The sequence below is a fragment of the Desulfovibrio sp. ZJ746 genome, from assembly GCF_011039155.1.
GTDB lineage: Bacteria > Desulfobacterota > Desulfovibrionia > Desulfovibrionales > Desulfovibrionaceae > Desulfovibrio.
The window spans coordinates 57672-115342 of the sequence record NZ_JAAKEK010000005.1 but is presented as its reverse complement, the minus strand read 5'-3'; the positions used below and the strand labels follow the sequence as shown (position 1 = coordinate 115342).

Genomic DNA, 57671 nt, shown 5'->3' with positions numbered 1-57671 from the left:
CCATCACGGCCACCAACGGCGCCCCCGGGGCCACCTCCTCGGGCGACCTCTTTTTCCAGCCGGCGGAGGGCGGCTTCCAGCTCGAGAAGACGCCGGATCTCGTCTATTCCATCACCACCAACAGCGGCGCCAAGGGCACCCTGACCCTCGCCTCCGGCACGTCCATGAAGGATGTGCTTTCGGCCCTCAAGGACCCCACCCATGCCGGCTGGGCCTGGACGGACGAAGCGGGCGACCCGGCTTCCGCCCCGGCGGACTTCGGCGTGAAGTTCACGGATGCCAGCGGCAACGAATATCTGGACGCCAGCGGCAACCCGCTCTCCCTCGACGCCATCGACGGCCCGGTCTACCTGAGCTTCGACAATGTGCAGGCCGCCTCGGGCCCGGGCGTCACCGGCCAGGTGGCGACGAGCTCCAACTGGAATATCCAGCGCGCGGCCAATGCCCGCTACCAGGTGGACAACTGGCCCATCGAGATGGAATCGGCGAGCAACAAGATCACCGATGTCATCGAGGGCGTGGTCTTCACCATCCAGGATACCGGCGAGGCGCGCCTTGCCGTGAGCACGGACATCACCTCGGTGGAGCAGTCCATCCAGAACTTCCTGGATGCCGTCAACTCCGTCCTGCTCACGGTCAATGACCTCATGAAGTATGACGAGACCAAGGAGGTCACGTCCAACGACCCCAACGACATCGGGACGGACAACTATAGCCCCTCCGGCCTCACCAACCAGAAGGGCGGCATCCTGATGGGCAACTACGGCGTGCAGCTTTTCAAGTCGCGCTTCTCGAGCGTGCTCTCCTCCTCGCCGCCAGGCTTCAAGAGCCGCCAGTCAGCCACGGACATGCTTTCGGGCGACGTGCTCGCGAGCCTCGCCAACCTCGGCATCAAGACCGATACGGACGAGAACAGCGACACCTACGGCCTCCTTGTCATCGCTCCCAATTCCACTCTTGCGGAGCTGCAGTCCATCGACAAGGAAAACTACAGCAACATGATCACCAACAACCTGGAAGCCGTGGTGGATTTCTTCTGCGCGAGCGGCACAGGTTCCTCCACGAGCACGGATTTCCGCTACGGCAGCCATGTCGAGGGCATCACCAAGGGCGGCAACTACGAAGTCTCGTACACGGTGGACGAGGACGGCAACATCACCAAGGTGATGGTGGGCGGCGTGGAGGCCAAGCGCGACGAGAGCCAGCCCGGCTATTATTACAGCGTGGCCTCGGGCGATGCGCGCGGCCTTTCGCTGCTCATCGACGACCTCACCCCGGGCGAGCATCCCCCGGCCGGCGCCGAGCCCATGTATGTGCGCATCAAGCAGGGCCTCGTGCAGACCACCCAGAGCTTTCTCAAGAGCGAGCTGGTCTTCAACGATGTGAACATCTCGGCCAATTCCACGCAGAAGCAGATCGAGGACGCCATGGCGCTCAAGGCCCAGAACGGCGCCCTCATGTCCCTGCGCGACAATTACATGAACGTCATGAAGAACATCGACGTCAAGATCGAGCGCGAACAGCGCCGCCTGGAGACCTGGGAGGCGCGCCAGAAGGCCATTTTCGCCAACCTGGAGACACTGCTCAAGCAGTATGACGAAAAGCAGACATCCCTGGAAGCGCAGCTCAAGCAACTGAGCGGCAACAGCTAGGGCAGTCGGATAGATGAGGGCCGCTCCGGCTGGCGGGCCGGCGCGGACACCACAACGGGAAACGAGAAGAGGAACGGCACATGAACAAAGCGGCAAATGCCTATTTTCAAACCAAGGTCAGCACCACAGATCAGGGGCAGCTGCTCCTCATGCTCTATGACGGCGCGCTGCGCTATCTCCAGCAGGCGCGGGACAAGATGCTCGCCAAGGATTTCGCGGGCAAGGGCATCCTCATCTCCAAGGTCATCGACATCGTCAACGAGCTATCCTCCTCGTTGAACATGGAGAAGGGCGGCAGCCTCGCCACCAACCTCAACAACCTGTACATCCTCTGCACGGCAAGGCTGCTCCAGGCCAACCTCAAGATGAACATCGAGTCGCTGGACAGCGTGGTGCAGATATTGTCGGGCCTGCGCGGCGCCTATGCCCAGATCATCGAGACGCCCGAGGCCCGCAAGGCCGCGGCCGAGATCGCCGGGCGCATGCAGCCCGTGGGCTCGGTGAGCAAGAAGGCCCAGCCCCTCATGCAGGGCACCACGGCCGCCGTGCCGCGCACGCACGCCCAGGCCGTCTATGGCCGCAACGCCATGCGCCCCCAGGCTCCCGCAGCGCCCGCAGCTCCGGCTGCGCCCGCCGGCGCACCGGCGGCTCCGGCCGCCCCCGCGGCTGCGGCAAATCCTGCCGCCGCGGCAGCCCCGGCGCAGCCCGCTGCCGCGCCGGTGCCCCCGCAAGCGGCTCCTCAGGCCGCTGCCCAGGCTGTGCAGGCCCCCCGCGCCCATGTGCAGCAGTTCGCGGCCCCGCAGCAGCCCGCCCCGGCTGCCGGCATGCACGGCCCGGCCGGCGCGCCCGGCATGCCCCGCGGCATGCGGCTCCCCGGCGCCTATGCGCGGGGCTGAGGCAGCTTCGGCGATACCTTTCCCCTCGAGCGCCGGAACCGGGACTTCCCGGCGCCGGCGCTTTACTCATGGGGCGAAACAAGGTAGAAAAAGGCACGAGAAGCGCCAGCAGGCGCTTCAGCCCTTAACCTGCATCCACAGGAGGTCATCCATGAAATACCTGCGTACCCTCGCCATCCTCGCCGCGCTGGCGGCGCCCCTTGCCTTTGCCCTGCCCGCCCAGTCCGCCACCATGGACAAGGCCGCGGGCGGCTTCTCCGGCCCGGTGAGCGGCGCCCAGGCCGACACCGTGGCCAAGGCCCTGACCCTCGGCGATGACGCCCCGGTGGTGCTCACCGGCAACATCGTCTCGCAGGTGGCGGGCAAGAAAGACAAGTTCATCTTCAAGGACGCCACGGGCGAAGTGCGCATGGAGATCGACCGCAAGGTCTTCGCCGGCCAGAGCGTGACCCCCGAGAACACCGTGCGCATCGTGGGCAAGGTGGACAAGGACCTCGGCAAGGACGTGAAGATCGAGGCCAAGTCGCTTGAAATCGTGAAGTAATCGCCCATCACGGCAAGGGCGGGGTTGCTTCGGCGCCCCGCCTTTTTCGTCTTTGCCCCGCTTTTTGGCCGCACGCCGACCTTGGCGGGCAGCTATTTTTGCATGCCCCCCTTTTTCCAGGAGCCGCCCGTGAGCCACCCTGCCGAGCGCCTGAAACCGCGCGGAAAGCGCCCGAGGCGCTTTTGGTGGGCCATGGGCGCGGCACTCGTGCTGGCGGCGGCGTTCCTGCTCTGGCGCTGCGGCGGTAGCGGGCCGGAGCGGCCAGGCATGGGCGCTGATGCGCCGCCGGTGCGCGTGGCCATCGCCGTGGCGCAGGATGTGCCGCACTTCTTGAACGGCCTCGGCACCGTGCTCCCCTCGAGCGATGTGCTCGTCAAGAGCCGGGTGGACGGCCAGCTCCTGAGGCTGCATTTTCAGGAGGGGCAGCGCGTTGCCGCGGGCGACCTTTTGGCCGAGATCGACCCGCGCCCCTTTCAGGCGGCGCTCACCGAGGCCGAAGGCCACCTCGCCCGTGACCGCGCGCAGCTTGAGAACGCCCGGCGCGACCTTGCGCGCTATGCGAAGCTGACCAAGGGCGACTATATCGCGGGCCAGCAGTACGAGACGCAGCGCGCCCTCGTGCGCCAGTACGAAGGCACCGTGGAGGCCGACCAGGCCGCGGTGGACTCGGCGCGGCTGCAACTGGAATACAGCCGCATCACGGCGCCTGTGGGCGGGCGCCTCGGGCTGCGCGCCGTGGACGAGGGCAACCAGGTCAAGAGCTCGGACGCCTCGGGCATCGTGCGCATCACCGAGGTGAGCCCCTGCGATGTGCTCTTCACCCTGCCGGAAAGCCAGGTGGGCCTCATCACCCAGGCCCTCAGGCGGCGCGAGGCCGACCCCGCGCTTCCGCCGCTTCTTGTGCAGGCTTGGGACAGGGAGCAGAAAAAGCTCCTCGGCGTGGGCGAGCTCATCTCGCTCGACAACCAGATCGACGCGGCCACCGGCACCGTGCGCCTCAAGGCGCGCTTCGCCAATGCGGATGCAAGCCTCTATCCCAACCAGTTCGTCAACGCGCGCCTGCTCGTGCAGACCTTGCACGATGCCGTCACCATCCCGGCGGCTGCCGTGCAGCTTGGTTCGCGCGGCTCCTATGTGTATCTCGTGAAAAAGGAGGAGCGCGACGGCGTCGGGACCGATGTGGCCATCCTGCGCGAGGTCAGGCCCGGCATCGAGGCCGGGAGGATAGCCGTCATCGACAGCGGCGTGGCGCCCGGCGACATGGTGGTGGTGGACGGCGTGGACCGCCTGCGCGACGGCATCCGCGTCCGCGTGGCCGCCACCGTGGAGACCCCGCGGGCCGAGGATCCCGCCGGGCCCGGAGCTGCCCCGGAGCCGGCCGAAGCGGGCGAGGCGACCGCCGGCGCGGACGCGCCATGAACATCTCGCGCCTCTTCATCCTCCGGCCCATCGCCACCTCACTCCTCATGGTGGCGCTTTTGCTTTCCGGGCTGCTCGCCTACCGTTCCCTGCCCGTGGCGGCGCTGCCGCAGATCGACTACCCGACCATCCAGGTGCAGACCCTCTATCCCGGCGCCTCGCCGGATGTCATGGCCTCGGTGGTCACGGCCCCGCTGGAGCGGCAGTTCGGCGTCATGCCCGGCCTCACGCAGATGAGCTCGCTCTCCTCGGCCGGAGCCTCGGTCATCACGCTCCAGTTCGACCTCTCCGTGCCGCTGGACGTGGCCGAGCAGGAGGTGCAGGCGGCCATCAACGCGGCGGACAACCTGCTGCCGCGTGACCTGCCCAATCCGCCCATATACAACAAGGTCAACCCGGCGGACCCGCCCATCATCACCCTTGCCGCCACCAGCGACGCCGTACCGCTCACGCGGCTGGAAGACCTCGTGGACACGCGCCTCGCCCAGAAGATCTCGCAATTGCCCGGCGTGGGCCTCGTGACGCTGTCCGGCGGCCAGCGGCCGGCCGTGCGCATCCAGGCCAATCCCAAGGCGCTCGCTTCCGCCGGGCTCACCCTCGCCGATGTGCGCTCGGCCATCTCCTCCGCCAATGTCAACGGCGCCAAGGGCAGCTTTGACGGGCCCGAGCGCGCGAGCACCATCGACGCCAACGACCAGCTCGCCTCGGCGGCCGAATACGCGCAGGCCATCATCGGCTACAAGGACGGGGCGCCGCTCAGGCTCCAGGACGTGGCCGAGGTGGTGGACGGCGCGGAGAACGCGCGCCTCGCCGCCTATGTGGCCGTGCGCGGTGCCGGGGGCGCGGACGAGTTCCGGCCGGCCATCGTGCTTTCCGTGCAGCGCCAGCCCGGCGCCAATGTCATCAGCGTGGCCGACAGCGTGACGCGGCTTCTGCCGCGCCTGCAGGAGACACTCCCGGGAAATGTGCAGGTGCGCGTGGTCACGGACCGCACCGTCACCATCCGCGCCACCGTGCATGACGTGCAGCTCGAGCTTTTGCTCTCCATTGCGCTCGTCATCGGCGTCATCTGGCTGTTTTTGCGCAATGCCGAGGCCACCTTCATCCCGGCGCTGGCCGTGCCGCTCTCCCTGGTGGGCGCGCTCGGCGTCATGTATCTCGCCGGTTACTCGCTGAACAACCTCACGCTCATGGCGCTCGTCATCGCCACCGGCTTTGTGGTGGACGATGCCATCGTGGTCATCGAGAACATCACCCGCTACCTCGAAAGCGGCGAACGGCCCCTCGAGGCCGCGCTCACCGGCGCGGGCCAGATCGGCTTCACCATCATCTCCCTGACCATCTCCCTCGTGGCGGTGCTCATCCCGCTGCTCTTCATGGGCGACGTGGCGGGCAGGCTCTTTCGGGAATTCGCGGTCACGCTGGCCGTGACCATCCTCATCTCGGCGGTCATCTCGCTCACGCTCACGCCCATGCTCTGCGCGGTGATGCTCCGGCCCGAGCGGCACGGGGCGCCCAGGCGCGAGGAGCCGGGGCGTTTTTTCGCCCGCCTGCTCGCGTGGTATGAGGAGAAGCTCGATGTGGTGCTCCGCCACCAACGCGTAACGCTCGCCGTGGCGCTTGCCACCATGGCGCTCACCGTGGCTCTCTATGTGCTCGTGCCCAAGGGCTTCTTCCCGGTGCAGGATACGGGCGTCATCCAGGGCATCGCCGAGGCGCCGCAGGACACTTCCTTCGAGGCCATGGCCGGGCGCCAGCGGGAGCTTGCGGACCTGCTTCTGCGCGACCCGGCTGTCGCCAGCGTGGTCTTTTTCGTGGGCGTGGACGGCATCAACCAGAGCCTCGCCACCTCGCGGCTCACCATCGCGCTCACGCCCCTGGCCGACCGCGACGCCCGCGCGCCGGCCATCGCGCGCCGGCTCATGGCCGAGGCGGAGCACGTGCCCGGGCTCTCGCTCTATCTCCAGCCCGTGCAGGACCTGACCATTGAGGACCGCATCTCGCGCACCCAATACCAGTTCAGCGTGGAAGCGCTTGACCGCGCCCAGCTTGACGAATGGATACCGCGCATGACCGCCGCGCTGGCGGAGCTCCCCGAGCTCTCGCACGTGACGAGCGACTTGCGGGCCCCGGGGCGCATGGCCTGGCTCGACATCAACCGCGACGCGGCCGCGCGCCTCGGCATCAGCATGACCGACATCGACAACGCGCTCTATGACGCGCTGGGCCAGCGGCTCGTCTCCACCATCTTCACCCAGACCAACCAGTACAAGGTGGTGCTGGAGGTGGCGCCGCGCTTCCGCATAGGGCCCGGCTCCCTCGGGGACATCCATGTGCGCGGCACTGGCGGCGAGGCCGTGCCGCTCACGAGCGTGGCCACGCTCTCCGAAAAGCCGGTGCCGCTCTCCATCGCGCGGCAGGGGCAGTTCCCGGTGGCGACCATCTCCTTCAATGTGGCGCCCGGCTCCTCCCTGGGCGCTGCCGTGGACGCGGTGCTGGGCGAGGAAAAGCGCCTCGGCCTGCCCGCGGCCCTGCGCACGGAATTCCAGGGCGCGGCCAGGGCCTTCCTCTCCTCGGCGGACAACCAGGTCTGGCTCATCCTCGCGGCCATCGTGACCATGTATATCGTGCTCGGCGTGCTTTACGAGAGCTATGTGCACCCGCTGACCATCCTCTCCACGCTCCCCTCGGCCGGCGTGGGTGCGCTGCTCGCGCTCATGTTCGCGGACATGGAGCTCGGCGTCGTGGGCATCATCGGCATCATCCTGCTCATCGGCATCGTGAAGAAGAACGCCATCATGATGATCGACTTCGCGCTGGAGGCCGAGCGCGGCGAGGGCCTGGCGCCGGAGGCCGCCATCCGCCAGGCCTGCCTCCTCCGGCTTCGGCCCATCCTCATGACCACCATGGCCGCGCTTTTGGGGGCGCTGCCGCTCATGATCGGCTGGGGCATGGGCGCGGAGCTCAGGCGCCCGCTGGGCGTGACCATGGTGGGCGGCCTCATCGTGAGCCAGGCGCTCACCCTGTTCACCACGCCGGTCATCTACCTCTGGTTCGACCGCCTGAGCCGGGGCTTTGCCGCGCGCCGCGGCCGGCCAGCGGGCCTGCGTGCGCGTGGGAAGGCGGAAGCATGAGCGGGGAGGGGAAGCGGCGCCGGCGCCTGGGGCCGGAATTCTTGCCGTGGAACATTTCCGCGCCCTTTATCCGGCGCCCGGTGGCGACCACACTCCTCACCATCGCCGTGGCGCTGGCGGGCATGGTGTCCTTCGGACTTTTGCCCGTTGCGCCGCTCCCCGAGGTGGACTTTCCCGTGGTGGTCGCCCGCGCGCGCATGCCCGGCGCGGGCCCCGAGACCATGGCCGCCACTGTGGCCACGCCGCTGGAGCGCGCCCTCGGCCGCATCGCCGGCGTGACGGAAATGACCTCCACGAGCAGCCTCGGGTCGAGCAACGTGGTCCTCCAATTCGACCTCGACAGGAACATCGACGGCGCCGCGCGCGACGTGCAGGCGGCCATCAACGCCGCGCGCTCCACCTTGCCCACCATGCCGTCCAATCCCTCCTACCGCAAGGTGAACCCGGCGGGCGCGCCCATCATGATCCTCTCCATCACCTCGGACGTGCTCACCCGCGCGCAGCTCTATGACGCGGCCTCCACGGTGCTCGCGCAGAAGATCTCGCAGATCCCGGGCGTGGGCGAGGTCACGGTGGGCGGCGGGGCGCTCCCGGCCGTGCGCGTGGAGGCCATCCCCGACGCGGTCTCGCGCCTCGGCCTCTCCATGGAGGACGTTCGCAAGACGCTCGCGGGCGCGAATGCCTTTTTGCCCAAGGGCATGCTCGAAAACGGCGAGCACTCCTGGCTCGTGGGCGCCAGCGACCAGCTCGGCACGGCCGAGGATTACCGCCCGCTCATCGTGGCGCAGAAGGACGGCGGCACCATCCGCCTCGGCGATGTGGCGAAAGTGGAGGATTCCTCGCAGGATGTGCGCAACATGGCCGTGGCCAACGGGCGGCCGGCCATCCTGCTCATCGTTTTCCGCTCGCCCGGCGCCAACATCATCGAGACCGTGGACCGGGTGAAGGCCATGCTGCCGCAGTTGCGCGCGTGGCTGCCCGAAAGCGCGGACCTCACCCTGCGCATGGACCGCTCCATCACCATCCGCGCCTCGCTGCGCGAGGTGGAAAAGAGCCTCATGCTCGCCATGGGGCTCGTGGTGCTCGTGACTTTTCTTTTCCTGCGCAACGTGCGCGCCACGGCCATCCCGGCGGTGGCCGCGCCGGTCTCGCTCATCGCCACTTTCGGGGTCATGTATCTCTGCGGCTACAGCCTCGACAATCTTTCGCTCATGGCGCTCACCGTCTCCACGGGCTTTGTGGTGGACGACGCCATCGTGGTGCTCGAGAACATCGTGCGCCGCCTTGAGCTGGGCGAGAGCCCCCTGCGGGCGGCCCTGCGCGGGGCGCGCGAGGTGGGCTTCACCGTCATTTCCATTTCGCTCTCGCTCGTGGCCGTGTTCGCGCCCATCGTCTTCATGGGCGGCGTGGTGGGGCGGCTCTTCCGCGAATTCGCCGTGGTGCTGACGGCCGCCGTGCTCGTGTCCATGCTTGTCTCGCTCACGACCACGCCCATGATGTGCGCGCAGATGCTCAGGCCCTTCGACGAGCAGGTGAGGCGCCGCAAGGCGCAGCTCAAGGCCCTGCGCGCCGGGGGCCTGGGGCCGCTGGCCCGCTGGATGACGCGGGCGGGCATGTGGTGGGGCGCCGGGCTCGCGCGGCTCCAGGGCGCCTATGCCGTGAGCCTTGATACGGTGCTGCGCCATCCGCGCCTCACGCTGCTCGGGCTTTTGCTCGTCATCGCCGGCAATGTGTGGCTCTATGTCATCATCCCCAAGGGCTTCTTCCCGCAGCAGGATACGGGCGTCATCATGGGCGGCATCAGGGCGGACCAGAGCGCGTCCTTCCAGTCCATCCAGGGCAAGCTCGAAAAGCTCGTCAATGTCATCCGGGCCGACCCGGCGGTGGAGCAGGTCTCGGCGCACATTTCCGGCGCGCGCGCGGGCGGCGGCGTCTTCATCGCCCTGAAGCCCCTCGAGGAGCGCAAGGTGGGCGCCGAGGCCGTCATCGGGCGCCTCAGGGCGCAGCTTTCCGCCGAGCCTGGCCTGCGCATCTTCCTTCGTCCCGCGCAGGACATCATGATGGGCGGCAGAAGCTCGCGCTCGCAATACCAGTACACCCTTCAGGCGGACGACCTCGAAGCCCTGCGCCTCTGGGGGCGCCGCCTTCAGGAAGCGCTCTCCCGCGACCCTCTTTTCAAGGACGTGGACAGCGACATTGAGGAGCGCGGCCTCCAGACCATGCTCGATGTCAACCGCGACGCCCTCGCGCGCGCGGGCCTGACCATGAACGACGTGGACACGGCCCTCAACAATGCCTTCGGCCAACGGCAGGTTTCCACCATTTACCGCGACAAGAACCAGTACCGCGTGGTGCTCGAATACGGGCCCGACTGGCTCGAGGGCGCGGAGGCGCTGGACAAGGTGCGCCTGCCCGGCAAGGACGGCCTCGTGCCCCTGCTCTCCGTGGCGAGCGTGGGGCCGGCCTTCGCGCCGCTTTCCGTGGCGCATCAGGGGCAGTTCGCTGCGGTGACGGTGTCGTTCAACCTTGCGGAGGGGGCCTCGCTCTCGCAGGCGCAGGCCGCCATCGCCGAAACGCGCGTGCGCATCGGCATGCCGGCGGACATCGTGGGCAGCTTTCAGGGCACGGCCAAGATGTACAGCGACACCATGCGCAATCAGGTGGTCATGATCCTGGCGGCGCTGGCCGCGCTCTATATCGTGCTCGGCGTGCTCTACGAGAGCCTGGTGCATCCGCTGACCATCCTTTCCACGCTGCCGTCGGCCGGGGGCGGGGCGCTCCTGGCGCTCATGGCCTGCGGCATGGAGTTCAGCGTCATCGCGCTCATCGGGGTGCTGTTGCTCGCGGGCATCGTCAAGAAAAACGCCATCATGATGATCGATTTCGCGCTGGAGGCGCAGCGCGCGCGCCGCCTCACGCCCGAAACCGCCATTCGCGAGGCCTGCGCCCTGCGCTTCAGGCCCATCATGATGACCACGGCCGCGGCCATCCTCGGCGCCGTGCCGCTGGCCCTCGGACACGGGGACGGCGCGGAGATCCGGCGCCCGCTCGGTGTCGCCATCGTGGGCGGCCTTCTGCTGAGCCAGTTGCTCACGCTCTACACCACGCCGGTGGTCTATCTCTGCCTCGACCATGCACGCATCCGCGCCCGCAGGCTCTGGCTCAGGCTGCGCTATGGGCGCGAGCGCGCCCACAGGCTCGAACTCCTGGGGCGGAAGGCATGACAGCGCGGAAGGGGGAACAGATGCCCAGGCCGGTGGAGGTCGTTTTCAACAGCCGGCGGGAGGAAAAGGCCGACCTCGGGGTGCTTGTGGCCGGGGCGCGCCTTGCACGCAACTTCCATGCGGGCTTGCCCGGATATGTGCCCACGCCGCTGGTGGAGCTCCGGGCGCTCGCGCGGCGGCTCGGGCTCGGGGCCGTGTTCGTCAAGGACGAATCGCGCCGCTTCGGGCTCGAGGCGTTCAAGGGGCTCGGCTCCGCCTGGGCGGTGGCGCGCCTGCTTGGGGAGCGGCTGGGCGTGGCGCCCCACGCGCTGGATTTTGCGCGCTTGCGCGCGGCGCGGGCGCAGGTGGGGGAGCTCACCTTCGTCACGGCCACGGACGGCAATCACGGCCGGGGTCTTGCATGGGCCGCCGGCCTCTTGGGCCACCGGGCGCGTGTCTTCATGCCCACCGGGGCCTCGGCGGCGCGCGTCGCGGCCATCCGCGCCTTGGGCGCGGAATGCACGGTCACGGAACTGGCCTATGACGACGCGGTGCGCCACGCGGCGGCGCAGGCCCGGGAGACAGGCGGCATCCTCGTGCAGGATACGGCCTGGGAAGGCTATGAGAAGGTCCCCTCGTGGATCATGGAGGGCTACGGCACGCTCGCGCTGGAAGCGTCGGAGCAGCTTGCGGGCATGGGGGGCCAAGGACCGACCCATGTTTTTGTGCAGGCGGGTGTCGGCTCCTTCGCTGCCGCCATGGTGTCGTGCCTCGGGGCGGTGCCGGGAACCCGGGGGCTGGCGCAGCCGCGCTTCGTGAGCGTGGAGCCGCATGCCGCGGACTGCGTGTTCCGCTCGCTGGCTGCCGGGGACGGACGCCCCCGCACCTGCCCGGGCAGTCTTGAAACGCTCATGGCCGGGCTTTCCTGTGGGGAGGTGAGCGCGCTGGCGTGGCCCCTGCTGTCAGCCACGCTGCATGCCGCCTGCGCTTGCCCGGATGACGTGGCGCGGCTCGGGATGCGCCTTTTGGCGCATCCGCTCGGGGAAGACCCGGCTCTCGTTTCAGGGGAGTCCGGCGCCGTGGGCGCGGGCCTGCTCCACTGGCTCATGCGGCCGGAAGAGAGCCCGGAAACCCACGGGGACGCGGCCAAGGCGCGGGAAGCATTGGGCCTCGGCCCAAGGGCGCGGGTGCTCATCATCAGCACCGAGGGCGCCACGGACCCGGCCGTTTGGGAAGCCGTCACCGGGCTTTTCGCGGCCGCGGCTCCCCTTCATCAATCCTGAGCGGGGCTTGCTTTCCGGCCTAGGCCTTGTCGGTGAGTTCCACGGTGATGTGGTCGGCCTCGCGGTTGCGCAGGGAGATGGTCACGCCGGAAAGGCGCAGGGCCACCGGGTCCTTGAGGGGCGCGCGGCCCACCACGGAAACCTTGGCGCCGGGGATGAGCCCCATGTCGCGGATGCGGCGATTGACCTCGCCGGCCGCCTCCACCCGGGCGATCTTGCCCTGCTGGCCCACCTTCATCTTGCGCAGACTGATGATCTCGCCCATGGCCGCTCCTCTGCTTGCGCGCCGGTTGCCCTCACGCGCGTCCGGCATGGCGCTCACTCACGCCATGTACCGCAAATTTGTCATGGGGCAAGAGTTGCGCAAAGCGGCGCGGGTGTCAAGAAAAAAGAAAATCATTTTCATTTTACCCGCTTATGAGAAGGCGCCGGACGGGCGACGAAAGCGGCAAAAAAACGCGGAGAGGAGGGACGTTACGCCGCAGGTCGGATGAGCCCGCGTCCAAGCAGCAGCGCCGCCAGTGGCGTGAGCGGCAGCCCGACAACGGTGCTCCACGCGCCGTCAAGCCGCTCGGCGAGGAAGGCGCCGCGGCCTTGCACGGCATAGGCGCCGGCCTTGTCGTCAGGCTCCCCCGTGCGCGCATAGGCCTCAAGCACAGCGCGCGGCCAGTCCGCAAAGGTCACGCGGGCCGTATCCGTGAGACCTTCTTCGTGGGGGCCTGGCCAGCTTTTGGGCAGGCGCAGGGCGACGGCGCTCGTCACCGAATGCGTGCGCCCGGCGAGCTGTTCCAGCATGGCAAGTGCCTCGGCGCTGTCGCGGGGCTTGCCCAGGATGCGCCCGTCCAGACAGACCACGGTATCCGCCGCAATGACAAGGCTTGCGGAAGCCTCCCCGGACGGCAGGAGGGAACGCACGCGGCCGGCCTTGCTCCTCGCGGCGCGCAGGGCATAGGCGGCGGCATCTTCGCCGGCTGCGGGGCGCGGCTCCTCCTCATCGGGCGCGGTGAGGACGGTAAAAGGCAGGCCCCACGAAGCGAGAAGCTCGCGCCGGCGTGGCGAGGCCGAGGCGAGCACCACCCGCACGCCCGGGGCGGCCACGAAGAGCGCGGGCGCGGCCGGTGCAGCGGGCGTCTGGCCGTCCATCCCGTTCAGCAGCCCGGGGCGGGGCACGAAGCTGCCGGTGCATGGCGCAGGATCTCGCCGCCGTCCATGGCGAGCACGCGGAAGACGCCGTCTTCATACAGGCCGTAGCTGCGCGGGAAGCCCTGCTTGGGCAGCGAGAGGGAGCCCGGGTTCCAGAAATGGAGGCCGTCCAGGGTCTCGCCGCGCGGCACATGGGTATGCCCGCGCAGGATGACCGTGCCCGCAGGAAGGCTAGGAACGGGCGGCGCCTCGGGCAGCCGGTGGCCGTGGCAGGCGAAGATGCGCAAGCCATCCACATCCAGCCACGCGCTTTCCGGCATGGGGAAGGGCATGAGGCACACGTCCACCTCGGCGTCGCAATTGCCGCGCACGGCGGTGACGGGCGGCCGCATGGCGGTGAGCCCGGGCATGTCGTGCAAGAGGCCCGGGGTGTCATAGCCCGGCGGCAGGGGATTGCGCGGGCCGTGATAGACGAGGTCGCCCAAGAGCACCACCATGTCCGGCGCGAGCTCCCGGATGCGGTCTTCCAGAAAGTGCAGGCTCTGGAGCGAGCCGTGCAGGTCGGAGGCGATGAGCAGGCGCATCAGGCTTTGCCCCCGGCGTGGTCGCGTTCCCACTTGTCGCGGGGAATGGCCTCTTCCACGAGCATGACGGGAATCTCGTCCCGCACCGGGTAGACCACGCCGCAGGCCTCGCAGGCGAAGCCGGTGGTGCCCCCCCCACACTCAAGTGCCGCGAGGTCGCCGAGGCATTCGGGGCAGGCCAGCAGGCGCAAGAGTTCTTCAGTATTCATGACGGCTCCTTGTGCGGCGTTCAGCGCCCCCACAGCGCCAGCAGCGGGCCAGCCGGGAGGAGCGCTTCCAGCGGCATTTCCACCTTTTGCACGCCCGCGGCCCACGGGGCCACCTGGTAGGGCTGAAAATTGATGCAGATGCCCTCGGGCGTGAGCGTCAGGCTGGAAAAGTTCTCCACCAGCGGCGCGGTGCCCGCTTCCAGCACGGTGAGGCGCGTCGTGGCGCCGAGGCGCGGGGCAAGCTCCTTGCGCGACCAGTCGGACATGAGCGTGAGCGCGGTCTCGGGCTTCTCGAACAGGTCCATGAAGGCGAGGCGTTGCCCGGTGAGCAGGCTGTAATTGAGCGTGAGGATGTCCAGGTTGCCCTGAAGCGCGCCCGTGTAGTTCCAGATCTCAAAGGTGATGCTGATGGCCGCGTCCGACGGGCGGCTGATGCTGTAGGAGCCCCAGAGCTCGAAGGCCGGGCGCTGCTCCGTGGCGCTGTCCGCTTCCATCACGTCGTGGACGGGAAGCATGTCGGCATCGGTGAGGCCGGGACGGCTCAGGTCCAGGTGGGCCTCAAAGGCGTTGGCGATGCCCGTGACCCAGGCGCGGATGTCCGCGTCAACCGAGGGCGAACCCACGGATGGATAGTCGATATGGATGACGGCCCCCTGCGGGTCCGCCGGGCCCCCGGGGAGCGGCCTTTGCAGCAGGTGATTGATGACGCCGGGCCACTGCGAGCCGGAGAGCTGCGCCGCGGCATCCTCGGGAGTGGCGGGGAGGCTGTCGGGGGGAGATGCCGCTGCGGAAGTTGGCGCGTTTGCCGTGGTGTCAGGCGTGGCCGGGCGCGCGGTATCAGTCCCCTGCGGCGATGCGGCGGCAGCGGCCAGCAAACGGGGCGTCGCCGCGAAGGCGCCGCCGGGCAGGCCCGCGACAAGCGCCGCCATAAGCAGGGGCACGGCAGCGCCCAAAGCCCACAGGCAAGCCCTGACCGCACCGGGGAACGGCATGGGAAACATGGAAGCCAGCTTGGAGGGATGCCGGGCGCCCGCTACTTGCGCCCGCCGGCTGCGCCGTCCTTGGCGGGGGGCGTGTCGGCGTCATCCGCCTTGGCCGCCTTGGCAGCTTCGGTCCAGATAGCGGGCTCGGGCCCGGCGGCGGCCAGCGCCGCGAGCGGCATTTCCACCTGCTGCGGCCCGGCGGACCAGGGCCCCACCTGGTAGGGCTGGAACTGGATGGTGACGCCCGCGGGCGTGAGCGCGAGCTCGCCGAAATTGTTGAGCTCCGGCGCTGTGCCCTCGCGGATCATCTCTTCGTCCGACTCCTCGCCGAGGCTCTTGGTGAGGTGTTCCCGCGCATAGGCCGACATGAGCTCGAGCGCCTTTTCCGGGTTCTTGAAGAGGTCGGCGAAGTCCAGGCGCTTGCCTGTGGCGAGGTCATAGTTGCGGCAGGTGATGACGAGGTTGCCGTGCGCGCCGCCCGTGTAGCTGTAGACATTGAAGATGACGCTCACCACCTTGGGCGAGGGGCGCTCGAGGCTGTACATCCCCGTGAGGTCCCACACGCCGTAGCTGCCCGGCTTTTCGCCGTCCGGGGCGATGCTGGCGCGCACCTCCTCTTCGTAGGAGCGCATCACGCCCTCGGCCCAGGAGCGGATGTCCGCATCCACGGCCTCGGCCCGGAAGGCCGGATAGTTGAGGCTCACCTTGGGGGTGCCGTCGCCGCCGCCCTGGAGATGGACATTCATCACGCCGGGATAGACGGCCTGTTCCGGGGCGGCGTTTTCCGGCTCGGGAGCCGCCGCCGGGCTTTCCTGGGCGATGCTTTCGATGTGGGACACGCCCGCCTCCTGGGAAGCGGCCTGGCCTTCCGGCGCGGCAGCCTTTGCGGCGCCGGGGGCCTTGGCCGCGGCTGCTGCGTCTTCAGCGGGAGCGTTCGGGCGCGCCTCGGCGCCTGCCGCCTTCGCGTACGGAGCAGTGAGAAGGAGGGCCGCCACGAGAATCACGAAAAGCGCGAAGGGAGAAAAAGCTGTACGCTGCATGCCGTTTCCTCATGCTTGGGGCGCGCAGCGGGCCGGCCTCAAGGCCTGAAGCCACGCCTAAGCGCCCATACGCCGCGCCGGTGCCAGACTAGGATCAGCACGGCGAGCACCAGATAGAGCCCCGCATACACATTGTGCAGGCGCAAGGGGTCGTGCGCCAGCCCCAAAAAGGCTTCCAGCTGCGCGTCATAGAGCGGCGAGAGCAGCTGGGCCGCGAAAAGCGTCAGCAGGGCGATGGCCTCGCGGACGCGCAGGTGCAGGTCCGCCAGGAGGGCCACTGCGAACAGGGATTGCCCCGCCGTCAGTAGTATTTCCTGAAACTGGTGGCTGTCAAGGTTTATGGGCGGATAAAATCCGCCGGAGGAGGCGGCGTAAACCCCTGGGATCATGCCCACGAGCAGCGTCCACTGGTTGAGCTTGGAGGAGAGCAGGCTGCCGAGCGCCAGCGCAGCATTGCCGCGAAAGGCGAACATGAGCGCCACGATGAATTCCGGCGCTTCCGAGGCGATGGGCGCGAGCCACTGCACGAGCAGGAACTCATTGACGCCCAGGATCTTGCCGCTGGCGACAAGGCTTTCGCTGAAAGGTTCCGCATTGCAGAGGATGACGCACGCCGCGAACACAAAGAGGCAGATGATGGTCGCAAGGCGCGCCGGTCGCGAGAGCCTCGCCAGCGCCGCGGCGGGGCCTTCGGGTTCTTCGTCGGCGCAGGGGCGGTGCGCCACGATCCAGATATACCATATATAGATGCAGAGCAGGACGACGCCGTCCACCCAGGTGAGCGAGCCCTTGACCGGGATGAAGAGCGCGTAGACCGTCGCCATGCCGAGGAAGAGCACGTCCGTGCGCTTGTCGGCGGGCAGCACCACGCCCTTGTGGTAGCGGGCCGCGAAAATGAGCACGATGGCCGACCAGCCCACGCCGATGAGCAGCCGGTTGGCGCCGGTCATGTTGGCGATGGCATAGTGGGAGTAGGGGCCGGCGGGGTCCTGCCCGGCCATCCACGTGAAATACATGTCCACGGCGTATTCGGGGAGCACGGCGATGAAGGCCACCACGGCCACGGCGATGGCTTGGGGGATGTCGAGCTGCGCCACCTCGCAGGCCCAGGTCAGCAAAAAGGATGCGCCGAGAATGGCCACGCCCGCGAGGAGCGCCGTGATGAGCGGCGAGATCTCCGGGTGCAGCACGCGGAGCGCGAGCCCGGGAATGGTCAGCAAAATGGCGAGAAGGAAAGGCCTGAGTGCGCGGAGGGACATGCGTTCTCCTGGCGGTATCGGGGCGGGGGCCCCAAAAACAAAAAAGACCCCGGCATGCCTGCCAAGGTCTCACTCATCGGCGAAGCCGACGACGGCGCCAGACCGTGAGGTCATGCTGTTGACGCCGTCCGGGCCTCAAGAGCCCAGTTACTCCCCTTGTGCGGCGACTATGCGCGCGAGCGGGCGCCCTGTCAAGGGGCCGGGCTCGGCGGCGCTGCTGGAGCCCCTGTGGGGCGCGTTTTTTGGGCTCAGGCCGCGCCCCCGGGAAAAAGCGCAAAAAATGCTTGCCAAGTTCCTCAAACAAGGCTAAGAAAATTCCTCACGCCGAGGTGGTGGAACTGGTAGACACGCTATCTTGAGGGGGTAGTGGCAATTGCTGTGCGGGTTCGAGTCCCGCCCTCGGCACCAGGAGAGAATCCAACAAAGTCCCGCAAGGTCCGAAAAACCTTGCGGGACTTAGCTTTTGGGCGACGGCACGTCCAACGGGGTGCGGGGAAGAGCAGGGGCAAAACGCAAAAAAGACGGTATGAGGAACGGTACGAGCCGAAATGGAGGAGAGGCTTCCAGAAAAATACCGTCGCCCCGAAACCCCTTGCCAGCAAAGGATTTGCGCCATGCCACTGAACGCCACCATGCTTCGGAATTTGAAGTCCGCCGGTACTCCGACAAAGCTCGCCGACTCCGAGGGGCTTTACCTCTACCTGTCCGCATCCGGGGGAAAACTCTGGCGCATAGACACCCGTTTTGGCGGCGAGCGAAAGACGCTCAGCGGCGGCGCGTATCCCGCCGTGCCCCTGAAAGAAGCCCGGCGGAAGCGCGACAGGGCCAGGGAACTGCCTGCCAAGGACATCGACTCCGGCGCGCAGAAGAAAGCCGCCAAGGAAGAGGCGAAGGCGGCCGCCCTCAGACCAGCAGAATCCAAGGGATTATGGCCAACTGGCTTACTCCCTTTTTTATAGGAAGCACAGCTCCAGCCACGCGGGAGGGGTCATAGAAAAAATCCCCGCACGGGCGGGGATTAGGACAAGAACGGGTTCAACGAAAGGCGCTATTGCTGTCCTATGACATCCAGAAACACAAGGGGTTCTGCGCCTGTATTCTTGAGCGCATGGGAATCGCCTTTCCGCGCAATGGTGATGTCTCCCGCCTTCACCGGGGTTTCCTTGCCCGCGGTGTCCGTAAACACGCCTTCTCCTGAAACGATGATATAGGCGTCCTCATTCGCTTCATGCTTGTGCATGCCGATTGAGGCGCCCGGCTCAAGGCGCATCCAGCCGATTTCCTTTATCGCCCAGTCTTTCAGGGCGTCGTTGCGGGTATGGGAGAACTTGCCGTAAAGAACGCCCTCCCCGCCCGCGACCTTGTCGCGATCCCATGTTTTTAATTGCTCCTTCGGATAGAGCTGCGGGGCCTTCTCTTCCCCGGCGGCAAACGCAACGCCGCCGCAGAATGCGCAAAAGACCGTCAGGATCATCAAACGCTTAAGCATGCCTTCCCTCCAAAAGCCGTTGGCAGGTTGAAAAAACATCAGGGCAATACTCATATTTTTAATAGGAAAAGTCCAGCCCCCAAGCCGGGATAATGATTTTAGATTTCAGGCCGTTGGCGAATCTGGCCTGAGCGGGGAATGCTGCCCATGGGGGCGCCGTGATGGGGCGCCCATACCGGCTTTTGGGAAGGGGACGGCTGCTTTTGCCATGAATGGTTCCTGCCGCTGGTTTTTAAACCGCCAAGCGCCTATTTTCCCGTTCATGGCCGCCCCTGTATCCTCACTGGCCACGTGAGCGTCTCGGCACAAAGGCGCAGTGCGCGTTGCCTGTGGGCACGCTTTCTGTGGCAAGGCGAGGGAGTGCGGTTTGCCGCATGGGGCGAACAAACCTGCAGGAAACTGTTATGGCGGGATGGGTGGGAGGGGAGGCCGCACCGCAGCCCTGCCGCGGCTTGTAAAAAAGTGGCATCAGAAAACCCGTGCTGGCGGCAGAGGCCACCCCGGGCTCCCGGCTCCTCTGGGGCTGCCCCTGCGCCTTCAGGGACGTGACAGCGGGGCCCCTGCGCCACCGAAAAATCCGGGGGTGGGGCAAATTATTGGCTGGACAAGATTGAAAGATTAAGAGAAACAGTATAATTTTTTTCGTGAATACATGCTACAGCTTCGGAGGCGGACCATGTTCCCGGAATTCAGCGGAGATTTCATCCAGTGGCTGCGCGGCTTTTACTACACCGCCACATGCGGCAACATGACAAGCGCCATGAAAGTGATGAACAGGAACCAGTCTGCCCTGACCTACCAGATCAAGAGCCTTGAGAAGGAATTTGGCGTAAAATTGTTCAGCGGCACGAAAAACAACCGCGTGCTCACCGAGGAGGGAAAGCTGTTGCTCAACCGGGCGACCCAGCTTTTCGGCTTCATTCAGGAGTTGCGCGAGCAGCTCGTGAACCTGCCCTCGGAGGTGCGCGGGGAACTCAGGGTCAGCGCCATGTTCTCCTTTTACAACCATGTCTTGCCGCAACTGGTGGAGCGCTTCTCCACGCGGCATCCTGATGTCTGCTTCCGCCTCAATTCCGGCTTCCTGGAAAGCACGCTTTTTGAGGAGGTGGGCACGGGCAAGGTGGATATGGCCATCCTCTCTTCAAGCCGCATCCCGGATGAACTTCTGACCGTGCCGCTTTTCACGAGCGACCTTGTCCTCATCACCCCTCCCTCCGTCCATCCGCCGGAGCAGGAGGGGGTATCCCTCTCCTTCATCCAGTCCCTCAAGCTGGGCGCGCCCACCCTCAATTCCAGCCTCTGGCTGAATGTGGCCAGCCAGTGCCAGCAATATGGCTATGCCCTGAAGCCCAAGCACATAATCGATCACCAGGACTGCCTGCTTCGCTGCGTGGGCGCGGGCATGTGCAGCGCCATCCTGGATGGCTTTGTGGTGGACGACATGGCCGACGGGCTGAAGGTGAATGTCTATCCCCTGAAGCACTTGTTCAAAAGCCGCGCCTATTACCTGATCATGCAGAAGGACGCCCCCTACCAGTACCCGCAGGTAAAGGCCTTTCACAGCTTCATAATGAACGAGTTTGAGGTGGGCATGTGGGAGTGAGGCCGCTCACCGGCTTTTGCGGAAATACTCGGCGATTTCGTCGAGGGTCAGGATGAAGAGGCGTTCGCCCCCCTCAAAAATGTAGAGCGCGCAGCCTTTTTTGCAGGCGTAAAGGCACTTGGCGCACTGCTGGCGCCCGCAGTACACATAGGCATCTTCGTCCGCGAGGGGAAAAACAAGGGGTGTCTTTTTGCCCTCACTGGCGACCTTGGCGTAGAAGCCGGTGAAGGTCTGCAATCCCGCCCACCGGGGTGCCTCCCCCTCCCAGAAGAGGAGGACGGCATTGGTGTCAAAGCCCCCGCGGATCTCATAGGAATAGCGGCCCGGCGCGGGGAGGGGGCAGAGTTTTTTAAGCCCCCTCCCGCAGCAGGAGGGATTCTTCCCCGCCGGGCCCAGCTCCCAGAGCAGTCGTCCGCAGGAGGGGCAGAGGAAGAAATGAGGTTCGGCCAGCAATTTCGCTGGCCTGCGGCTGACTTTGCAGCGGAGTGGGTTCACAGGGCCTCCGCCCCGAGGGCGACCGGGTCCGCGCCAGCGCATGGCGCGCGTGGGAAGGAACGCCCGCCATGCGCTGGCAATCCGTCGCTCCAGGATCTACAGGCCCAGCAATTCCTTGACCTTGGCCGTGGCGGAGGCCTGCGGCATCTCCACGCCGCCGGTCCACAGGGCGAAGGCGGCCCTGGCCTGCTCCACAAACATGGTGAGGCCGGTCACCGTCTCCCAGCCGGCGGCTTTGCTCTCGCGCAGGAGCAATGTCTCCAGCGGATTGTAGACGATGTCATAGACCAGGCCCTTGCGGCCTTCAAGCCACTTTTTCTCATAGGGGCTTTTGTCCACCTGCTCGCCCTTCATGCCCTGGGAGGTGGCGTTAATGATGAGGTCGGCATCGGGCTCCATGCGCTCGTCCCAGGGGATCGCCTTGATATGGAAGTGGTCGGCCAGGGCCTGGGCCTTCTCAAGGGTGCGGTTCGCGATGACGATCTCGGGCACGCCGAGATCCTGGAGACCGGCGATGACCGCCCGCGAGACGCCACCGGCCCCCAAAAGCAGGGCCTTCCTGAAGCTGCGCCCCTTCAGTGGCGCGAGGAAGCCGATCACGTCCGTGTTCTCTCCCCAAAGTTCCTCGCCCTTCCAATAAAAGGTGTTGATGGCGCCGATGGCCGCGGCCCGCTGGCTCACCTTGTCCACCAGCTTCATGGCCTCGACCTTGTGGGGGATGGTGATGTTGCCGCCCAGGATGGGCAAAAGGCGCACCGCCCGGAAAAAGTCCTTGAGCTTCTCCGGGGGCTCGGACCAGGCCAGATAGACGCCGGGAAAATCCACTTCCTTGAAGCCCCAGTTGTGAAGTCCGGGGCTCATGCTGTGGCCAAGGGGGTAGCCGACGATGCCGAATAACTTGGTGGGATAGCTTGCCATCTTTTGTCTCTCCTGCTGTTTATGCGGCCACGGTGTCCTTGTACACGTCCTTCAGCACAAGGCCTGCGATGGTGCCGATGAGCGAGCAGATGAAGAGGATGATGAAGGCCGTGTGGTAGGAGCCGGCCAGAGGCGTGCCCGCGGCTTTGCCGGAATTGACGAAGTAACCCATGATGAGCTGCATGCAGCCGCCGCCGCCGAAGAGCACAAAGGACCACACGCCGGCAAGGGGGCCGGCCATGCGCGCGCCAAACACGGAGCGTGTGGCGGTGTAGGCTATGGAGCTGGCCGCCACCGCGAGGCCGATAAAGAGGGTCACCAGGTAGAGGGACCAGTAGGGGAGGGATTCGGTGCAGAAGGCGATCATCCCCGCGCCGATGAGGGCCAGGATGTTCACCATGGCCATGCCGACCCTGAAGGATTTGAAAATGTGGGTGGAGATCCACATGACAATGGGGTTGCCGATGGAGAAGCCCACGGCGCCCATGGTGAGGATGGCGCCCATTTCAAGCTTGGACAAATGGTAGATGTCGGTGAAATAGAGGCCGGCCCACATGCCGTTGAAGGCGTAATGCACCGCGGCGATGGTCATGTACCAGATGGCGATGCACCAGAAATTGATGTTCTTCATGGCCTGCCCCAGCAACTGGAGCAGGGATTCCTTGGGCTCGTCGTTCTTGGGCTGGCTCGGGAGGTTGTCGGCCACGGAGTAGTCGGCCGGAGGCTGGCGGACGATGACGAAGGCGAGGACGGCCAGGACGATCATGAGGCACGCGATGGAGCCGTATGCCGTGCGCCAGCCCATCTCCTGCACCATCCAGGAGAGGGGGGCGGCGCCGATGATGTTGCCGATGCCGCCAAAGAGGAAGAACCAGGAGACGACGTTGCCGTATTCCTTCATGTTGAACCAGTTGGCGAAGCTGGTGGTGCCGGCGGTGACGACGACGGAGGTGCCGAGGCCGATCAGGATGGCGCCGAAGACGAGGAGCATGAAGGAATTGACGGAGACGAAGAGCAGGGTGCCCAGGCCGCCGAGGCCGAAGAAAATGCCCATGCAGAGCTTGGGGCCGAACTTGCTGGCCAGAAAGCCCGAAAAGAGGATGAAGACCGCGTAGCTGTAAAAGGTGAGGGAGCCAAGGGTGCCCATCTGCATGGGCGAGAGGGAGAGGTTCGAGGAGAGCTCGGGGCTAATGACGGCCATGCCCATGCGCTGGGCGAAGACGCCCAGGTACGCCAGCGCGAAGAGCGCGAAGATTATCCAGCGATAGGTTTTAGGTGGCATTGTTCAGCTCCTTTCATCGTTTGGGCCCTGCGGCGGAGGCCCCGCGCCCGGCCGGGCGCGGGGCCCGGAGATCAGTAGTCTGCCGCCGCCAGAATCTTCTGGGTGTCGTCAAAATACTCCTTCGCGCGGGCGAGGGGCGACATGTTGTAGGCATACTTCTCGTTGATGCACTCGACGGACACGGGCAGGTTCTTGGGCAGCGCCTTCATGACGGAAACGATGTCGATGGCGCCCTTGCCGGGGGACTCCCTGAGGCCGCGGGCGTGATGGATGAGCTCGGCGTTGTCAGTGGGCGGATTCAGCGCGCCGTCGCACATCTGGACGTAGGAGATGTAGCCGGCCGGCGTGTTCTTGATGTCCTCCAGGGTCGAGCCGGAGTAGTGGTAGTGCATGAGGTCAAAGACGATGCCGGCGTTGGGCTTGTTGACCTTTTTCACCAGCTCGGCCGCCTGCTTGAGGGATTTGACATAGGTGAAGGGCATGAACTCGATGGCGCAGGTGATGTTGAAGGGCGCCGCCACATCGCAGAGGGCCGCGAACTGCGCGGCCGTGCGGTTCAGGTCCTTGTCATTGCCGGCCACAAGGGCGCGGGTGGCGCCAAGGTCGGCCGCAGACTCCATGACGGGCTTGAGCGCCTCGGCCTTGAAGTCGGGGGTGAAGCGGATGATCTCGATGTCCAGCACCTTCAGGCCGGTCTCCTTCAGGCGCGCCACGGTGGCCTTGCGCACGGCGGAGTCGGGCGAGACGAGGTCATACTTCGCCTCTGTGGGGGTGGCGGGCACAAGGCGCATGCCGATGCTTGAGTAGCCGGCCTCAGCCGCGCAGGAGACGCGGTTGGGCGGGGTAAGCTCAATGAGGCTCAGGGGCGCGATGCCGATGGGATAGGTCTTTCCGGCGGCGCGGACGAGGGCGGGGCTTGCCAGGACAGCGGACATTGCCAAAGCTCCTTTGATAAAATCGCGGCGATTGCTCATTGGTCACTCCCTTGGTTAGTCGTGCTGGTATTCAGTCACGCCGTTGTGTTTGATGTTCTGCCGGGAAATGGTGATGCGCTGCACGGTGGGGGTGCCCTCCTCCAGCCACATGGCGCGGGTGTCCCGATAGAGCCGCTCCACGGGGCCGTATTCGCAGTCTTCGAAGTAGCCGATGCCCCCGAATATCTCCAGCATCTCGTCAGAGACGACCTTGGTGGTCCAGATGCTGAAGAGCTTGCACATGGCCGCCTTTTCCTCAATGAACTCGCCCTTGGGGTCTTTCTCGTAGTCCCGCGCGAAGTCATAGATCATGGTGCGCAGGGCGTGCACATGGGTGGCCATGTCCGCCAGCTTCATGCGGATCGCCTGGCGCTCGATGATGGGCTTGCCGAAGGTGACGCGATCCTTGGCGCGCTTGATGCTCAGCTCCAGCATCCGCTGGGCCATGCCCAGGTTGCTCGCCGCGATGTGCGCGCGGGACACGGAGAGGGAGTGGATGGCGATCTCAAGGCCCTGGCCCTCCTTGCCCAGCAGGTACTTTTTCGGCACGCGCATGTTGGTGAACTTCAGGCCCGTATGGCCGGCGCCGCGGCAGCCCATCATGTGCGGCATGGGGGTGAGCTCATAGCCGGGCGTGTCGCACGGCACCATGAAGGTGGAGAGGCGGTGCTCCTTGTCCGCGTTGGGGTCGGTCACGGCCGTGATGTAGGCGTAATTGCAGCAGTCGGTGTGGGAGATGAGGAACTTCTCCCCATTAAGGATGTAGTCGTCACCGTCCTTCACGGCCGTAGCCTGGATGTCGGCGCCCGTGCCGCCCTTCTCCTCGGTGACGGCCCAGCAGGTGAAGACGGAGCGGTCCTGGAAGCCGGGCATGAGCTCCTTCTTCAGCTCCTCGCTGCCGTAGTCGTACAGGGGGCGCCAGTTGAGGTCCATGGCGTAGTGCAGGTGCATGCGCATGCCGCCCGGGCCGCGGCTGAACTCTTCCTGGACGCGCAGGATCTCGGGCTCGCTCAGCCCCCAACCGCCATATTCCTCCGGCACGGAGCACCGGTAAAGATTGTTCTTGACCGCCAGGTCATAAAACTCCTGGGGAAAGACATTGGTGGTCTCGATGTCTTTCTGCATCTCCTCCAGCGGCCCTTCAGCCAGGTCGCGCACCTGTTTCAGATAGGCCTCAAATTCCGGCTTGGACAGCTTGCCCATGGATCCCTCCTTTCCTTTTATTAAGCGATGAGCCCATGTGAACTTTGTCATTAATTTCCTTTCCGTAATCAAATTCATAATAGCGCCGCAAACGTTATGAAAAATTTTTATAAACATCGCCGTCGGGGGCATATTTTCTCTCCGATAACGTTGTGAAAGAATTTATAAATCAACGTGGACTGCTTTTCCGCGGCATGAGGCGCACATCAAATCTTTTTCGCGTTCAATGGGAAAAATTGACGGATGTCCGTCCATGGCCCGCCGGAGGGGGAAAAAGCGGCTGCACAGGCCCCGGGCAGTGTTAAAGATGATGGCGACGGCCCTTCGGCCCCGTTCATGGCGCGCCAAGGGGCTTTAAAGGGCCCCTTTATGAATTCTCTCAAGAGGACGTGGAAAAATTTTCAATATTCTCCGGTCGCGGCCTCCAGGGTTCTCAAGGCAAGCAATCGCAATAATGTGATAAAATTCCCGAGGCAAAGGCCGGGCGCCGTTGCTTATCAAATTTTTCGATTTGCATGGCCTTTTCATTATCAATTTGACCTTCCCCGCGGTGCCCAGCATCATGCAAGCATGGGAACGACGCCATGCCATGGGCCGGAACCGTCCGTCTTGTGAAATAACGCGATTGACATCAAGGAGGCCATATGTCCGCTCAAAAACCGCTGGACGGCGTGAAAGTTGTGGAGCTTGCGACCTACGCCGCCGCCCCCGCGGCGGGGCGCGTCCTGGCGGACTGGGGCGCGGAGGTGTGGAAGGTGGAGGCCTTCGCGGGCGACCCCTATCGTCGCCAGGCGCCGGTCTTCAACATTCCCCTGCTCGAGGACGAGAACCTGTCCTTTGACATGACCTCCCTGAACAAGAAGTTCCTGGCGATGAACCTCAAGTCCCCGGCGGGGATGGAAGCCTTCATGCGGCTGCTTGCCGGAGCGGACGTCTTTCTCACCAGCTTCCGCCAGAAGGCGCTGGACAAGCTCGGGCTGGATTACGAGACCCTGCACCAGCGCTTCCCGCGCCTCGTCATGGGGCAGATGTTCGGTTATGGCGACCGCGGCGCGGAGAAAGACCGCCCGGGCTAGGACGTGACCTGCTATGTGGCCAGGGGCGGCATCCTCGGTTCCTTCCATGAGCGCGGCACCTCGCCCATCAACGAGCCTAACGCTTTCGGCGACTACCAGACGGCGCTCACCCTCACGGCGGGGATTTGCGCCGCCCTTTACGCCCGTGACAGGACAGGCCAGGGGGACCGGGTGGTCACCTCCCTTTTCCACCAGTCTCTCTGGGCGATGTCCGTGCCCATCATGAGCGCCCAGTATGGCAACAGGTATCCCAAGTCCAGGATGGAGGTGGCCAATCCCTTCAACAACACCTACAGGACCAGCGACGACCGGTGGATCATCATCTGCGTCCCGGACTACGACGTGTATTTTGAGAAGATGATGCGGATTTTCGGGCGCGAGGACCTGCTGGCCGACGAGGACGTGAACAGGATCGGCCATATCCTGGAGCGGAGCACGCAGCACAAGGCCATCGCCGCCATCGGCGAGGCCATGGCCAAAAGGCCGCTTGAAGAGTGGCTCCGGATTTTCGAGGAGAACGACATCCCCTGCGAAAAGGGCGCGCTCCCCTCGGAGGTGCTGGAGGACGAGCAGGCCTGGGCCATCGACGGCCTGCGCAAGGTCCGTTACCCGAGCGGCAATGAGCGCGTCATCACCACCACGCCGGTGCGCTTTGACAGCATGGGCGATCCTGAAGCCAACATCGCGCGGGAGCTGGGCGCGGACACCAGGGAGATCCTGGCCGGCCTGGGCTATGGGGAGGATGAGCTGGCGAAAATGAAGGCGGAAGGCGCCGTCACGTATCCTGACTGATCGCATTCTTAGGAGGGCATGAATCATGGATTTCAGCTTGACGGAAGAGCAGGAACTGCTGCTCGCGAGCGTCCGGGAGATGATGGAAAGGGATTTTCCCGAGTCCTACTTTCGCAAATGCGAGGAGGAGCACCGCTTCCCCATCGAGTTCATGGAGGCCATGGCCGAGAACGGCATCTCGCTCCTGGGCGTTCCCGAGGAATACGAGGGCGTGCCGGCGGACATGCTCACCCAGATGCTTGTGATTGAGGAGATAGCGGCCATGGGTGGCACCGGCTATCTGCTCACCAACGCCCTTTGCGTGCACAACATGCTCACCTGGGGCAGCAAGGAGCAGCTGGAAAAGACGGCGGCCAGCGCCCAGAAGGGCATTCCCGCCTATTCGTTGCTCTTCACCGAGCCCCAGGCGGGGTCGGACAACAATCTTCTGGCCACCACCGCCACGCGGCGGGACGGCAAGGTCTATCTCAATGGCCAGAAGACCTTTATCACCGGCGCCAGGGACTTCCCCTACATGCTGGTGCTCGCCAGGGACGAGGCCCCCAAGGACCCCAGGCGCTGCTTCACCATGTGGTGGGTTGATCCCAAGGCCAGGGGAGTGAAGATCCAGGACCTCCACAAGATCGGCTGGCACCAAATCAGCAACTGCGAAGTCTTTTTTGACAATGTGGAGCTCGAGGAAAGCGACATGGTGGGCCAGGAGGGCTATGGCTTCATCCATCTCATGAAAAATTTTGAGATCGAACGCCTCGTCATCGCCTCCTATTGCTGCGGCATGGCCCGTTGCGCCTTTGGGGACGCGGTTCGCTACGCCAACCAGCGCCAGCAGTTCGGCAAGCCCATCGGCCAGTTCCAGATGATCCAGGAAAAGATCGTGGACATGGATATAAAGATCGAGAACATGCGCGCCTTCGTCTGCAAGACGGCCTGGCAATACGATGCCGGGCAGTCCCTGCGCCTCTCCTCGGCCCTCTGCAAGCGCTACTGCGCCCGGGCCGCCGGAGAGGTCATCGATGCGGCCATGCAGGTCATGGGCGGCGCGGGCTACACGGAGGATGTGCGCATCTCGCGCCTGTGGAAGGACATCAGGATCACCCGCATGGCCGGGGGCACCGACGAGATCATGGTCTACATCGCGGCGCGGCAGATCCTGAAGGAATACGAGAACTGAGCCGGAAGCACCCGGCCAAGGATATTCAAAAGACGGATTTTCCCCTGGAGGCATGATGAACATAATTGTCTGCTGCAAAGTCGTTCCCGAGGAGCAGGACATTGTCGTGAAGGACGATGGCTCCATTGATCTTTCGCGGGCCGCCGCCAAGATCAGCCAGTATGACTTGAACGCCATAGAGGCTGCCATGAACCTGGCCGGGGAGGGCGGCCAGGTGACGGCCCTGACCGCCGGCTCGCCCAAGTGGCTGGAGAGCACGAAGATCCGCAAGGACATCCTGTCCCGCGGGCCGCACAAGCTCGAGATCATCATGGAGCCGGCCCTTGAGGGCGCGCTCCCCGACGCCACCGCCGCCCTGCTCGCTCCGGCCTGCCGGGAGATCGGCTTTGACCTGATCATCTGCGGTGAGGGCTCGGGCGACCTCTACGCCCAGCAGACGGGCCTCTTGCTGGGCGAGATGCTGGATATCCCCGCCATAAACGCCGTGAGTTCCATCGCCGTTGAAAATGGCGCCCTGGTGGTTGAGAGGGAGCTGGAGCGCGAGCAGGAGATCCTGGAAATGCCGTTGCCGGCCCTTGTCTGCGTGAGCAGCGACATCAATACCCCCAAGATCCCCACCATGAAGGCCATTCTCTCGGCGGCCAAGAAGCCGGCCAATGTCCGCGAGGGCGGCGAGGTGAAGTCCCTTTCGGAAGTTGTCTCGATCTGCGCCCCCAAGGCCGCGGAGCGCAAGAACGAAATCGTCGAGGGGGACGCCGAGGAAAAGGTGGACGCCTTCATCGCCATGCTGCGCAAAGTGCTGCAGGGCTAGGGAGTGCGGGGAACTACGGGAAGCTGTCAAGAAAACACGCGCGTGGGCGCGCCCGCACTGGCGCCCTGGCGCAAGGCCAGGCGCCCGCGCGCTTCCAGTAAATGAAAGGTGAGGCCAATGAGCGAATTTCCCACAGTGTTTGTGATTGCGGACAGCCCGGAGGCGTTCAATGAGCTGGTGCCCGCGGCAGCGGCCCTGGGCGCCAAGACGGAGGCCATATACGTGGGCGCCGACGAGGCGGCCGCGCGCAGGGCCCTGGCCCTCGGCGCGGGGCGGCTGCACGTTTCCCCGGCCCGGACGGGGCAAATTTTTGAGGATCACGCGGACACGCTGGCGGCTCTCGTGAAGGGGAGCGGCGCGGCGCTCGTCCTCATGCGCGCCGACAAGCGCGGCAGGGCCATGGCCGCCAAACTCGGCGTCAAGTTGGGCGCGGCCGTGGTCAACGACGTGAGCTCCATAGAGGAGGGCGTCTTCGGCCACATGGCTTACGGAGGTCTGGCCCAGGCCCGCGAAAAGCCCGGCTCCCCCCTTGTCATTGCCACGGTAGCGCCCGGAACCTTCAAGGCGGTGGAGATGGAGAGCGGCGACGGTGCGGTGGAGAAGCTTGAGTTCATCGAGCCCAAGCATCCCATCCGCCTGCGGCAGTCCAAGGCGCGGCAGGCTTCCTCGGCGGACATCGGCAAGGCGAAGCGCCTGGTGGGTGTGGGCCGCGGTTTCTCCAAGAAGGAGGATATCTCCCTCGCGCAGAAGCTGGCCGACGCCATCGGAGCGGAGATCGCCTGCTCGCGGCCTATCGCCGAAGGGGAGCAGTGGCTGGAGCGGGAGCGCTACATTGGCGTCTCCGGCGCCATGGTCAAGCCGGATCTCTACCTCGCGGCCGGCATCTCCGGCCAGGTGCAGCACATGGTGGGCGTCAAGGACGCCAAAACCATCGTGGTGATCAACAAGGACAAGAACGCGCCCATCTTCCGGTTCGCGGATTATGGCATCGTGGGTGATCTCTACAAAATTCTTCCGGCCTTGGCCAAGGCCCTGGGATAATTCCGGTGCGTTGCGTCCCGGGGCCGCGTGAGCGGCCCCGGAGGCGGTGTCGGCCATAGGCCCATGAGGCGCCGCGCATGCGGCATTCAGGCGGGAGGCTCCATTGTGTCTGACGACATTTTTGATCTGATCGTGGTGGGTGCCGGGGTGGCCGGCTGCGCGGCCGCCTACACGGCGGCCCGGGCCGGCCTGGAGACCTTGCTCGTGGAGCGGGGCAACTTCTCCGGCGCGAAGAACATGACTGGCGGCCGGCTGTACGCCCACAGCCTTGAGCAGCTGATGCCCGGCTTCGCGGAAGAGGCGCCCCTGGAGCGGGTGGTCACCCATGAGAAGCTGTCCTTTCTCACGAAAAAAGACGCGGTGACCCTGGAGTACGCCAGCGGCGTCCCCGAGGCCATGGCCGAGCGCTCCTACACCGTCCTGCGGGCCAAGTTCGACCAGTGGCTCTGCGGCAAGGCAGAGGAGGCCGGCGCCCAGCTCATCCCCGGCATCCGTGTCGAGGAGCTCATCATGGAAGATGGCCGGGTCTGCGGCATCAAGGCCGGGGAGGACGAGCTCAGGGCGCGGGTGGTCATCCTCGCGGACGGCGCCAATTCCCTCCTTGCCGAGCGCGCCGGCCTCGCCCGGCGCCCCGATCCCCGCCACATGGCCGTGGGCGTGAAGGAGGTGCTGGAATTCTCCCCCGAGATGATGCGCAACCGTTTTGGCTGCGTGGGCAAGGAGGGCCTGGCGTGGCTCTTCGCCGGCGACCCCTCCGACGGCCAGCTGGGGGGCGGCTTTCTCTACACCAACGAGGAGAGCGTGTCGCTGGGCCTCGTTTTCGGCCTGCATGGCGCCGCCCGCGTGCAGACGCCCGTGCGGGAGATGCTGGAGAACTTCAAAAATCATCCCGCTGTGGCCCCGCTGCTGGATGGTGGCAAGCTGGTCGAGTACTCCGCCCATATCGTGCCCGAGGGGGGCCTCGCCATGATGCCGAAGCTTGTGGGCGATGGCGTCCTCATCGCGGGCGACGCGGCGGGCCTGTGCATAAACCTCGGCTACACGGTGCGCGGCATGGATCTGGCCATAGCCTCGGGGCGGCTCGCAGCGGAGGCCGTCATCGCCTGCCATGAGAAGGGCGAATACTCCGCGGCGGCCTTGCAGGCGTATGAGCGCCTCCTGGATGCGTCCTTCGTCATGCAGGATCTGCGGCTTTACCGCAAGCTGCCCGAGGCGCTCAACAATGAGCGCCTGTTCACCGCCTACCCCGAAATGGCCAGCGGGCTGATGCGCGAGATGTTCACCGTCAACGGCCCCGGGCGCCCCCTGCGGTCGAAGCTCTGGGGCCACGCGCGGAAGGCCGGCGCGATGAATCTGCTTAAAGACGGGATCCGCTTCATGGGGGCCATATGAGCAAGGTCAATGTCGATGAGAAGCTCGGGGCGAACAAGTTCTTTGTGGACGAGGGGGAGGCCCATATCCGCCTGAAGGCCGATCCTGACCCCGCGGTCTTCGCCCTGCTGGAGATCGCCTGCCCCGCCGGCCTGTACAAGAGGGACGAGGCCGGGGCTTTCCACTACGATTACGCCGGCTGCCTGGAATGCGGTGCCTGCAGGATTCTGGGCATGGGATCGGCCCTCGAGAAATGGGACTATCCCCAGGGCACCATGGGCGTGGAATACCGCCAGGGCTAGGAAATGATCCGCGAGGAGGCCCCGTGCCTTTTCCGCATCCAGGCGCCCTTGCCGGGCAGCCCGCTCAAGGCCGTCAACGCGTGGCTCGTCCGCGGGCCGCGCCGGAGCCTGCTTGTGGACAATGGCTTCAACCTGCCTGAGACGGAGGCCGCCCTCCTTGACGCCTTGTCGGCACTGGGCGTGGACAGGCGAAGGCTGGATTTTTTCCTCACGCATTTGCACAGCGATCACTGCGGGCTCACTCCGCGCCTGGCCACCGCGGAGTCGCGGCTTTTCTGCGGCAGGCGCGATGGCGAGCGGATAAACGCCTTCATCGCCGATGCGGACCTGTGGCCCAGGAGCCTGGCCGCACTGGCGGGCCTTGGCTTTCCGGCCCGGGATTTGGAGCTTTTGGCCGCGTCCCATCCAGGGCGCGCCCATGCCCCCAGGGAAGTGATGGATTTCATCTGGACGCGGGAAGGGGATGAGCTGGCCTATGGGCTTTACCGCTTCCGTGTCGTGAATGTCCCGGGGCATACCCCCGGGCACCAGGCCCTGCACGAGCCCGGGCGGGGCATCCTGATATGCGGGGACCATATCCTGGCGGCCATCACCCCCAACATCACCCGGTGGGAGGGAGTAGAAGATTCCCTTGGTGATTACCTCGCCAGCCTGCGGAAAGTGGAGCGCCTGGACGTGACGCTCTGCCTCCCCGGGCATCGGGACATCATCACCGACCCCCGGGCCAGGATAAGGGAGCTGGAGCGCCATCATGAGGCGCGCCTCGACGAGCTGCGGGCCATCCTGGCGAAGATGCCGGGGGCGAGCGCGTGGGAGGCGGCCAGCAGGATGCAGTGGAAGTTGCGGGGCTCATGGGAGGATTTTCCCGTGGCCCAGAAATGCTTCGCCGTGTCCGAGGCCGCCGCGCACATGGATCATTTGCGGCTTTTTGGGGTGGAATGAAGGCGCCCCAGCGGGGAGGCGCGAGGGAGGGGTATGGAATCCAAGCGCAAGCCGGCCACTTTGTTGGAGGCATGGCAAAGGCAGGTGGAGCAGAGGCCCGACAAGGCCGCCATCCGGGATTCCCATGGCGCGGCGCTGACGTATGCCGAGGCGGACAGGCAGGCGCGCATCCTTGCCAGCCATTTCAGGCGCCTGGACGTGGGCCCCGGCGGCATCATCGCCTGCCAGCTGCCCGGATGGGTGGAATTTTTGCCCATCTACATCGCCGCGCTCAAGCTGGGCGCCATTTTCAATCCCATTCCGCCCAACCTGCGGACCTATGACTTGAGCAGGATGCTGTGCAGCTCGCAGATCCTGATAGTGCCCCGCTCCTACCGCAATTTCACCTATTGCGAGATGGCGGGCGATCTCACCGAGAGGCACCCCCATCTGCGCGCGCAGATCGCTGTGGACAAGTTCTACGAGGGCTCGCGCCTGCCCACCTACACCCAAATAGTGGCCGAAGGGCTGGAGGAGCCCTTGCCGCCAAGCCGGCGCGGCGCTGACGAGCCTGCGGCCATCCTCTTCACCTCGGGTTCCGAGGGGCGCCCCAAGGGCGTCGTCTTCAGCCATCGCAACATCCTGGCGGCGGAGCGCTCCTTTATGGAGTTTTTCGGGCTGGGAGAAAACGACCGCATGTTCATGCCCGCGCCGCTGGCCCACGCCATTGGCTTCCATCATGGCGTCTCCATGTCCTTCATCAGCGGGGGCACCTGCATCCTGCAAGACAAATTTGTCCCCGAGGAGGCCCTCGGCCTCATGGAGGCCCACAAGGCCACGGTGAGCATGGCCACCACTGCCTTTCTGCATGATCTCTTGAAGGTGCTGAGGCAGCGGGAATTTGATCTCTCCGCCCTCCGTTTTTTCCTGAGCGGCGGCTCGGCCCCCAACTATGCCCTGGTGGCCGAGGCCAGGGAGCGCGGCATCAACGTGCTCAATGTTTATGGCTCTTCCGAGAGCGTCCCGCACATGGGCACGCCCCCCGGCGCCACGGAGGAGCAGAAGGCGCGGCAAGCCCTTTTCCCCATGCCGGGGGTGGAGGTCAAGCTGGTGGACGAGGCCGGGCGCGAGGCGGCGCCGGGCCAGGAAGGGGAGGAGCTTTCCCGGGGGGAGGCGGTCTTCCTGGGATACCTGAAGCGCGGCGGCGGCGTGGAGAGTACGCTGGAGGACGGCTGGCATCGCAGCGGCGACCTCTGCCGGCGCCTGCCCGACGGCTCCTACGCCGTCACCGGCCGCAAGAAGGATATCATCATACGCGGCGGGGAGAATATCAGCTCCCCTGAGGTGGAGGGCATCCTCCTCAAGCATGGCAAGATCGCGGAGGCCTGCGTCGTGGCCATGCCGGATCCGCGGCTGCAGGAGCGGGTCTGCGCCTATGTGGTGCTCAAGGACCCGGCGCAGTCCCTTGACCTGCCGGAGCTGCGGAACCATTTCGCGGAGCTCAAAATCGCCGCCTTGAAGTGCCCGGAGCATATCGAGCTCGTGCCGGAGCTGCCACGCACCGAGTCAGGCAAGGTGGACAAGGCCCTCCTGGCGAAAAAAATCGCGGCCAAGGGGCCCATCAAGGGCTAGCGCAGGACGCGCTTGGGTTGTTTTCGCATGGTGAAGGCTGGAATGGCCCGCCACGATCCCGCTTTGGAAGGGCAGGGATCAGGGCCGCAAACATAAAGGGAGTTTTTCATGAAAGAGTCGCTGCTTTTCAAGCCCATCAAGATCAACTCCATGACATTGCCCAACCGCACGATCATGGCGCCGATGGTGACGAACTACGCCGCCCCCGATGGTACCGTGACCGACAAGCTCATCCACTACCATGTGGCCAGGGCCAGGGGGGGCGTGGGGCTCCAGATTGTGGAGGCCACCTACATGGACCCCAGCGGAAGCAGCTATGTGCGCGGCCTGGGCTGTTCCGACGACGCCATGATCCCCGGCCTCAAGCGCCTTACGGACGCTGTGCACGCGGCAGGCGGCCATATCGCCCTCCAGCTGCAGCACGGCGGCCAGGTGGCCAAGCCCGAGTTCTCGCGCCAGGCCACGATGGTGCCCTCGTACATCCCCGGCGTCACCCCCTATGACGACACCCATGAAATGACCAAGGAGGACATCGACTACATCGTCAGGAAATACGCCGAGGCCGCGGCCAGGGCCAAGAAGGCGGGTTTTGACGCCGTGGAGATCCACGGCGCTCACGGCTACCTCATCCTGCGCTTCCTCTCCCCCTTCAGCAACCGCCGCACTGATGAATACGGGGGCAGCCTGGAGAACAGGATGCGCTTCTGCAAAGAGATCGTGCAGGCAGTGCGTGAAGCCACTGGCCCGGACTACCCCATCATTCTGCGCCTGAGCATAGACGAGCTTTTTGACGAGGGTCTCCAGGTGGAGGAAGGCGCCGAAATCGCCAGGGAGATGGTGAAGGCCGGCGTGGACCTGATCAATGGCAGCGCCTGCACTCTGGAGACCATCTACATGAGCACGCCGCCGCCCAACATGGATTACGGCTGGAACGCGCACAGGGCCAAGGTGGTGAGGGACGCCCTTGCCGGGGCGGCGCCGCTCTCCATCGTGGGGCGCATCCACTCCCGCGCCATCGCGGAGAAGATCCTGGAGAATGGCCAGGCGGACATGGTGACCATTGGCAGGGCGCTCATCGCCGACCCGGACCTCGTCACCAAGTGGCAGAAAAACATGGAGCAGGATGTCATCCGCTGCCTGAGCTGCAACGAGGGCTGCATCTGGCCCATGGCGCAGCGCCAGCCCGTGAAGTGTGCCATCAATCCCAGAGTGGGCTCCGAGGCAGTCTATGTGGAGGAGAAGGCCCGGGAACCCAAAAAGGTGGTCGTCATCGGGGGTGGCATCGCGGGCATGTCCGCCGCCCTTTGCGCGGCGCAGCGCGGGCATGACGTGACCCTTTTTGAGAAGTCGGGCAAACTGGGCGGCCTGCTCAATATCGCGGCCGTGCCCCCGCATCGCCATGTCTTCAAGCCCCTGATGAAGTATTATGAGCACAAGCTGCCCGAGGCCGGCGTGAACATCCGCCTGGGCGAGGCGGCCACAGCCGGGAAAGTGGCGGCCCTGAAGCCGGACGTGACACTGCTGGCCACCGGGAGCAAGCCCATCGTGCCCGGCTTCTGCAAGGACTCCAAGGTCTTGACCGCCCAGGATGTTCTGGAAGGCGCGCCTACGGGCAAGAAGGTCCTGGTGGTGGGTGGCGGCCTGGTGGGCAGCGAGACGGCCGAGTACCTGGCTGCGCAGGGCAAGGATGTGACCATCCTGGAATTGCGCGATGAGCTGGCCATCGACATGGAGCCCCGGCATCGCCGTTTCATCCTGCTCAATCTCAAGGAGATGGGCGTAAAGCCGCTCCTCAACCGCGAGGTGCTTGAACTGAAGGACGGCGTGATCAAGGTCCGTGACAAGTTCAAGAGGGAGCAGACTCTGGACGGCTTTGACGACATCATTCTGGCGCTGGGCTACAGGTCCGACGATTCCCTGCTGCCGGAGCTGCAGGACGCGGGCCTTGAGGTGAGCGTCATCGGTGACAGCGCGAAGGTGGGCAAGGTGATGGGCGCTGTCCACGACGGCTTCAAGGCGGCCTGGAACATCTAGTTGTAGACTGTCAAACAGTACCGATACGTCCCACAGAAGCAAATCCTGGGTCCGTTTCCAAGAGTGGGCATATGCGAGGCATATGCCCACTCTTTTAAGGCTGTTCGGAGACACCGGCCTGCCTTTCCATTTGCGTGTGGATGATACGGCTTTGTCTTTTTATGCCGGATACCGGGTTCACGACAGGACTGGCGAAACTTCCATGACATATGGCAGGCCCCGTCAACGGGAATGACGCGCTTCAGCTGGTGCCGCTATCGCCATCGGGAATGGTGCTGGCGCGGGGCCGGGGAAAGACTGGAGGGAACAATACAAAAAAGCGGCACCGAAAATGGCCGGCGGGCTCCTGCCAACGCCCAGCGAAGCATCCGGCCCGTGATGGCAGACGCACCGGCAGCCATGCCCTGTTCAGGACGTGGCCGCCCATGCGCCTGTCAGGCCGCCCCTGTCCCGGGTGGCTTGCGGACACGGAAGCCCCGGGCTTTCCGGGGCTTCTTCAGCACCGCATGAAGCGGCTGTTCACTATCTCGTCGTTGAGCAGGTGCCGGGGGGCGCCCCTCCGCTGCATCCCGGCGCCGAGGGCGCGCAGGCGCTCCACGCCGAGTTCCACAGCCTGCGGGATGGCGTCCCGAACGCCGGCGGAAAGGCTCTCGCCAAATTCCACCCTGAGCGGCTGGCAGCCGATGAGGACGCGCGTGGCCGGGAGCGCCCCGCGCAGGCTGGCCAGGGCCAGCACCTCCATGAAGCCGCTCTGGTGCGGGCTCAATTTGCGCGCGCCGAGCCACAGGGGCACGCCGTCGGCCTCGCGCACGGCGAGGCTGCCCGGCTCGAGGCCCATGTCCGCCGCGTCGAACACCACAAGGCAATCGGCCTCGGTCACGGGGCCGTAGAGGGTCTGCCCCTGCGTGCCGCCGTCCATGACGCGCACATTTTCGGGGAAGTCATATTCCGCATACAGGCGCTCGATGGCGTGGATGCCGAAGCCGTCGTCCCCGCAGAGGATATTGCCGAGCCCCAGCGCCAGAATGCGCGGCGCTTCAGGCATCGCCCGCCTCCGCCTCGGCGCGCAGGTCGGCCCTGTCCTCGGCGGGCGTGGCCTTGACGAGGCGCACGCCGTTGACCATGGTGGAGATCATGGTGGTCCTGCCCATGATCTCCTCGCGGATGACCATGTACACATGGATCATGACAAAGGCCACGAGGATGACCATGCCCACCCGGTGCCAGACCACGAGGTCGAGCAGGTTGCCGCCGGACCAGTAGACAAGGTCCTCCATGAAGCGGAACAGGTGGAAGAACTGCGAATAGCCCTTGGCCTGGTAGATGCCGAGCCCTGTCAAGCACATGAAGATGATGGCCACCACGCAGACGAACATGCCCGCCTGGGCCAGCGGATTGTGCCCCATGTGGATGTCGCCCGACTTGGTGAGGAAGCAGTACCAGCGGATGTCGTCGCCGAGGCCGCGCCACCACTGCTTGCGCCAGAACGGGAGGATGAAGATTTGCCGAGAGACCTGATTGCCCACAAAGGCCCAGAGGATGCGGCAGACCATGGCGACGACGAGAATGAGCGCCGCGGTGTAGTGGGCCATGATGAGCTTGCCGAAATAAAAGAGCCTCGTGGGGTCGCCGGTGAGCGATTGCGGCGGCTTGCCGATATAGTGCCCGGTCACGAAGAGCGTGAAGATGCAGGCCACGATGGTCCAGTGCCAGAGCCGCACGGGGAACTCGTACACATAGACGCCCTGGCCCGGTTTGGGATGGATATTGAGGATGTTCATGCTGGCCCCCGGTGCTGACAGGGAAAAACGGGTTCAGCCCAGCCTGACCACGGCCAGCTCGTTGCCGTCGTCGCTCATGACATGGGTGGCGCAGGCAAGGCAGGGGTCGAAGCTGTGGATGGTGCGCAAGATCTCGAGCGGCTGCTCGGGGACGGCCATCTTCGTGCCCATGAGCGCGGCCTCGTAGGCGCCGAGCTGCCCCTGGTCGCTGCGCGGGGCCGCGTTCCATGTGGTGGGCACCACGCACTGGTAGCCGGAGATGACGCCGTTTTCGATCTCCACCCAGTGCCCGAGCGCGCCGCGCGGGGCCTCGGTGAAGCCAACGCCCGCCGCCTTCGCGGGCCAGGTCGCGGGCTCCCACTTGTCAGTGAAGGCGGTTGTGGAGTCGCCGTTCCTGATATTCTCCATGAGGCGGCCGAGCTGCCCCTTGGAGGTGCGCATGGCCCAGAGCGCCTCGTGGCAGCGGGCGACGATGCGCCCGAGCGTGGACTTGAGTCCGTCCACCGGGATGCCGATGCGCCCGCAAATGTCGTCCACCGTGGCCACGGTGTCGCCATGCTTGAGGCTGTAGGCCACGAGCAGCCGGGCGAGCGGCCCCACCTCCATCATGTGCCCGCGCCAGCGGGGGGTCTTGATCCAGGAATAGCGCGCCTGCTCGTCGAGCTGGCGGATGTCGGTGGGCGTGCCCACCGTGGCCGGCCCGAGCTTGTAATACGGGTCGGTGATGCCCCTTTCCGGGGGCAGGCTCTCCACGCCCTCGGGATAGCGGTACCACGCGTGGCCCACCACCTCCTGCACCTGCTCCGGGTCATGCAGGTCCACGGGGTGCACCTCGTCAAAGTTGCCGTTGATGATGGCGCCGCCGGGCACCATCAGGCTGGCCTGGGAATAGTCGTTGGCGATGGAGGGGAAGGCCCCGTACGCGAGCACCGACTGCCCGGATAGCCCTGTGCCGATGCGGCTCCAGTTGGGATAATAGCGGCCGAGCGCGATGACATCAGGCATGAGCACCTGCTCGGCGAAGGTGAGGCATTTGTCGATGATGGAGCTGACGAGTTCCAGCCGCTCCATGTTGACGACCTGCTCGCCGCCCGGCGCATTGGTGTTGATGGCGCAGGGCACGCCGCCGATGATCCAGTTGGGGTGCGGGTTCTTGCCGCCGAACACGGTGTGCGTCTTCACGGCCTCGCGCTGGATGTCCAGCGCCTCGAGATAATGGCCGAAGAGCATGAGGTTGGCCTCGGGCGGCAACTGGTAGGCCGGGTTGCCCCAGTAGCCGTTGGCGAAAATGCCGAGCTGGCCCGAGTCCAGGATGGTGACGATCTTGTCCCTGAGCTCGGAGAAATAACCCGCGGAGGCCTTGGGCCACGGCGAAAGGCTCTGCGCGAGGCGCGCGGTCTCCGCCGGGTCGGCCTTGGCGGCGCTCACCACGTCGATCCAGTCGAGGCCGGTGAGCTGGTAAAAGTGGACCAGATGGTCGTGGAACCACAGGCAGAGCTGCATGAGGTTGCGGATGATATTGGCATTGTCCGGGATGCGCGCGCCGAGCGCATCCTCCACGGCATGCACGGCGGCCAGCGCGTGCGTGCCCGTGCACACGCCGCAGATGCGCTGGGCGTAGGCCCAGGCCGCGCGCGGGTCGCGCCCGTTCAGGATGAGCTCGATGCCGCGGAACATGGTTCCGCAGGAAACGGCATTGGTGATGACGTTGTCATCGTTGATGTTCACCTCGCAGCGCAGGTGCCCCTCGATGCGGGTGATGGGGTCGACAACGATGCGCCGGCCGGCGGAATCGACCGTAAAGCCTTGGGTGGTGTAGGTGTAGCTCATTGTTTTTCCGTATCCCCGTCAGTATTTTGGGCGGAAGCGGCGCTTTCACCCGCGCAGGCCTTGGCGCATTCCTTTTCACGATGCTTGCGGCAGAGGTGGAAGGCCGTGCTGCACACGGCATGCACACCCACGGCGGCGGCCACGGTGCCGCCCACGCCCGCGGCGATCTTCTGGGCCGTGGTCATGGTGCTGAGCAGCGGGATATCCATGATGCGGTCATAGAAAGAGCCCTGGTCCCAGAAGCCCTGTTCGGCGCAGCCGAGGCACGGGTGGCCCGACTCGATGGGGTAGGAGGTGCCGTCGTTCCAGCGGGTGGTGGGGCAGGCGTTGAAGGTGGTCGGCCCCTTGCAGCCCATCTTGTAGAGGCAGTAGCCCTTGCGCGCGCCCTCGTCGTCCCAGGCCTCCACAAATTCGCCGGCGTCAAAGTGCGCCCGGCGCACGCACTGGTCGTGCACATGCTGGCCGTAAAATGCCGCGAAGCGCCCCTGCGCGTCGAGCTCGGGCAGGCGCTCGAAGGTGACGATATAGGCCACCAGCGCGCTCATGACCTCGGGGATGGGCGGACAGCCCGGGATGCGGATGACGGGCTTGTTGTGGATGAGGTCCGGCACGGTCTTCACGTCCGTGGGATTGGGCCGCGCGGCCTGGATGCAGCCCCAGGAGGCGCAGTTGCCCCAGGCCACCACGGCCTTGGCATTGGCGGCGCCGGCCTCGAGCTTGCGGGTGAAGGGGCGGCCGCCGTCGATGCAGTACATGCCCCCATAACCCGCGGGCGCGTTGCCCTGCACGGCGAGGATGTAGTTGCCCTTGTGCTTCGCGATGGCCTCCTCGAACACCTCCAGCGCCTGCTCGCCCGAGGCGGCCATGAGCAGGTCGTTGTAATCCATGGAGATCATGTTGAGGATGATGTCCTTGGCGAGCGGGTGCGCCGTGCGGATGAAGGACTCGGTACAGCAGGTGCAGGAAAGCCCGTCGATCCACACCACGGGGAGCCGCGGCTTGGTCTCCAGCGCGTGCGCGATGGTGGGCGCGAGCGCCGGCCCGAGGCCGAGGGCCGCCGCCGTCATGGTGCAGAATTTCAGGAAGTCGCGGCGGCTGATACCGTTGCGGCGCAAGGTGTCGTAATGCGTTTCATAGCTGCGTTGGGCCATCGCGTCCTCTCTGCGTTGGTGTGGCAGACAACGGTTTCGGGCCTTGGGCGACCCTCAAAAGCTACACGGGAATCCGCGGCGAGCCGATGCCCGGGAGCGCCTGTTCCAGCACGTGCCCGACGCGCAGGAGCGTCCCCTCGTCAAAGGCCTTGCCGATGAATTGCAGGCCCACGGGCATCCTGCTTTCACTGCCAAGGCCCACGGGCAGGGAAAGGCCGGGGAGGCCCGCGAGGTTCACCGGGATGGTGTAGGCGTCCATGAGGTAGGCCTGGAGCGGGTTGGTGGCGTGGCTCCCCAGCGGCCACGCCGTCACCGGGGCCACGGGCGTGCAAATGGCGTCGCAGCCCTCGAGCGCGGCGCACCATGCGTCGCGGATGAGGCGGCGCGTTTGCGCGGCCTTGCGGAAATAGGCGTCATAATAGCCCGAGGACAGCACATAGGAGCCGAGCATGATGCGCCGCTTGACCTCCTCGCCGAAGCCCTGGCTGCGCGACTCCACATACAGCTCGTCCAGCGTATGCACATCGGGCGCGCGCCGCCCGTAGCGGACGCCGTCATAGCGCGCGAGGTTGGAGCTCGCCTCGGCCATGGCGATGATATAGTAGGTGGCGCTGGCGATGTCCGTGGGCGGGAGTTGCACGTCCACGAGCTCGGCCCCGAGCTCGCGCGCCCGCTCAAGGGCGGCTTCGCAGGCATCGCGCACCTCGCCGGCCAGCCCCTCGCCGAAAAAGTCCCGCGGGACGCCGAGGCGCACGCCCGCGAGGCGTGTGCCCGCAACGCGCACGGCAGTGGTGAAGTCCTCGTCCGGCCTCGGCTCGGAAGTCGTGTCGCGCGGGTCATGCCCGGCGATGACCGTGAGCACGCGGGCGCAGTCTTCCACCGTGCGCGTGAGCGGGCCCACCTGATCGAGCGAGGAGGCGAAGGCGAAGAGGCCGTAGCGCGACACGCGCCCATAGGTGGGCTTGAGGCCCACGCAGCCGCAGAAGGCGGCGGGCTGGCGGATGGAGCCCCCCGTATCCGAACCGAGCGAGGCGAAGCACTGGCCAGCGGCCACGGAGGCGGCCGAGCCGCCGGACGATCCGCCGGGCACGCGGCCCGTGTTCCACGGGTTGCGGGTGGGCTTGAAGGCGGAATTTTCCGTGGAGGAGCCCATGGCGAACTCGTCCATGTTGGCCTTGCCGAGGAGGATGGCGCCCGCCTTGCGCAGGCGGTCCACCACGAAGGCGTCATAAAAAGGCACGAAGTTTTCGAGGATGCGCGAGGCCGCCGTGGTGGGGATGCCCTTCGTCGAGAGGGCGTCCTTGACGGTCACGGGCACGCCCCACAGGGGCTGGTCGGCCCGGGGGCCCTGCGCGTCCAGCTCCTCGGCGCGGGCGAGGGCGCCGTCCGCGTCCACGTGGAGCAGGGCGCCGATGGCGGGTTCCGTGGCCGCGATGCGGTCAAGGCAGGCGCGCACCGCCGCTCGGGCGGTGAGTTCCCTCTTTTGCAGCGCGGTGGCCGCCTCGGTGAGCGTCATTGAGCAGATGTCAACTGTCATGGAGATGTCCTGCGGCATGGGGGCCGCGATGCTGCGTGGCTGGGGGATGCTACACGATGCGGGGCACCACGAAATATTCGGTATTGGGCTCCGGCGAATTGGCGAGCACCTCCGCGCGCGTGCGCACGCGCAGGGCTTCGTCGGCGCGCGTGGCGGCCGCATGGGCGAGCGGACTGTAGAGCGGCTCCACGCCTTGCGTATCCACCCTGGAGAGCAGGTCCATGTGGGCCAGGATGTCGCCGAACTGGCGCGAGAACAGGCGTTCTTCCTCTTCGGTCACGGCCAGGCGGGAAAGCTCGGCCATGTGGCGTACTTCTTCGCGGCTCACGCGCCGCGGCTGTTCCTGTGTCATGCTATCCTCTCTGGATCAGCGGCTGCCGGGCAGGCGCAGCTTGTAGGAGGGGCGGGGGGTGGTGTCGAGCACGGGCGCACCGGGCGTTGCCGCGGGCGCGGCGACAGGCGTTGTGGTGGGGAGCCCCGTCTCGCCGGTGGTGACGGCCGGCGCTGACGGAGCCCCGGGCGCACCGGGGACCAGCGGATTGCCCTGCGCGTCCACGCTGGGGAGGCCCTGCATGCGCAGGGCGGCGCGCTCGAGCACGGCCGCGCGCGTATCGCGGAACTGCGCCGCATCGAGGGGCTTCATGCCCGAGGGCGAGACCTGGAAGAGATAGAGCTTCTGGTGGGCCACGCCCGCGTCATCATAGGTGAGGGGGGCCATGCCGCGCACCGCGGTGGCCGCGCGCTGCGCCCGGGCCGTGACCTGCGGCGTGGTCAGGCGCGCATCGAGGGCGAGGGCTGTGGCGAAATTGACGAAATCATAGCCGAGGGCCGTCCAGAAATCATTGCCTTGGCCCTTGAGGGCGCCGGGCGCGTGCTGCGCGTTCCACGCGCCGGGAAAGACCGCCAGGGCGAAATTTTCCGCGCGAGGCACCTGCCTGCCCGAAAGGCCCTGTTCCCAGAGGGTGGTGCCGAGGAGCACCAGGCGGTCCTCGCCGTTGTAGAGCAGGCTCTGGGTGATCATGTCGACGTTTTTCCAGGAATCGGGCAGGAAGAGCGCTTCAAATTCCGTCTGCGGCACCGGGGTCGAGCTGCCCTCGGCCACCACAGGATTGATGAGCGGCTGCGCGGCGTCGCTCCACGAGGTCGGGTCCGCCGCGTTGTAGGAGGCCTGGCGCAGCGGGATATGCCGTTTGGCGAGGTTTTGCGCGAGGATGCCGGTCATGCGCGTGGCATAGGCGTCGCCCGGGTGGAAGGTGCCGTAGGAGCGGATGCCAAGGTCATCCGTGGCAAAGGCCACGAGGGCCTCAACCTGGTCCTGCGGGCTCGGGAAAAAGCGCCAGGCCCGGGCGCCTTCCTCGCCGAACTTGAGGTTGGGCACGAAGGCGAAAAAGGCCCGCTGCTCAAGGGCGCCGGCTTTCTGCGCCTGCTCGTAGGCCGCGTCGCGCAAGGGGCCCCCCACCACCGCGCAGGAGGCGGGGAGCGCCGCCAGCGTGGTGAGCCAGTCCGGGGCTTCGGTGTTGACGGTCTCGAGCCGCAAGGGGGCTCCCGCGCCGGTGAGCTCCTGCTGTGCGGCCTCGGCACCGCGCTTGATTTTCGTTGCGATGGCCGCATAGGGGCCGGAAGCCGGGAGCGCCAGCACCACGCAGGCCGGCTGCGGCGGGGCTGCGGGCTCGGGCGCGACTGCGCGCTTGCCGACGAACGGGAACTGGCAGCCGCAAAGGCCAAGCGCCAGCACACAGGCCAGCGCCCGGAAGGCCACGGGCTTGAGCAAAGGGGCAGGGAACAGGGAAGTCATGGCGCGGGCGGGCATGGCGATTCCTTGTGGACGAAATGTCGGAAGTGGACGGCGCACTTTAATACACGGCGCGCGGCGTGGCAAGCTGTCGTGGGTGCGTGGGGCGGGCACTCCGCGCCATAAAAGCCGCCCGGTGCCGTGCAGCCCGGAGGGGTGTTCTCATCATGAACGCCGGCCGCTTTTGCAAATGCGCCGCGGCTCCCGAAGCGGCACAGGCACTCCCTGCTGCTTTGGGAACAGCGGGCCCTCGGGGCGTTAAACCAAAACGGGCAGCCCCTCGGGGCTGCCCGCTGATATTCCGCTTGGGTGTGTTGGCTACTTCTTCACTTCGGTGAAGTCCGCATCCACCACATCGTCGTTGCCACCGGCCTGGCCGCCCGCGGCGCCGCCGGTCGCCCCGGCGTCCGCGCCAGGCTGGGCGCCGGCCTGCTGGGCCTGCTGCTGGTAGAGCTGCTCGGCGAGCTTGTGCGAAGCCTTGGCGAGCTCGTCGGCCGCGTGCTTGATGGCCGCGGCGTCTTCGCCTTCCATGAGCTTGCGCAGGTCGGCGATGCGGGTCTCGATGTCGCCCTTGACCGAGGCGTCGGCCTTGTCGCCGAGGTCGGCGAGGGACTTCTCGGTGCCATAGATCAGGCTGTCGGCATGGTTGCGGGCCTCGATGAGCTCCTGCTTCTTCTTGTCGTCGCTTGCGTGGGCCTCGGCCTCGCGCACCAGGCGCTGGATGTCGTCTTCCGAGAGGCCGGAAGAAGCGGTGATCTTGATGGACTGCTCCTTGCCGGTGCCCATGTCCTTGGCGGAGACGTTCACGATGCCGTTGGCGTCGATGTCAAAGGAGACCTCGATCTGCGGCACGCCGCGCGGCGCCGGCGGAATGCCGGTGAGGTCGAAGCGGGCCAGCGTCATGTTGTCCGCGGCCATGGGGCGCTCGCCCTGAAGCACGTGGATGGACACCGAGGGCTGGTTGTCGGCGGCCGTGGTGAACACCTGGCTCTTGCGGGTCGGGATGGTGGTGTTGCGGTCGATGAGCTTGGTGAACACGCCGCCCATGGTCTCGATGCCGAGGGAGAGCGGGGTCACGTCGAGAAGGAGCACGTCCTTCACATCGCCGGTGAGGATGCCGCCCTGGATGGCGGCGCCCATGGCGACCACCTCGTCAGGGTTGACCGAGCGGTTGGGCTCCTTGCCGAAGAACTTGCCCACGGTCTGCTGGACGAGGGGCATGCGGGTCATGCCGCCCACGAGCAGCACTTCGTTGACCTGGTTGGGGTCGAGGCCGGCGTCGGTAAGGGCCTGGTTGCAGGGCTCGATGGTGCGGTCGACGAGGTCGCTGACGAGCGAGTCGAGCTTGGCGCGCGTGAGCTTGATGAGCATGTGGCGCGGGCCGCTCGCATCGGCGGTGATGAAGGGCAGGTTGATCTCCGTCTCCATGGCCGTGGACAGTTCCTTCTTGGCCTTTTCCGCGGCTTCCTTCAGGCGCTGCAGGGCCATGCTGTCCTTGGAGAGGTCGATGCCGTTCTCCTTCTTGAACTCCTCGACGAGGTAGTTGATGATGCGCTGGTCGAAGTCTTCGCCGCCCAAGAAGGTGTCGCCGTTGGTGGAACGCACTTCCACGACGCCGTCGCCCACTTCGAGGATGGAAATATCGAAGGTGCCGCCGCCAAGGTCGAAAACGCCGATCTTTTCGTTGGTCTTCTTGTCGGCGCCATAGGCGAGCGACGCGGCCGTGGGCTCGTTGATGATACGCTTGACCTCAAGGCCGGCGATGCGCCCGGCGTCCTTGGTGGCCTGGCGCTGGGCGTCGTTGAAGTAGGCGGGCACGGTGATGACGGCTTCGCTCACCGTTTCGCCGAGGTAGGCTTCGGCATCGGCCTTCAGCTTTGCAAGGATCATGGCCGAGATTTCCGGCGCGCTGTAGACGCGGCCGTCAACCTCGACACCGGCATCGCCATTGGGCGTTTCCACGATGGCGTACGGGGAATTTTCCTTCCAGCGCTCCACCTCGGGGCTGTTGTACTTGCGGCCCATGAGGCGCTTGATGGCGAAAATGGTGCGCTTGGGGTTGGTCACGGCCTGGCGCTTGGCGATCTCGCCCACCAGGCGTTCCTTGTCGGTGAAGGCAACGACGGACGGCGTGGTGCGGCCGCCCTCGGGATTGGTGATGCACTTGGGTTCCTTGCCTTCCATGACATAGACGCAGGAGTTGGTGGTGCCCAGGTCGATGCCGATAATCTTTGACATATGTCATTCCTCCTCGGGGAATTCTGCATGGGTGACCGAAACTTGCGCGGCGGTTGCCAAAAATGGGGAAGCGGCGCCGCGCGTTCCACACCGGGAGACAATAAGCATGATTGGGCCGGCGTCCAGTGGCAAACGCAAAATTTTTTTCGGAAAGTGCGGGATAGTTCAAGAGGCGCGCCGCGTACCGTAACGGCGCCGGTCTGTCGCTGGCCGCTGCCGTTCACGGGCCGTGGATACGGGGGAAAAGCCGGCGCCATCTTGACGTAAGTTTCAGAAAGTGCTAGTGATTTTTTGCACATTTCGTGCTGGGGGTGCGGGCTCGCGTCCGCAAGTATCTAATCGGGAGGACAGTCATGGAATGTAACAGAAGGCATCTGCTTTGCGGCCTCGGGGGCCTTGCCGTGGGCGGTCTCGCCGCCGGGCTGGCGGCCCCGGGCCTCGCCGCCGAGGCGCCCGCGGCGCCCGAAAACAAGCGCTTCGCGCAGGTGAACGGCGAATTCGGCTGGACGCCGCACAAGCTCGACCCCGCGGAATGCGAGGTGGCGGCCTACGAAGGCTACTGGTACAAGGGCTATGCCTGCGGCTACGGCACCTTCTACAGCATCATCGGCGTCATGGGCGAGAAATACGGCGCGCCGTACAACCAGTTCCCCTTCACCATGCTCGAGGCCAACAAGGGCGGCATCTCCAACTGGGGCACCATCTGCGGCGCGCTCTACGGCGCGGCCGCGGCCTTCGCGCTCTTCTGGGGCCGCAAGGAGCGCAACCCCATGGTCAACGAGCTCTTCCGCTGGTACGAGACCACGGCGCTGCCCATCTACAACCCGGGCGACAAGGCCCAGGGCGTGGCCGGGCCCATCCCGAGCAATGTTTCGGATTCCGTGCTCTGCCACCTCTCGGTCTCCAAGTGGTGTTTTGAGAACAAGATCGAGGCCACGAGCAAGAAGCGCAGCGAGCGCTGCGGCCGCCTCACGGCCGATGTGTCGCGCAAGGCCGTGGAGATCCTCAACGCCAAGATCGAGCAGGGCAAGGACTTCAAGAGCACCATCCCCATGCAGAAGTCCGTCGCTTACTGCGGCGAATGCCACATGACCAAGGGCAACGAGGCCAACTGGGGCAAGGGCATCATGGACTGCACCCCCTGCCACAGCGGCGGCCCGGCTGTCTCCAACAAGTTCAAGGACCATCCGTAGGGACTTCGCCCGCAGCGCGGGCCGTTTCAGCATCAGGAAACGCCGGGCCGGCCCCGGCGTTTTCCGTCTCTCCCGGGGCGCCCACGCGCCTTGAAAAACCGGGCCTTTCCGTGTAGCGTTCCCCGCGCCGCCTGGCCTTCACGCCGCGGCAAAGCCTGAGGAGCCTATGAGCAACGAACCGGACAAGATCATCTATTCCATGATCCGCGTGTCCAAGAAGCACGGCCAGAAGGAAGTGCTGAAGGACATCAACCTCTCCTATTTCTACGGCGCCAAGATCGGCGTGCTCGGCTTGAACGGCGCGGGCAAGTCCAGCCTGCTCAAGATTCTGGCCGGCGTGGACGAGGCCTTTGACGGCAAGACCGTGCTCGCGCCCGGCTACACTATCGGCTACCTTGAGCAGGAGCCCCTAGCCGGCGAGACGCGCACCGTGCGCGAGGTGGTGGAGGAGGGCGTGGCCCCGCTCGTCGCCATCGCCAAGGAATTTGAGGAGATCAACGCCAAGTTCGCCGAGCCCATGGAGCCGGAAGAGATGGACGCGCTCCTCGCCCGCCAGGCCGAGGTGCAGGAAAAGATGGACGCGAACGGCGTGTGGGATCTGGAATCGCGCCTTGAGATGGCCATGGACGCCCTGCGCTGCCCGCCCGGCGACATGCCGGTGAACAAGATCTCCGGCGGCGAGCGGCGCCGCGTGGCGCTCTGCCGCCTTTTGCTCCAGAACCCGGACATCCTTTTGCTCGACGAGCCCACCAACCACCTTGACGCCGAATCCGTGGCCTGGCTCGAGCGCTATCTTTCCACCTTCCCGGGCACGGTCATTGCCGTCACCCATGACCGCTACTTCCTCGACAATGTGGCCGGCTGGATACTCGAGCTCGACCGCGGCCGGGGCATCCCGTGGAAGGGCAACTATTCCTCCTGGCTCGAGCAGAAGCAGAAGCGCCTCGCCGGGGAGGAAAAGGCCGAGGCCGAGCGCCAGAAGACCCTCGCGCGCGAGCTGGAGTGGATCCGCATGTCGCCCAAGGGGCGCCACGCCAAGGGCAAGGCGCGCCTCAACGCCTATGAGGCCATGCTCTCGCACGAGAGCGAGAAGCGCGCGCCAGACCTGCAGATCTATATCCCGCCAGGCCCGCGCCTCGGCAAGAGCGTCATCGAGCTCGACAAGGTGACCAAGGCCATGGGCGACCGCCTGCTCATGGAGGATGTGACCGCCGTCATCCCGCCCGGGGCCATCGTGGGCATCATCGGCCCCAACGGCGCTGGCAAGACCACGCTCTTCAAGATGCTCACCGGGCAGGAAAAGCCGGACAGCGGCCGCCTCACCGTAGGCGGCAGCGTGGTCTTCGCCCATGTGGACCAGGGCCGCGAATCGCTGGACCCGGACAAGACGGTGTATGAGCTCATCAGCGACGGGCACGAAACCATCCGCCTGGGCGGCCGCGAGGTGAACGCCCGCGCCTACTGCACGCGCTTCAACTTCCATGGCGCGGACCAGCAGAAAAAGGCCGGCGTGCTCTCCGGCGGCGAGCGCAACCGCCTGCACCTCGCGCGGATGCTCAAGTCCGGCGCCAATGTGCTCCTTCTGGACGAGCCCACCAACGACATCGATGTCAACACCATGCGCGCCTTGGAAGACGCGCTCGACAACTTCGCGGGCTGCGTGCTCGTCATCAGCCACGACCGCTGGTTCCTCGACCGCGTGGCCACGCACATCATGGCCTTTGAGGACGACGCCCATGTGGCCTTTTTCGAGGGCAATTTCCGGGAATATGAGGAGGACAGGAAGAAGCGCCTCGGCAAGGAGGCCGAGACGCCGCACCGCCTCAAGTTCCGCAGGCTCACCCGCTGAACCGGGGCCGCTTCGGGCGCCCCTGCTGGAGTTTGCCATGGCAAAGATACATTGGATCCCCCGCGCTGGTGCCCTTGCGCTGTTCGGGGCGCTGCTCTGCCTCTCCCTCGCGTGGCCGGTGGCCGCCGCGGCGCCTGCGCGCCCGCATGCGGCCGGTTTTACGCTGGCGAGCCCGGCCACGGCCCTGCTCTCGCCCGTGGGCGGGCGCCTTGCCGTGGAGGAGCGGCTTGCGCCCGAGGCTTCCGGGCCTGAGGCGGGCAAGACCCTTGTTTTCGCGCTCCCGCCGGATGCTGACAACCTTCAGCTCTCCGTGCCCGGGCAGACCATCGTGCGCTGGAGCACCGAGCCTGTTGAGCTCACGGAATCCGCCGCGCTCGCCCGCGCGCGGGAAGAGCTCGTCACCGAGCGCATGCGCCTCGACGCGCGCCTTGCGGCCGTCAATGCCGCCATCGCCCTCTGGCAGTCGCCGGAAAACGCCGGCGCGCAGGACGTGGCCCAGCGCGGGCGGTTCATCGCCGAGAGTGTGCCGGAACTTGCGCTGGAAAAGGAAATGCTGGAAGCGCGCGTCAAGCTCCTCAGGCAGCGCATCGAGCGCCTGCCCGCCGGCGCGAGGCTTGGCGAGCTCGTGCGCGTGACCCTGCAAAAGCCCGTGCCGGCCGGGGAAAAGGTCCTTGTGCGCTATTCCTACATCTGGCGCCACTGCGGGTGGAGCGCTGTCTATGATTTCAACGCCCGGCCGGAGGAAGGCAAGGGCGGCGTCATCGACGTGCGCCTCATGGCCGATGTCTGGCAGTATTCGGGCATTGACTGGCAGGGGACGAAGGTCACGCTGGCCACGCGCGGCACAGGCCCGCGCGAGCCCGCGCCCCTGCCGGAATGGGTGGTGGATTCGCAGCCGAGGCCCCAGCCGAGGCCCGTGCCCCTGGCCCTCAATGCGGCGCGCAGCGCCAAGGTGGCGGCCGAGGGCGCCGCGGACGCGGCCCCGGCCAATGCCGGTGTCGCCGCCGACACCACATCGGTCTATGCGAGCTGGACGCTCGCGGAGGCGGGCCTCCCCGAGGGGCGTTCGCGCCTCCTGATCACGGCGGACGCCTGGGAGGCGCCGCTCCAATGGCTCGCCAGGCCCAGCCGGGGCGACAGCCGCGTGTGGCTGCTCGCGAAGTATGACCTTGCGGGCGACACGGCGTGGCCCGAGGGCATGGCCGAATACAGCGTGGACGGCCAGGGCGTGGGCTCCGGCATGTTCCGCCCGCGCGGGGGCGAGGCGACGCTCTATTTCGGGGCGGACCCGCGCGTCAGCGTGCGCACCTTCGACGACGCCCGCAAGAAGGGCGAGAGCGGCATCATCAGCACCAGCAAGACCTGGACCTGGGCGTGGACCTATACCGTGAGCAACGGACACGCGCGGCCCGTCATGGTGAAGCTGGAGCGCCCGGCCCCGGTCGTCGTGGACCAGGGCGTCACCGTGACCCTGAAGGACGAGCCGCCGGCGCAAAAGAACGAGCAGGAGCACATGCTGTTCTGGAACGTGGAGGTGCCGGGCCACGGCAAGGCCAGCGTGAAGCACAGCGTCACCATTTCCTCGCCGGAGAAGTTGCAGCTCTTCCCGGATGTGCCATAACGGGCGCCCCTGCGGCAAGTCGCCTGAAGCCCGTGTTTGCCCCTGTTGCCCCGGTTCCGCCACGCGCGGGGCCGGGGCAGGCGTTTTGCGGGCCATGACCCGTTGACTCCGGCCCCGTGCCGGGTAACAATGGCGCCCACTCTCAAAGCAGCCCGCATGGGGCAAAGGAGCCTTGGCATGGGCCCTGTCACTGCGTTTTCGCTCGCCGTCATCCGCTGCCTCGCAAGGGCCCGGGCGCGTTGCCGCGTCCTTGCGGCGCTCACTCTCCTCGCGCCGGCGCTTGCCATGGGCGCGGCGCCGGCTTTGGCCGCGGGCAACCTGAACATCATCAGCGCCACGACCATTGACGCCAATGCGGACTATAACGACATCACCGGCTCCGGGGCCAATCTCACCGTCTCGGGCGCCCGCGTCACCGCCAATGACATCCGTTGCCCGACGGTACACATGCTGGCCCGCAACGCGGTCATCACCTCCGCGCAGAATTTTCGCATGGGCCCCATGTATGTGGAAAACAGCACGCTCAGCGCGGGCAACATCTTCCAAACGTCTGCCACGGGCAGGATGGTGACGGACAACAGCCACATTGACGCGAACATCATCTCCCTCGGCTGGGATTATCTCCTCAACCAGGCCGCCCCGCCCACGGACGGCCCGCACCAGCATAACAACAGCGTGCTCACCGCCAGGAGCAACATCATGCTCTATGGCGGCCTCGAGGTGGTGAGCGGGGATACGGTGGTCACCAGCGATTCCGGCAATATCTCCGCACGCATGGTGGACGGCCTCACGCAACGCGAGGGCGCCACGCTGACCCTGCAGGCCCCCCGCGGCAAGATAACGGCCCAGAACATCGTGGCCACCAACCTGGCGGCCCAGAGCCTCTATGCCAACAATGTCACCATGCAGGGCGGCAGCTTCACCCTGACCGGGCCGCTTGATCCAGCGGCCAACAACAACATCGTCACCGACGCCTTCACGCTCCGAAACAGCAAATCTTCCATTGCCGGCCTGAGCGTGGGCGGCCCGGCCGTCGTTTCCGGCGGCGAACTCACGGCCGGGGAGCTTGTGGCGCAGCGGGGCCTTGCGGTCAACGACCACGCGCGCGCCGGCATCGAATCCCTGACGCTCCAAAACGGGACGCTGCTCGCCGTCAACAGCCGCGTGGCCGTGGAGCGGTTCAAGGAGTCCACGGGGGCGAGCGCGGTTGTGGGCCATAATGCGGCCCTGGGCCTCGGCACCGCCGATGCCGACTGGATTGTGCGCCAGTTCGACGCGGCCGACGGCAGCTCCCTCGGGCCGGTCACCGCGGCCCTCGCCGTGGCGAAGCCGCAGGCGCTTTCCGCGCTTCCCGGCATCGTGGTGGACGGCGCCGTCATGGGGCGCCCCTCAGGCGTGACGCCGGGCCGCGCCATTTTTGCGCCCCGTTCCCTCCTCGTGGTCAACGCGGCCTCGGCGGCCGCCAATGGCGCCGGCGCCCTTTCGGGCGGCAGTTTCGATGTCCGCTCCGGGGCGAAGCTCTATATCCCCGACGCCGTCAACGGGGCGACCTACAAGGTCCTCAACGGCGCGGGCGCCTATGCGGACGCGAGCGCCTGGAACGGCGCCAACCTCGCCTCGGGGACACCCCTGCTGGAGCTGGTGCGCCTGCCCCAATTCGGCATGATCGGTACGCGGCAGGTGCCGGCCGCAAGCGTGTTCCCCGGGCTGGATCCCTCCCTTTCCGGGGCGGCCGACGGGGCCTTCGGCTCGGGCAGCATGGGTCCCACCTATGTGGATTCGGATATTGCGGGCATCCGTTTCCTCTCCCGCGCCACCAGCCGCGACTATATCGGCAATGACGCACGGCTGGCGGCCATCACCATCGAGAGCGCCGCGCGCATGGCCGTGCTCGGCGCCGTGCCGCAGATGACCATGGCCGCCAACCAGGCGGCCAGCAACGCCATGGGGCAGCGCACGGGCACCGAGCCCGAGGGCGGCATGGAATTCATGGGCGAGGACGGCGCGCCCGTGGAGGATCCGCTTCACCGGCACGGCTGGGCCTTGTGGATCATGCCGCTTTTCCAGAGTACCAACGGCTTCGGCATGACCGCCGGCAACTGGGACATGGATTTCAGCGGTACACTTGGCGGCATCGCGCTCGGCTGCGACTATACTTTCGAGAGCGCGCTGCGCCTGGGCCTGAGCCTCAATCTTGGAGGGGGCTATGCCCGCGGCTCGGGCGAGCTCGCGCCCACGGACAACAACATGGGCTTCTGGGGTCTGGGCGCCTATGCCGGCTGGCAAAAGGGCAATTTCGGCCTTGCGGCGGACGTGGCCTATACTTCGGCCTACAACAGCCTCACGCAGGACCTGCCCGCGGGCATGCAGATGCGCCCACTCAAGAGCGACGTGTCCTCTTGGGCACTCGGCGCGGGCCTGCGCGCCGAATACCGCATCCCTACGCCCTGGTTGGACGTGACGCCGCACGCCGGTGTCCGCTACCTCTACCTGAATACGGAGAGTTATGACGTGAAGAGCAATGGCACGGTTCTGGAAGGCGAGGCCATGCACCAGAACATCTGGACCTTCCCCGTGGGCGTGGCCTTCTCGCGCGAGCTTCCGCTGCCAAGCGGCTGGCGCTGCCGCCCCATGCTGGATCTCTCGGTCATTCCCGCGGCCGGAGACATGGACGCGAAGACGAACATCCGCTTTACGGGCACGCGCACCGATGTGGAGCTGGAAACGCAGATCATGGACCACATCACCTGGCGCGGCGCCCTAGGCGTGGAATTTTCGGGCGGCGACATGGCCTTCGGCTTGGGCTACAGTTTTCAGGGCGGCCTGAAAACCTCGGCCCAGGGGGTGACGGCGAGCTTCAGCTACCAGTTTTAGCGAAAGGCCTGGGTCGCCGGCGTGCCAGGGATGCGCCCCGTGAAAGCACGGGGCGCATCTTGCGTTCAGGCGGCGGCGATACGGCCGTTTTCCACCTTGAAGAGCGGGGCGTCCGGCGCGGCCGCGCGCAGCACGTCCACCATGTGCGGCTGGCAGGTGAAGTAGAGGATCTGGTGGCCGTCGCGGCCGGCCGCGAGGTCGGCGAAAGCGCGGGCCGTGCGCTGGGCGCGTTCGGGATCGAAGTTGACGAGCACTTCGTCCATGATGACGGGCAGCGGCGCGGCGTGCAGGGCGTGGCTTTTGATATAGGCGAGCCTGAGCGCGAGATAGGCCTGCTCCTGCGCGCCCCGGCTCAGGAACTGCGGCTCCACGGGTTCGCCCGCGGGGGGCAGGATGAGCAGGCTCGCGTCCTCCAGCGAGGCGCTGATGCCGCGCCAGCGGCCGTCCGTGATGGTCGAGAAGATGGCCGACGCCTCGCGGATGACCTCGGGCTGGCGCTCCTTTTCAAAGCTCAGCTTGGCCTGCCGCAACAGGGCCGCGGCAAGCGCGCGGCGGCTCCAGGCGAGGGCCATGCGCTCCATGCGCTCGAGGAGCGAGGCCTCCTCCTGGCGCATGCGGGCCAGCTCCTCGTCGCGCGAGAGCGCGCCCACGCGCGCGCTGAGCCCCGCCACTCGGCCGGCCAGGTCCTGCTCGGCGTCGCCCATGGCGTCAAGTTCCGCCTGGACGGCGGCGAGGCGCTTCTCCTGCGTTTCCTGGTCGCCTTCATGGAAGGATGCAAGGAATTCCTCGAGCGGCCGTGTATCGGCGGCGAGCCTGAGGGCGTCCTCCAGGTCCTGCCGGCGCCGGGTGAGCTCGCGGTATTCCACAAGCAGCGCGGCCAATCGCAGAAAGTCCTCCGCATCGCCCGCGCCGGCCCGGGCCAGCAGGTTACGCTCCCGCTCCCGCGCCATGTCGAGGGCCGCCATTTCGGCCCGGAGTTCGTCCTCCTCTTCGGAGAGCAGCCCTGCGAGCCGCTGGCGTTCGGCCTCGGCGCCGGCCGCGCTTTCCGCATCGGCGAAGAGGGCGTCGAGGGTGGCGAGCCAGTCGCAGGCGGCGTCCGCATCGCGCTCCGGGAGGCGAGCGAGGTTTTCGGCGAGGGCGGTGAGGGGCTCCTCGAGCGCGGCGAGCTCCGCGCGGGTCTGGGCGAGTTCCCCGCGCGCCCGCTCAAGCTGCGCTTCGGCGTCGAGGCAGTCTTCCATGAGCTTGAAGGCTTCGCGCACGGTCTCGGGGTCCAAGTCCTGCTCCAGCCCGAGCCCGGCCAGGCACTGTCCCCAGGCGCTCCGCGCCTCGGAAAGCCTGGCCTCGTCGGCGCGCAGCCTGTCCGAGGCCTCGCGCTGGCGCGCTTGGGCGCGCTCCAGCTCGTTCTCGTGGTTCTGGAGCGTCGATGCGGCGCGGATGCGCTGCTCGCGCGCGGCATCGGCCTCGCGGCAGGCGTCCATGACCTCGCGCACGGCCTCCTCGAGGGAAAGTCCGCCCTCCGCCATGCGGGCGGCCACGGGCGGCACGGCGGACGCACGGGCCTCAAGGGCGTTCACCTCGTCCAGCAGGGCGTTGAGCTCCCCCTGCGCGGCGGCAACGCCCCCGAAGGCGAGGCGCGCGGATTCCGCCCGGGCGAAAAAGGTGGCGGCGCTTTCCGGCGAGGGCACGCTCGTCACATGGAGCGACTGCATGAGGCCGTGCCATTGGCGCCGCGCCTGCTGCACCTCGCTTTCCTTCTCATGGGCGCGGCTTTCCAGCGTGGCGAGCAGGGAGCGGGCCTCGGCGTATTCGCGCTTGAGCGCCTCCATGTCGCGCCGGGCGCGCTCCTCATGGAAGCACTGTTCGCGCTCCCGCTCGAGGAGCATTTCCGTGGCTTCCAGTGTGACAAGGTCCATGCTGTCCACGCCTGCGGCCGCGCAGAGCTGGCGGGTCTGGTCGCCCAGTTCCGCCACATGCAGCGCGCAGGTTTCGCGCCGGCTTTGCAGTTGCGCCATCTCCCGCTGGAAGCGCCGGGCCTCGGGCCCGCTGCGCGGGAGCCCCCCCGCGAGGAAGCCCACGCCGCTCGCGAGTACGAGATAACCGGACCACAGGGTGACGGGCAGGCTGATCTCGGGCGTGAGCGCGTATTCCGTGATGCCGAGCAGCCAGTGCGCGAGGAGGATGCCCCCGCCGCTGAGGATGAGCAGGGCGCCCACCACGATGAGCGGCACGCTCATCACCGGCGCCGGCGCCTGCTCCGACGAGATGCGGTTGTCGAGCTCCTGCAGGCGGTCGCGCTCGGTGGACATGTTGGCCGAAAGGGCGCGCAGGGCGCGCAGGGCGCTCGCGCGGGCGTCCAGCGCCTCGCGGGTCTGGCCGCCGGCATTGCGCTGCGCCTCGCGCAGGCTGTCCATGCGTTTTTTCACGGTTTCGGCCCGCTCCTCGGCCTGGCGCACCGCGGTGGTGATGTCCGCCGCCTCCTGGAGGCGCGCCTGCATGCTGCGGGCCACGCCAAGGGCGTCCTCCTGCCGGGCCAGCAGGCCGTCCAGAAGGGCGCTGGCGTCCTCAACGGCGGCTGCCGGGCCTGCGGCCGGAAGCGGCATGCCCGTCACGCGCAACTGGTCGAAGGCGCGGCCAAAGGCCGTGCGGGCCTGTTCGACGGCGCGCTCGCGGGCCGGGATGAGGCGGCGCTTTTCCTCAAGGCGCGCCATGGCCTGGCGCAGTTCGTCCCGGGCCTCGTCCGAAAGCTCGGCCACGGGCGCGGGCAGCACCGCAAGCGCGTCCCGCGCGGCGTTCACAGCGCGCTCGGCGGCCTCCACGTCGCGGTTGGCGCGCGTGAGGCCGTCGATGGCGGCCTGGTGCGCGGTGACCGCGGCGGTCATTTCGCGCGCCTGCCTTTCCAGCCCCTCGCGGGCAAAGAGGGAGCGGTCGGTTTCGCGGATGCGCTGGGGGCTCCAGCCCGGGCCCAGCTGGGCGAGGCCGTGCGCGAGGGCGGCTTCTGCGCGCCGCACGCTTTCCTCAAGGACGCCGATCTGGCCGAGGGCTTGCCGGTAGCCGCTCTTGCGCTCGGAAAGCCGGCGAAGCTCGGGGAGCGCCGCCAAGAGAGCCGCATCCACACTGACGGCTTCAAGACGCTGCCGAAGCCGCGCGAGCTTTTCCTCCCGGGCGGCAACCTGGCGTTCGCAGGCCTCGCGGGCCTCCTCAAGGCGCGCCAGCCTGGCGGCGCCATCCTCCGGGAAGTCTTCGCGCACGGGTGTGAGCCGTTCGAGGCGCGCGCCGGCCATGCGCCATTCGTCCCACTGGCGCCACACGCCGAGGCGGCGTTCAAGGTGGCGGCGCTCGTC

At 66.4% G+C, this 57671-nt stretch carries 43 protein-coding genes, 1 tRNA gene and 1 pseudogene (2 of these 45 cut by a window edge); 23 read left to right on the top strand and 22 right to left on the bottom strand.

Annotated elements, in window-relative coordinates:
* From fliD to G7Y54_RS08965, 7 genes are all read left to right on the top strand, one after another.
* On the top strand, positions 1 to 1652 hold the final stretch of the coding sequence (gene fliD, locus G7Y54_RS08995) for a flagellar filament capping protein FliD (protein WP_165078975.1). 1654 nt of this gene lie to the left of the window's left edge; only the last 1652 of its 3306 coding nucleotides appear in the window; its start codon lies off the left edge, out of view; the stop codon is at positions 1650 to 1652.
* Positions 1653 to 1732: 80 nt separating this feature from the next.
* A complete protein-coding gene (gene fliS / locus G7Y54_RS08990; RefSeq protein ID WP_241159438.1) occupies positions 1733 to 2548 on the top strand; it encodes a flagellar export chaperone FliS in 816 nt (271 codons plus the stop codon).
* 151 nt (positions 2549 to 2699) lie between these two features.
* Positions 2700 to 3092: a NirD/YgiW/YdeI family stress tolerance protein gene (locus G7Y54_RS08985; RefSeq protein WP_165078974.1), complete on the top strand. Its 393-nt coding sequence runs from the start codon at positions 2700 to 2702 to the stop codon at positions 3090 to 3092.
* Positions 3093 to 3221: 129 nt separating this feature from the next.
* A complete protein-coding gene (locus G7Y54_RS08980) occupies positions 3222 to 4511 on the top strand; it encodes an MdtA/MuxA family multidrug efflux RND transporter periplasmic adaptor subunit (protein ID WP_241159437.1) in 1290 nt (429 codons plus the stop codon).
* On the top strand, positions 4508 to 7645 hold the full coding sequence (locus tag G7Y54_RS08975) for a multidrug efflux RND transporter permease subunit (protein WP_165078973.1): 3138 nt from the start codon (positions 4508 to 4510) through the stop codon (positions 7643 to 7645). The genes G7Y54_RS08980 and G7Y54_RS08975 overlap by 4 nt, the downstream gene beginning before the upstream one ends.
* Positions 7642 to 10869: an efflux RND transporter permease subunit gene (locus tag G7Y54_RS08970; RefSeq protein WP_165078972.1), complete on the top strand. Its 3228-nt coding sequence runs from the start codon at positions 7642 to 7644 to the stop codon at positions 10867 to 10869. The genes G7Y54_RS08975 and G7Y54_RS08970 overlap by 4 nt, the downstream gene beginning before the upstream one ends.
* On the top strand, positions 10866 to 12131 hold the full coding sequence (locus G7Y54_RS08965; RefSeq protein ID WP_241159436.1) for a diaminopropionate ammonia-lyase: 1266 nt from the start codon (positions 10866 to 10868) through the stop codon (positions 12129 to 12131). The genes G7Y54_RS08970 and G7Y54_RS08965 overlap by 4 nt, the downstream gene beginning before the upstream one ends.
* Positions 12132 to 12150: 19 nt before the next feature.
* On the opposite strand, the gene G7Y54_RS08960 is transcribed toward G7Y54_RS08965, so the two are convergent.
* From G7Y54_RS08960 to G7Y54_RS08930, 7 genes are all read right to left on the bottom strand, one after another.
* A complete protein-coding gene (locus G7Y54_RS08960; RefSeq protein WP_165078971.1) occupies positions 12151 to 12396 on the bottom strand; it encodes a FeoA family protein in 246 nt (81 codons plus the stop codon).
* Positions 12397 to 12605: 209 nt separating this feature from the next.
* The gene (locus tag G7Y54_RS08955) at positions 12606 to 13301 is read right to left on the bottom strand and encodes a Maf family protein (protein ID WP_241159435.1); all 696 of its coding nucleotides are present in this window, start codon (positions 13299 to 13301) and stop codon (positions 12606 to 12608) included.
* Positions 13280 to 13858, bottom strand: coding sequence for a phosphodiesterase (gene yfcE / locus G7Y54_RS08950; protein ID WP_165078970.1), 579 nt, complete (start codon positions 13856 to 13858; stop codon positions 13280 to 13282). Before yfcE ends, G7Y54_RS08955 begins: the two co-directional genes overlap by 22 nt.
* Positions 13858 to 14067, bottom strand: coding sequence for a Trm112 family protein (locus G7Y54_RS08945; RefSeq protein WP_165078969.1), 210 nt, complete (start codon positions 14065 to 14067; stop codon positions 13858 to 13860). The genes yfcE and G7Y54_RS08945 overlap by 1 nt, the downstream gene beginning before the upstream one ends.
* 20 nt (positions 14068 to 14087) lie before the next feature.
* The gene (locus G7Y54_RS08940; RefSeq protein WP_241159434.1) at positions 14088 to 15008 is read right to left on the bottom strand and encodes a DUF3298 domain-containing protein; all 921 of its coding nucleotides are present in this window, start codon (positions 15006 to 15008) and stop codon (positions 14088 to 14090) included.
* Between the two features lie 92 nt (positions 15009 to 15100).
* Entirely contained in the window at positions 15101 to 15889 is a 789-nt protein-coding gene (locus G7Y54_RS08935) for a DUF3298 and DUF4163 domain-containing protein (RefSeq protein WP_241159433.1), read from the bottom strand.
* A 239-nt stretch (positions 15890 to 16128) separates the two neighbouring features.
* Entirely contained in the window at positions 16129 to 17349 is a 1221-nt protein-coding gene (locus G7Y54_RS08930) for a sodium:calcium antiporter (RefSeq protein WP_165078967.1), read from the bottom strand.
* A gap of 323 nt (positions 17350 to 17672) precedes the next feature.
* On the opposite strand from G7Y54_RS08930, the gene G7Y54_RS08925 reads away from it, so the two are divergent.
* Together G7Y54_RS08925 and G7Y54_RS08920 are read left to right on the top strand one after the other, a co-directional pair.
* Positions 17673 to 17757: transfer RNA gene (locus G7Y54_RS08925), tRNA-Leu, on the top strand.
* A 206-nt stretch (positions 17758 to 17963) separates the two neighbouring features.
* Positions 17964 to 18308, top strand: coding sequence for an Arm DNA-binding domain-containing protein (locus G7Y54_RS08920; RefSeq protein WP_165078966.1), 345 nt, complete (start codon positions 17964 to 17966; stop codon positions 18306 to 18308).
* A gap of 89 nt (positions 18309 to 18397) precedes the next feature.
* Here the strand turns inward: G7Y54_RS08920 and G7Y54_RS08915 are convergent, their stop codons facing one another.
* Positions 18398 to 18838, bottom strand: a complete 441-nt coding sequence (locus G7Y54_RS08915) for a cupin domain-containing protein (RefSeq protein ID WP_165078965.1) — start codon at positions 18836 to 18838, stop codon at positions 18398 to 18400.
* Positions 18839 to 19514: 676 nt separating this feature from the next.
* Here G7Y54_RS08915 and G7Y54_RS08910 point away from each other — a divergent pair.
* A complete protein-coding gene (locus G7Y54_RS08910) occupies positions 19515 to 20441 on the top strand; it encodes a LysR family transcriptional regulator (RefSeq protein ID WP_165078964.1) in 927 nt (308 codons plus the stop codon).
* 6 nt (positions 20442 to 20447) lie between these two features.
* Here G7Y54_RS08910 and G7Y54_RS08905 read toward each other — a convergent pair whose 3' ends face one another.
* From G7Y54_RS08905 to G7Y54_RS08885, 5 genes are all read right to left on the bottom strand, one after another.
* Positions 20448 to 20936, bottom strand: coding sequence for a hypothetical protein (locus tag G7Y54_RS08905; RefSeq protein WP_165078963.1), 489 nt, complete (start codon positions 20934 to 20936; stop codon positions 20448 to 20450).
* 96 nt (positions 20937 to 21032) lie between these two features.
* Positions 21033 to 21854, bottom strand: coding sequence for a shikimate dehydrogenase (gene aroE / locus G7Y54_RS08900; protein WP_165078962.1), 822 nt, complete (start codon positions 21852 to 21854; stop codon positions 21033 to 21035).
* A gap of 19 nt (positions 21855 to 21873) precedes the next feature.
* Positions 21874 to 23136: an MFS transporter gene (locus G7Y54_RS08895; RefSeq protein ID WP_165078961.1), complete on the bottom strand. Its 1263-nt coding sequence runs from the start codon at positions 23134 to 23136 to the stop codon at positions 21874 to 21876.
* 71 nt (positions 23137 to 23207) lie between these two features.
* Positions 23208 to 24071, bottom strand: coding sequence for a sugar phosphate isomerase/epimerase (locus G7Y54_RS08890; RefSeq protein ID WP_165078960.1), 864 nt, complete (start codon positions 24069 to 24071; stop codon positions 23208 to 23210).
* Positions 24072 to 24125: 54 nt separating this feature from the next.
* Positions 24126 to 25313 carry an acyl-CoA dehydrogenase family protein gene (locus G7Y54_RS08885; protein ID WP_165078959.1) on the bottom strand — a complete coding sequence of 396 codons (1188 nt, stop codon included), beginning with the start codon at positions 25311 to 25313 and terminating at the stop codon, positions 24126 to 24128.
* A gap of 644 nt (positions 25314 to 25957) precedes the next feature.
* On the opposite strand from G7Y54_RS08885, the pseudogene G7Y54_RS12660 reads away from it, so the two are divergent.
* The 9 genes and pseudogenes from G7Y54_RS12660 to G7Y54_RS08840 all read left to right on the top strand — a co-directional run bounded on the left by G7Y54_RS12660 (position 25958) and on the right by G7Y54_RS08840 (position 36464).
* A pseudogene (locus tag G7Y54_RS12660) lies at positions 25958 to 27181 on the top strand (CaiB/BaiF CoA-transferase family protein).
* Positions 27182 to 27206: 25 nt separating this feature from the next.
* Positions 27207 to 28352, top strand: coding sequence for an acyl-CoA dehydrogenase (locus G7Y54_RS08875; protein WP_165078957.1), 1146 nt, complete (start codon positions 27207 to 27209; stop codon positions 28350 to 28352).
* A 55-nt stretch (positions 28353 to 28407) separates the two neighbouring features.
* The gene (gene fixA, locus G7Y54_RS08870; protein ID WP_165078956.1) at positions 28408 to 29163 is read left to right on the top strand and encodes a putative electron transfer flavoprotein FixA; all 756 of its coding nucleotides are present in this window, start codon (positions 28408 to 28410) and stop codon (positions 29161 to 29163) included.
* A gap of 117 nt (positions 29164 to 29280) precedes the next feature.
* The gene (locus G7Y54_RS08865; RefSeq protein ID WP_165078955.1) at positions 29281 to 30204 is read left to right on the top strand and encodes an FAD-binding protein; all 924 of its coding nucleotides are present in this window, start codon (positions 29281 to 29283) and stop codon (positions 30202 to 30204) included.
* 105 nt (positions 30205 to 30309) lie between these two features.
* Positions 30310 to 31596: an FAD-dependent oxidoreductase gene (locus tag G7Y54_RS08860; protein ID WP_165078954.1), complete on the top strand. Its 1287-nt coding sequence runs from the start codon at positions 30310 to 30312 to the stop codon at positions 31594 to 31596.
* A complete protein-coding gene (locus tag G7Y54_RS08855; protein ID WP_165078953.1) occupies positions 31593 to 31877 on the top strand; it encodes a ferredoxin family protein in 285 nt (94 codons plus the stop codon). The genes G7Y54_RS08860 and G7Y54_RS08855 overlap by 4 nt, the downstream gene beginning before the upstream one ends.
* A 3-nt stretch (positions 31878 to 31880) precedes the next feature.
* Complete coding sequence (locus G7Y54_RS08850; RefSeq protein WP_165078952.1) at positions 31881 to 32819, top strand: MBL fold metallo-hydrolase; 939 nt, start codon at positions 31881 to 31883, stop codon at positions 32817 to 32819.
* A gap of 33 nt (positions 32820 to 32852) precedes the next feature.
* Entirely contained in the window at positions 32853 to 34430 is a 1578-nt protein-coding gene (locus tag G7Y54_RS08845) for an AMP-binding protein (RefSeq protein ID WP_165078951.1), read from the top strand.
* Between the two features lie 108 nt (positions 34431 to 34538).
* Positions 34539 to 36464: an FAD-dependent oxidoreductase gene (locus G7Y54_RS08840; protein WP_206214939.1), complete on the top strand. Its 1926-nt coding sequence runs from the start codon at positions 34539 to 34541 to the stop codon at positions 36462 to 36464.
* 496 nt (positions 36465 to 36960) lie between these two features.
* Here G7Y54_RS08840 and G7Y54_RS08835 read toward each other — a convergent pair whose 3' ends face one another.
* The 8 genes from G7Y54_RS08835 to dnaK all read right to left on the bottom strand — a co-directional run bounded on the left by G7Y54_RS08835 (position 36961) and on the right by dnaK (position 46793).
* Complete coding sequence (locus G7Y54_RS08835) at positions 36961 to 37509, bottom strand: HyaD/HybD family hydrogenase maturation endopeptidase (RefSeq protein ID WP_165078950.1); 549 nt, start codon at positions 37507 to 37509, stop codon at positions 36961 to 36963.
* Positions 37502 to 38245 carry a Ni/Fe-hydrogenase, b-type cytochrome subunit gene (cybH, locus tag G7Y54_RS08830; protein WP_165078949.1) on the bottom strand — a complete coding sequence of 248 codons (744 nt, stop codon included), beginning with the start codon at positions 38243 to 38245 and terminating at the stop codon, positions 37502 to 37504. The genes G7Y54_RS08835 and cybH overlap by 8 nt, the downstream gene beginning before the upstream one ends.
* Before the next feature lie 33 nt (positions 38246 to 38278).
* The gene (locus G7Y54_RS08825; protein WP_165078948.1) at positions 38279 to 40075 is read right to left on the bottom strand and encodes a nickel-dependent hydrogenase large subunit; all 1797 of its coding nucleotides are present in this window, start codon (positions 40073 to 40075) and stop codon (positions 38279 to 38281) included.
* Positions 40072 to 41226, bottom strand: a complete 1155-nt coding sequence (locus G7Y54_RS08820; protein WP_165078947.1) for a hydrogenase small subunit — start codon at positions 41224 to 41226, stop codon at positions 40072 to 40074. The genes G7Y54_RS08825 and G7Y54_RS08820 overlap by 4 nt, the downstream gene beginning before the upstream one ends.
* 61 nt (positions 41227 to 41287) lie before the next feature.
* On the bottom strand, positions 41288 to 42763 hold the full coding sequence (gene gatA / locus G7Y54_RS08815; protein ID WP_165078946.1) for an Asp-tRNA(Asn)/Glu-tRNA(Gln) amidotransferase subunit GatA: 1476 nt from the start codon (positions 42761 to 42763) through the stop codon (positions 41288 to 41290).
* A 49-nt stretch (positions 42764 to 42812) separates the two neighbouring features.
* Positions 42813 to 43115, bottom strand: a complete 303-nt coding sequence (gene gatC / locus G7Y54_RS08810) for an Asp-tRNA(Asn)/Glu-tRNA(Gln) amidotransferase subunit GatC (protein ID WP_165078945.1) — start codon at positions 43113 to 43115, stop codon at positions 42813 to 42815.
* 15 nt (positions 43116 to 43130) lie between these two features.
* Positions 43131 to 44573, bottom strand: a complete 1443-nt coding sequence (locus G7Y54_RS08805; protein WP_165078944.1) for a hypothetical protein — start codon at positions 44571 to 44573, stop codon at positions 43131 to 43133.
* 300 nt (positions 44574 to 44873) lie between these two features.
* A complete protein-coding gene (gene dnaK, locus G7Y54_RS08800; RefSeq protein WP_165078943.1) occupies positions 44874 to 46793 on the bottom strand; it encodes a molecular chaperone DnaK in 1920 nt (639 codons plus the stop codon).
* A 353-nt stretch (positions 46794 to 47146) separates the two neighbouring features.
* Between dnaK and G7Y54_RS08795 the strand changes: the two genes are divergently transcribed.
* The 4 genes from G7Y54_RS08795 (at position 47147) to G7Y54_RS08780 (ending at position 54330) form a co-directional block, all read left to right on the top strand.
* A complete protein-coding gene (locus G7Y54_RS08795) occupies positions 47147 to 47986 on the top strand; it encodes a C-GCAxxG-C-C family (seleno)protein (RefSeq protein ID WP_165078942.1) in 840 nt (279 codons plus the stop codon).
* A 166-nt stretch (positions 47987 to 48152) separates the two neighbouring features.
* A complete protein-coding gene (gene ettA, locus G7Y54_RS08790) occupies positions 48153 to 49835 on the top strand; it encodes an energy-dependent translational throttle protein EttA (RefSeq protein ID WP_165078941.1) in 1683 nt (560 codons plus the stop codon).
* 37 nt (positions 49836 to 49872) lie between these two features.
* Positions 49873 to 51456 carry a DUF4139 domain-containing protein gene (locus G7Y54_RS08785; protein ID WP_165078940.1) on the top strand — a complete coding sequence of 528 codons (1584 nt, stop codon included), beginning with the start codon at positions 49873 to 49875 and terminating at the stop codon, positions 51454 to 51456.
* Between the two features lie 177 nt (positions 51457 to 51633).
* Positions 51634 to 54330 carry an autotransporter outer membrane beta-barrel domain-containing protein gene (locus G7Y54_RS08780; RefSeq protein WP_165078939.1) on the top strand — a complete coding sequence of 899 codons (2697 nt, stop codon included), beginning with the start codon at positions 51634 to 51636 and terminating at the stop codon, positions 54328 to 54330.
* Positions 54331 to 54395: 65 nt separating this feature from the next.
* Here the strand turns inward: G7Y54_RS08780 and G7Y54_RS08775 are convergent, their stop codons facing one another.
* On the bottom strand, positions 54396 to 57671 hold the 3' portion of the coding sequence (locus tag G7Y54_RS08775) for an AAA family ATPase (protein WP_165078938.1). Its footprint extends 720 nt past the window's final position; the window shows 3276 of its 3996 coding nt (coding positions 721–3996); its start codon lies beyond the right edge, outside the window — the gene reads right to left on this strand; the stop codon is at positions 54396 to 54398.

What these genes read in the sequence shown, in the direction of transcription:
- G7Y54_RS08910 (WP_165078964.1), top strand. Translation starts at nt 19,515, where the DNA reads ATGTTCCCGGAATTCAGCGGAGATTTCATCCAGTGGCTGCGCGGCTTT.
- G7Y54_RS08920 (WP_165078966.1), top strand. Translation starts at nt 17,964, where the DNA reads ATGCCACTGAACGCCACCATGCTTCGGAATTTGAAGTCCGCCGGTACT.
- fliS (WP_241159438.1), top strand. Translation starts at nt 1,733, where the DNA reads ATGAACAAAGCGGCAAATGCCTATTTTCAAACCAAGGTCAGCACCACA.
- G7Y54_RS08965 (WP_241159436.1), top strand. Translation starts at nt 10,866, where the DNA reads ATGACAGCGCGGAAGGGGGAACAGATGCCCAGGCCGGTGGAGGTCGTT.
- G7Y54_RS08785 (WP_165078940.1), top strand. Translation starts at nt 49,873, where the DNA reads ATGGCAAAGATACATTGGATCCCCCGCGCTGGTGCCCTTGCGCTGTTC.
- G7Y54_RS08895 (WP_165078961.1), bottom strand. Translation starts at nt 23,136, where the DNA reads ATGCCACCTAAAACCTATCGCTGGATAATCTTCGCGCTCTTCGCGCTG.
- G7Y54_RS08945 (WP_165078969.1), bottom strand. Translation starts at nt 14,067, where the DNA reads ATGAATACTGAAGAACTCTTGCGCCTGCTGGCCTGCCCCGAATGCCTC.
- ettA (WP_165078941.1), top strand. Translation starts at nt 48,153, where the DNA reads ATGAGCAACGAACCGGACAAGATCATCTATTCCATGATCCGCGTGTCC.
- G7Y54_RS08970 (WP_165078972.1), top strand. Translation starts at nt 7,642, where the DNA reads ATGAGCGGGGAGGGGAAGCGGCGCCGGCGCCTGGGGCCGGAATTCTTG.
- G7Y54_RS08825 (WP_165078948.1), bottom strand. Translation starts at nt 40,075, where the DNA reads ATGAGCTACACCTACACCACCCAAGGCTTTACGGTCGATTCCGCCGGC.
- G7Y54_RS08975 (WP_165078973.1), top strand. Translation starts at nt 4,508, where the DNA reads ATGAACATCTCGCGCCTCTTCATCCTCCGGCCCATCGCCACCTCACTC.
- G7Y54_RS08885 (WP_165078959.1), bottom strand. Translation starts at nt 25,313, where the DNA reads ATGGGCAAGCTGTCCAAGCCGGAATTTGAGGCCTATCTGAAACAGGTG.
- G7Y54_RS08805 (WP_165078944.1), bottom strand. Translation starts at nt 44,573, where the DNA reads ATGCCCGCCCGCGCCATGACTTCCCTGTTCCCTGCCCCTTTGCTCAAG.
- G7Y54_RS08930 (WP_165078967.1), bottom strand. Translation starts at nt 17,349, where the DNA reads ATGTCCCTCCGCGCACTCAGGCCTTTCCTTCTCGCCATTTTGCTGACC.
- G7Y54_RS08835 (WP_165078950.1), bottom strand. Translation starts at nt 37,509, where the DNA reads ATGCCTGAAGCGCCGCGCATTCTGGCGCTGGGGCTCGGCAATATCCTC.
- G7Y54_RS08845 (WP_165078951.1), top strand. Translation starts at nt 32,853, where the DNA reads ATGGAATCCAAGCGCAAGCCGGCCACTTTGTTGGAGGCATGGCAAAGG.
- G7Y54_RS08890 (WP_165078960.1), bottom strand. Translation starts at nt 24,071, where the DNA reads ATGTCCGCTGTCCTGGCAAGCCCCGCCCTCGTCCGCGCCGCCGGAAAG.
- G7Y54_RS08865 (WP_165078955.1), top strand. Translation starts at nt 29,281, where the DNA reads ATGAGCGAATTTCCCACAGTGTTTGTGATTGCGGACAGCCCGGAGGCG.
- G7Y54_RS08960 (WP_165078971.1), bottom strand. Translation starts at nt 12,396, where the DNA reads ATGGGCGAGATCATCAGTCTGCGCAAGATGAAGGTGGGCCAGCAGGGC.
- G7Y54_RS08875 (WP_165078957.1), top strand. Translation starts at nt 27,207, where the DNA reads ATGGATTTCAGCTTGACGGAAGAGCAGGAACTGCTGCTCGCGAGCGTC.
- G7Y54_RS08850 (WP_165078952.1), top strand. Translation starts at nt 31,881, where the DNA reads ATGATCCGCGAGGAGGCCCCGTGCCTTTTCCGCATCCAGGCGCCCTTG.
- fixA (WP_165078956.1), top strand. Translation starts at nt 28,408, where the DNA reads ATGAACATAATTGTCTGCTGCAAAGTCGTTCCCGAGGAGCAGGACATT.
- G7Y54_RS08780 (WP_165078939.1), top strand. Translation starts at nt 51,634, where the DNA reads ATGGGCCCTGTCACTGCGTTTTCGCTCGCCGTCATCCGCTGCCTCGCA.
- aroE (WP_165078962.1), bottom strand. Translation starts at nt 21,854, where the DNA reads ATGGCAAGCTATCCCACCAAGTTATTCGGCATCGTCGGCTACCCCCTT.
- dnaK (WP_165078943.1), bottom strand. Translation starts at nt 46,793, where the DNA reads ATGTCAAAGATTATCGGCATCGACCTGGGCACCACCAACTCCTGCGTC.
- G7Y54_RS08820 (WP_165078947.1), bottom strand. Translation starts at nt 41,226, where the DNA reads ATGGCCCAACGCAGCTATGAAACGCATTACGACACCTTGCGCCGCAAC.
- G7Y54_RS08915 (WP_165078965.1), bottom strand. Translation starts at nt 18,838, where the DNA reads ATGCTTAAGCGTTTGATGATCCTGACGGTCTTTTGCGCATTCTGCGGC.
- gatA (WP_165078946.1), bottom strand. Translation starts at nt 42,763, where the DNA reads ATGACAGTTGACATCTGCTCAATGACGCTCACCGAGGCGGCCACCGCG.
- G7Y54_RS08985 (WP_165078974.1), top strand. Translation starts at nt 2,700, where the DNA reads ATGAAATACCTGCGTACCCTCGCCATCCTCGCCGCGCTGGCGGCGCCC.
- G7Y54_RS08840 (WP_206214939.1), top strand. Translation starts at nt 34,539, where the DNA reads ATGAAAGAGTCGCTGCTTTTCAAGCCCATCAAGATCAACTCCATGACA.
- G7Y54_RS08795 (WP_165078942.1), top strand. Translation starts at nt 47,147, where the DNA reads ATGGAATGTAACAGAAGGCATCTGCTTTGCGGCCTCGGGGGCCTTGCC.
- G7Y54_RS08855 (WP_165078953.1), top strand. Translation starts at nt 31,593, where the DNA reads ATGAGCAAGGTCAATGTCGATGAGAAGCTCGGGGCGAACAAGTTCTTT.
- yfcE (WP_165078970.1), bottom strand. Translation starts at nt 13,858, where the DNA reads ATGCGCCTGCTCATCGCCTCCGACCTGCACGGCTCGCTCCAGAGCCTG.
- gatC (WP_165078945.1), bottom strand. Translation starts at nt 43,115, where the DNA reads ATGACACAGGAACAGCCGCGGCGCGTGAGCCGCGAAGAAGTACGCCAC.
- cybH (WP_165078949.1), bottom strand. Translation starts at nt 38,245, where the DNA reads ATGAACATCCTCAATATCCATCCCAAACCGGGCCAGGGCGTCTATGTG.